We start from the raw sequence: 57,671 nt of genomic DNA on the forward strand, positions 1-57,671 counted from the left end.
CTTTTGGAAAACAATGTTGACAGATTTTACCAAACATTTAAAATCAAAAAACTGGTTCCAGAAGACCTATATTGCCATGGACGAACGTCCCATGAAAGCCATGCAGGCCGTAATCAAACTATTAAAAAGCGTTGATAAGGATTGGAAATTAGCCCTGGCAGGAGAATATCACCAGGAAATAGAAAAAGACATCGACAATTATTGCATTGCATCTAAATGGGAATTTCCGGCTGATGTATTACAAAAACGCATAGCGGAGGGTAAAACCAGTACCTGGTACACCTGCTGTACAGAACCTTATCCCAATGCTTTCAGTTTCTCTTCGCCCGCAGAGCAGGTCTGGATGGGCTGGTACACTGCCAGCAAAAACATGGATGGTTATTTGCGCTGGGCCTACAACAGCTGGACAAAAAATCCCTTAACCGATACCCGTTTCACTGCCTGGCCTGCAGGCGATACTTACATGGTTTATCCAGGCCCATTAACATCCGTAAGGTTCGAAAAAATGATCGAGGGTGCACAGGATTTTGAAAAAATTAAGCAATTACAACAGTTATATACCAAAAATAAAAATTCAGCAGCACTTGATGAGTTAAATAAAGCACTCGGAAATTTTAGTATAAAATCTTTATCGACCGTTACCGCCGACGAAGTTTTACAGCGCGTAAAACCACTATTAAATCAGTAACAAATGAGAAATGTCTTTTTGTTTGGGTTGGTGACTTGTTTAATGTATTGTAAATCAATCTATTCACAAGAAAAGAGCACTTTCAAATGGTTTAACCCTCAGGCCAATGCTTACGCTACATTAAAAGGTAAGGCCTGGCAAAACAGCGATAGCCTTAACTATTATAACCGCTTACCTGCTACTGCCGAAAAAGTAGTGAGGAAAGAAGTTTGGGATTTAGCGAAGAATACTGCTGGCGAGTACTTGGATTTTAATACCAATGCACAACAGATTATAGTAAAATATCAGCTCAATGGAGGGAAAAGTTTAGATAATATGCCAGCTTTAGGCGTAAGCGGCCTCGATTTATATGCGCAGGATATGCAAAATAACTGGCATTGGATAAAAGCAGCATACAGCTTTAGCGACACGGTTACTTATAGTTATGCAAATTTTGATGCGACAGTAAAAATCAAGAAATTCCGCCTATACCTGCCACTATATAACACGCCAAAATGGTTAAAAATAGGAGTGGGGATAAATGATGGATTTAAGGTAGAAGAAGCCAATGAAAAAAAATCTTTAGTATTTTATGGTACTTCTATTATGCAGGGGGCTAGTGCAAGCAGACCCGGAATGGCATGGCTGAATATACTGGGCAGGAAATTAAACCTGCCGGTGATCAATTTAGGTTTTTCAGGCAATGGCCGGTTGGAAAACCCGTTGATTCAATTAATGAATGAAACAGATGCCAGTCTCTTTGTATTGGATTGCCAGCCTAATCTGTATGATCAAAAGATTTATCCGGCTGCTGAAATTGAGTCACGGATTACCCTTTCTGTACAAAGTCTAAAAGCAAAACATCCACATACGCCCGTTTTATTGGTCGAACACAGTTCTGGCTTAACTCAGGTTAACCTGGATAGCGAACTAACCCGAAAATACATTCAAACTTCTAAAATCCTGAATCATACTTATCAAAAATTGAAGCAATCAGGAATCAAAGATCTGTATATCCTAACTGCAGAAGAGATCGGTTTTACTGATAACAGCACCATTGATGGCACACATCCAAACGATTTTGGAATGATGCAATACACCGATGCTTACGAAAAGGTGATCCGGAAAATTTTAGCTTCCGGAAAATAGATATGCAAAGAAATCTATGTTTAGCTGTGTTATTGCTGCTACTTTACTCATGTACAGTAAAAAAAGTATATCATCAGAAAGCAGTCCTGACAGAAGATTTTAATCAGATAAGAACTTTTAATGCGCAAAACCGGTCTAAAATACCTGGTGGTGATGCGCATTGGAGCAGTAATCATTCCCTTCTAGAATTGGCTGAGGCACCGGTAGCCCTTATTCCATTTCCAAAGCAAGTGGTGTGGCAACCCGGCGTGCTTAAGTTGAATGAAATTGTAATCAAATCTAATAGTAACGCAACTGTTCTGTCAGCTCTCAAACGCCTGTTCATAGCTAATGGCGTTAAACTTTCCAATAGAATCAGTAAAAATAAAGTTCAGGTACACGTAGAAATTGTTAAAATACCAGCACTTAAAAAAGAGGGTTATCAGCTTGTTGTTTCTAAAAAAGGTATCAATATTAAAGCCTTGGATAGTAGCGGGTTATATTATGGTGTACAAACTTTAAGGCAATTAATGCAAAACACAAGTGCAGGCGTAGCTATCCCTTTTTGTGAAATTAGTGATTGGCCTGCCTTTGCTGTTAGAGGATTTATGCATGATAACGGACGTAATTTTCAAAGTATTACCCTGCTAAAAGAGCAACTCGAGCTGCTTTCCCATTATAAATACAATACATTTCAATGGCATTTAACCGATAATCCGGCCTGGAGGATAGAAAGCAAAATTTTTCCGCAGCTTAACGAAGCCAGGTTTAGGCAGGCTAACCGCGATCCGGATAGCAGTTACAGCTTTGCCGATATTAAAGAGTTGATCCGCTTTGCCAAAGAAAAACACATTACCATTATTCCTGAACTGGATATGCCTGGCCATAGTGCTTATTTTAAGCGCGTTTTTGGTTTTAAAATGGAGAGTGAGCAAGGCATGCATGTTTTAGAAAAATTAATCGATGAATTTTGTAAAGAGATTCCGGCCAGCGATTGTCCGGTTTTGCATATCGGTTCGGATGAAGTACATATTCCAAACCCTGCTGCATTTATCGAAAGGATGAGCAATAGGGTTATGGCTAATGGGCGTAAAGTTATGGTGTGGAACCCTGGTTTGCCACCTGTAAAAGGAAGTATCCGGCAGCTTTGGAGAGAAGAAGCAACAGGACAGGTGGCAAATACTAAAAGAAATCCATTTATTGATTCGTACGGTGGGTACCTGAATTTGTTCGATGCTGTTACTTTAATTCAACGTTATTTTTTTCAGCAGGTTTGTAACCAGGCCAGGGGAGATCAATATGCTTTAGGTGGTATTTTATGTTGCTGGCCAGACACCAGGGTAGCGGATAAGGAAAAAATCTTCCTTCATAACCCTGTCTGGCCTGGTGCACTGGCTTATAGCGAAGCGGTTTGGTGTGGAAGACCAGAAGCTAACCCTGATCTTTTAAACGTTTTACCGCTTAAAAATACAACAGCCAACCAATATTTTGCAGAATTCGAAAAGCGTTTAACGGTTCATCAGGCCCGATTTTTTGAAAAATTGCCGTTTCCTTATTTTAATGCTTCGCAAACGGAATGGCAGGTAAGCAAAATTTACTGGAAAGGAAAACCTGTTACAACTGATCGGCTGCCTCAAAAAATTGCCGGGAGCGTGATAAGGATAAATCAATCGTTGCTGGCAGATCAGGCTATTGATAGTTTAACCCAGGTAGACTTCTCTTCAAATATCTTTTCTGAACATGATCAAAACATACAAGCTTTAATCGGATTCGAAACCCCGGCACGCTCTAACAGGCAAAGTGCCGGTGTACCTCCAAACGGAAAATGGGATGCTAATGGGGGCGAAATCTTCATCAATAATACGGAATTAAAAGGTCCTGTATGGGAAAATCCCGGTGCAAACCAAAACCTTAAGCCAACCTGGTTTACACAAGCAAATGAAATTCCTTATACCGATGAAGAATTTTTCTGGTCGCGTAAACCCGCAACTATTCAGTTAAAAAAAGGTTGGAATACAGTACTGATCAAAGTGCCCAAACCCATTACCGGCCAAAATTGGATGTTCGCTTTTATTCCTGTTAAGCAAAAGGGAGGAAGATGGATTAGCGATCCAACAGTGGTTTTACAGGCAGAAGAAAAATGATAATTTACCTTAATAAACAGCTAAAATGCTTTATGGATGGACGTGAACCAGAACGTAATTTTAGGTACAAAACAATTTAATGAGAAAATTAATTTTTACATTGGCATTAATAACTTCATTTATTGCCAATGCAGTGGCGCAGAACAACGATTTAAAATCACAAAACACCATAGCCATTGAGCCTGGCGACAGTAAAGCTACTATTATTGCCAAAGCAAGCCATGTAGTACCAACGCCCAATCAGTTAAGTGCTTTAAAAAATGAATTTATTGCATTTATTCATATTGGTCCTAATACTTTTACCAGGATGGAATGGGGCAATGGAAAAGAAGACCCAAAAATTTTTGATTTAAAGGAACTTCATACCGATCAATGGTGCCAGGCCATGAAATCGGCAGGCATGAAAATGGTGATTATTACCGTAAAACACCATGATGGTTTTGTGCTTTGGCAGAGCAGGTACACCAAACATGGAATCATGTCTTCGAATTTTGAAAATGGCAAAGGCGATATCCTGAAAAATCTATCCGCATCTTGTAAAAAATATGGCCTTAAACTGGGTATTTATTTATCTCCGGCAGATTTATACCAGATTGAAAATCCTGAAGGCTTGTATGGCAATTTGAGTAAAGTAACTACCAGAACCATTCCACGCGAAGTAGCAGGCCGCCCGTTTGCAAACCAGACCAAATTTAAGTTCGATGTTGACGATTATAACGAATATTTTTTAAACCAGTTATTTGAAGTATTAACCGAATATGGTCCTGTTGATGAAGTTTGGTTTGATGGTGCACATCCTAAAACCAAAGGTGGCCAGAAATACAATTACCAGGCCTGGAAAGAACTGATTCATACCCTGGCGCCAAAAGCTGTAATTTTTGGTAAAGAGGATATCCGCTGGTGTGGAAACGAAGCCGGGGGAACACGCGAAACAGAATGGAATGTACTGCCTTATAGCGAAAATCCTGATACTGCAGCACATTTTCCGGATTTGACTGATACAGATTTAGGTAGCAATGATAAACTTTACAAAGCTAAATTTTTACATTACCAGCAGGCCGAAACCAATACATCAATAAGAGAAGGCTGGTTTTACCGTGATGATGAAAAACAAAAAGTACGCAGTGCCGATGATGTATTTGATATTTTCGAACGCTCGGTAGGAGGGAACTCCACATTTTTACTCAATATTCCACCAAACCGAAACGGGAAATTTTCTGATGAAGATGTTAGCGTACTCAAAGAAGTAGGTAAACGAATCAGCGAAACTTACGGTAACAACTTATTGAGTGGTGCAAGCGGACCAGAAGCAATCCTGGATCAGGACATTAATACCTTTCAATTGTTAAATGATAAGCAGAAAAATATAGAAATAAGCACCGCTAAACCCATAACAATAAACCGGATTGTTTTACAGGAAGCAATTGCAGCTTATAGCGAAAGGGTAGAGCAGCACCAGGTTGAAGCATGGGTTAATCACAAATGGCAGAAAATTGCTGAAGCAACAAATATTGGCTATAAACGCATTTTACGTTTTCCTGAAATTACCACATCGAAGCTTCGGTTAACCATTTTATCATCGAGGGCGAATCCTGCAATGGCAACCATATCTGCACATTATTATCGCACGCGTCCGCCACAATTGCAATTTGCAAGGGATATAAACGGTTTAACTACCATTTCGTCAAAAACACACGAATTTGGTTGGAAACCTCACGGAGAAAATGCCACGGCCAACCTGAATAAGGGCATCGAAATTTATTATACCACCGATGGAAGTGTACCTAGTGCTAGTTCAAATAAATATTCGGCTCCGGTACAGATTACAAAAGGCGAAATAAAAGCAATTGCCATCACCAATAAAGAAAAAGGACCTTTGGCAACTGAAACATTTGGAATAGTAAAAAAAGACTGGAATTTATTATCCAGCGACGGTGAAAAGGCAAATCATACTGCTGCGATGGCTGTGGATGCTAAAAAAGAAACTTATTGGTTATCAAATGAGGATGGACAGCATCAAATTGCTATTGATTTGGGCAGTACCCACAATTTAACAGGCTTTATTTATACACCGCCTGCCAATTTTGCCGATGGAATGTTAGAAAAGGGCATCTTGCAAACCAGTAATGATGGTAAAAACTGGAAAGATGTTGAAACCTTTGGGTTTGGTAACTTGATTAACGATCCTACACCAAGAACACATTACTTTAAAAATGTAATTGCTGCAAAGTATGTACAATTAAAGGCCGTTACAATTGCAGGCAATAAAAAGACTTTGGCTATTGCTGAACTGGATTTTTTGGAGAAATAAGAGGAATGTTATTGTTCAGGTTTAATATTATTTAGCACTTTATATTTTTAATTCCGCCATTAAGCAGCGGAATTTTTTATTTTTGAACTATTATGGAAGAACAACAAAACGAAAATCAGCTAAACATAGAATTATCGGAAGAAATTGCAGAAGGAATTTTTTCTAACCTGGCCATTATTACCCATTCTAATACCGAATTTGTATTGGATTTTATCCGTGTAATGCCCGGAATACCGAAAGCTAAGGTAAAATCGAGGATTATTTTAACACCGGAACATGCAAAGCGCTTATTGTCAGCTTTAGAAGACAATATTCAGAAATTTGAAAATGTAAACGGGCGGATTAAGGCACAAGAAGAACCACCTTTCCCAATGGGTTTTGGCGGACCAACGGCCCAGGCCTAAACGCATAAAATTCTTACAAACAAATATTTGCTTACTATGTTAGCATAGTATATATTTGTGATATAACCATTTATAAATGAAAAAAATTTTATTGAGCGTATTACTTTCTGCCCCACTTTGGGTTTTGGGGCAGGGTTTCCAGGTTAATTTACAAGGTCAGAAACAAATTGGTATGGCAGGTGCAGGTTCTGCACTGGCTTTAGATGAGGCTTCTGTATTTTACAATCCCGGTGCAGTAACTTTCTTAGAGAAAAACTCAGTTTCCGCAGGTGTAAACCCATTATTATTTAAATCAGCTTTTAAACAAAGCGGTTCGAATATTACAGAAGATGTAAAAAACAAAATTGCTCCACCATTCGAGTTTTATGCCGTTTGGGGACCAAAATCAAATAAGTGGAAGCTGGGCCTGGGTGTTTATACGCCATTTGGTGGTTTGGTAGATTGGGGCGACAACTGGTCGGGTAAATATGCACTTACCTCATTAAATTTAAAAGCCATTTATTTTCAGCCAACTTTAAGTATTAAAATTACCGATCGTATTGGTATTGGAGCAGGTTTTGTTTATAACCATGGCGATGTAAATCTTCAGAGAGCACTTCCGGTAAACTATCCTGACGGCCGTTCTGGTCATGTTACCTTAGATGGTACCGGAACAGGTTATGGCTGGAATGCAGGTTTATACATTAAAACATTAAGCAACATCTCTTTTGCCATTGTACATAAATCGAAAGTAATTACTAAGTTAGATGGTGGTACAGCAGAATTTGATGTTCCAAAATCTTTAGAAGGATCTTTCCCTCCGGGTAATACCTTTAATGCTGAATTACCTTTACCAGCAACAACCAGCTTAGGTGTAGGTATTCCATTATCGAAAAGTACCGTTTTAGCATTTGATGCAAGTTGGGTTCAATGGCATATTTATAAAGAACTGGCATTCGATTATGCAACAAATACATCAGCTTTGGCTGATACAAGATCGGCGCGTAACTATCGTGATGGCTCATCGTTTAAATTGGGTATTAATCACCAGGCATCAGAGAAATTGGCTTTAAGGGCAGGTGTGGGTTATGCTTTTTCTCCAGTTCAGGATGGTTATGTAACACCAGAAGCACCAGATGCTGACCGTTATATTTTAAGTGCTGGTTTAGGTTATACACCAACAAGCCATTTCGAGGTTAACGCTTCATTCTTCTTCGAAGATGTAAAATCGCGCAAACAGAAAAATATCGAAACAGGCTTGGATGGTACTTTCAAAACTTTGGTTTATGCACCAGGTCTTTCGTTAACTTATAAATGGTAGGAGAAATTACAATGAAGAAATATATATTAAATAGTTTCGTAGCTGCTGCCATCCTTTTTACAGCGGCCTGCAAACCAGAAATAGAAACACCAGCAGGTACAACTGCCGGACAAGCTAATTTTAGCAAATACATCGCTGTAGGTAACTCTTTAACTTCGGGCTTTGCTGATGGAGGTTTATACTTAGAGGGACAAAAAGTAGCTTATCCAAATTTACTCGCTGCAAAAATGGCTTCTGTAGGTGGCGGGGTATTTACCTCTCCGTTTTTTACTGATGATCATTCAAATGGTTCAGGTTATATTGCATTAACCGCACTGGTTAACGGTACCCCAACATTAACACAAGTAACTGATAAACTGGCATATAGAGATGCAGCCAAACATTTAGATAAATACAGCGGCGAAATCCAAAATTTAGGTATTCCAGGTATGCGCGTCGATTTATCTTTCGACCCAACGCTTACTTTTAGTGCAGCCAACCCATATTTCGAGCGTTTGCTAACCGATGCTGAAGTAGGCAAAACCAACTATTTTCAGTTTATACAAAAGAGAAATCATACTTTTTTCTCGCTTTGGTTAGGGAATAATGATGTATTGGGTTATGCAACCAATGGTGCTGTTACCGTAACTGGTGATCCTACTACTGTATTAACAGATAAAGTAACATTTTCATCATTATATTCTAATTTGTTAAATGCTTTAACATCGGGTGGTCAGAAAGGTATCGTAGCAACTATTCCTGATGTAACAGCTGTACCATATTTTAATACCGTTAAAGTATCGCTCCTACTTGCTGCTGCCAAAGCCGCTAATCCAGCTGCGCAGGCTGTTTTCATCCAAACCGGAACAGGTGCCGTGAGGGCAGCAACAGACGAAGATTTAATCCGTTTACCTTTCCAATCGGCTGGTTTGTTTGGCACAGGTGCTATTCCTTATGGTTTACATCCATTAAACCCGATTGCAAATAACTGGGTATTGGATAAGGATGAAGTAATAAAAGTAAAAGATTATGTGAACAGCTACAACAGCAGCATTAAATCTTTGGCTACAAGTAAAGGTTTAGCCATTGCTGATACATACACCTATTTTAATCAGGTTAAAACAGGAATCAATCTTCAGGGAGTTGGCATCAACGCAGCATTTATTACAGGTGGTGCATTTTCTTTAGATGGTATCCATTTAACTCCACGTGGAAATGCAGTAATTGCGAACGTATTTATCGATGCAATTAATGCAAAATATGGTTCTACCATTCCAACAGTTGATATTACGCAATATAGAGGCGTGAAGTTCCCTAATTAATTCTAATATCTTATTTTATATAAAGAGGTTTTAGCTAACAGTTGAAACCTCTTTTTTTATTTTAATTTTTCATTTATAAGGCCAATAATCTGATCTTTTTCATCAGGCTCAAACCAGTTAATCTCCGCATCTCTTCTAAACCAGGTAAGCTGGCGTTTTGCAAAACGGCGGGTATTTTGTTTAATGGCATCTATGGCCTCCTGTAAGGACAACTTCCCATCAAAATAATCGAAAATTTCGCTATAGCCTACCGTATTTAATGCATTATACTGTTTAAATGGTGTTAACGATTTAACTTCTTCCAATAATCCGTCTGCAATCATTTGATCAACCCTTTGATTAATCCTGTTGTATAAAACAGTTCTATCCGTATTTAGTCCGATTTTGATAATGTTAAATGGACGTTCCTTTTTGGTAGCCGATAACATGGATGAAAGTTTTTGCCCGGTTGATAAGAAAACTTCCAGGCCTCTGATCATTCTTTGTGGATTTTGCTGGTCTACTTTTGCAAAATATTCAGGATCTGATTCAGCCAGCTGATTTTGTATAACAGCTAAACCTTCTTCCTCAAATTGTCTGTTTAATTTTTCCCTGATGGATAAATCAATATCGGGCATTTCATCCAAACCATTTAGCAGGGCATTTACATACAGGCCCGATCCTCCAACCATAATGGCTACATCATGCTTTTGAAAGATCTCGTCGAGGATTTTTAAGCCTTCCACCTCAAAATCGCCAGTACTAAACAATTGCGATACTGAGTGTGAATCAATAAAATGATGTTTTGCTGCTGCTAATTCTTCTACATTGGGCTTTGCCGTACCTATAGCCATTTCCTTAAAAAACTGTCGCGAGTCTGCAGAGATAATCTCTGTGGCAAAGTGCCGGGCAATCTGAATAGCCAAAGCCGTTTTGCCTACCGCGGTGGGGCCAACAATAGAAATTAAGGTTTTTTTATGGAGCATAGCGGTATTCGTATAAAATAAAAGCTGTCAATTTTGATTTGACAGCTTTTTGAAAATTAAAATATTATTTCTGATTAATAGTCGTCTTTGTGGCTATCATCTTCAAAGTTATCATTATCCGAAAATTCATCTCCAAACTCATCTTCTTCACTTTCTTCGTCTTCATCCCGTTCTTCCTCGTTGATGCCCATTTCGCCCATGGCTTCAAGTTCATCAGTATCTTCGGGAACAAAGTTCATTTCATTTAAGAAATCAAATTCGCTTGCAGTTGCTGCAGCACCGCGTGGATCAACAGCCGTTGGACTATTTTGCTCCATAATTTTCGGAGCCTCGCCACTGCTTTTAGCTAAAAACGGATATTCGATATTGGGATCGGCATCCAGAATGATTTTTACCAGTTCTACATGGAAATCATAAGGACGGTCGAAATTATAAATGTAATAGAATTTTTGATGCGGATCTTCAATAAAGCCACTTAATTTAGAGTTTTCCATTAAAACTACACGGTCTTTCTTACGTTCGCTTGGTAAATAAGCAATCTCATCACCTTTTAACCAGTTATCGGTGCTTACGTAAAAAGACGAAGATTTTTCGGCATTATAACCTGTAGATCGGTGAATAGCCTTGTGCAGGTCTTCAAATGTTTGGTTTGATTTAATGTCGATCTCTCTCACAACATCATCAAAATCTTCGAAAGTAATTCTAAATTTATAAATAGCCATTATTGTATTTTGGAACCGTAAAAATAAAGTTAATTTATAATTACCACAAACATCAAATGCCATAAAAGGCATCCTGTTTCTGTAGTTTGGGCGATTAAATTATTTATTAACAGGATTTAATCCCATTTGTTTTGCCTGATCGAGCATAAAATTGAATGCTTCCTGATAATCATTTATGATTTCGCCCTCTAGTATAGCTTCGCGGATAGCATTTTTAATGATACCTACTTCTTTGCCCGCTTCAAGTCCGAAAGTCTCCATAATATCGTTACCAGAGATAGGGGGTTGCCAGTTTCTGATTTTATCGCGTTCTTCCACATCTTTCAGCTTTTGTTTTACCAGCTCAAAGTTGTTTCTGTATTTGGTTTTTTTATATTCGTTTTTAGTGGTAACATCGGCGTTGCATAGCAACATCAGGCTTTCAATTTCTTCACCTGCATCAAAAAGTAACCGCCTCACTGCAGAATCAGTAACAATTTCCTGAGCCAGCACAATTGGTCTTAAATGCAGCTGTACCAGTTTTTGCACGTACTTCATTTTTTCATTTAAAGGAAGTTTTAATTGAGCAAAGATCTTCGGCACCATACGTGCACCGCGATCTTCATGCCCGTGAAATGTCCAGCCGTGGCCTTCTTCAAAACGTTTGGTTGCCGGTTTGGCAATATCGTGCAGAATAGCCGCCCAGCGCAACCATAAATCATCAGTATCTGCACAAATATTATCCAGTACCTCCAAAGTATGGTAGAAATTATCTTTATGGCCTTTTCCTTTAATAATTTCCACACCATAAAGCTGTGCCATTTGAGGGAAAATGAGGTGTAATAAACCCGTATCAAAAAGGTGTTTAAAACCCACCGATGGTTTTTTAGACAAGATGATTTTATTCATCTCATCGGTAATGCGCTCTTTCGAAACAATACTAATGCGTTGTTTCTGTGTTTTAATGGCATTAAGCGCAGCCGGATCGATATCGAAATTAAGTTGCGAAGCAAAACGGATGGCCCGCATCATGCGCAAGGGATCATCAGAAAAAGTAATTTCCGGATCGAGCGGCGTGCGGATCAGTTTATTTTCTAAATCTTTAGTGCCATCAAATGGATCTAAAAGCTCACCAAAATGATGGGCATTTAAGTTAATGGCCAGTGCATTAATGGTAAAATCCCTGCGGAGCTGGTCGTCTGCTAAAGTACCATCTTCAACAATGGGTTTACGCGAATCCGATCGGTAAGATTCTTTTCTGGCCCCTACAAATTCAACTTCTAAATCCTGGTATTTGATATTTGCGGTGCCAAAGTTTTTAAATACAGCTACTTTGGTATTTAATTTCCGGCCCACAGCTTCCGCATATTCAATTCCACTGCCCACTATTACCACATCAATATCTTTTGATGGGCGGTTTAAAAATAAATCGCGAACAAAGCCGCCGATTACATAAGCTTCGGTATTGTTCTTATCTGCAATTGTTGATAAGGTTTTAAATATAGGATTTTGTAGGTGAACTCCTAAATCCCCTGAAGGAGACTTGGGGTTCCCTTCGTTTAAATCAGACTGCATATATAAGGGTAATTCATTTGTTCAAAATTAAGCAAAACATTTGGTCGGTAAAGACTATCAACAATTCCAGGCCCGAAAAGAGGTTGGGGTTTATCTGCGGATAAATTCAAACTGCCCGCCCGGAGAAAGTTTCATAATGGTTGATGGTTTTCTGCTGGTCCGGTTTTCCTGCTCAAAATCTACCACATAATCAACTGCATTAATAATTTCGGGATCAATATCATCAAAGAATTTTGGCGAAGGTTGTCCGCTCAAATTGGCAGAGGTTGATACGATGGGTTTCCGGAAACGCTGAATTAATGGAGTACAAAAATCGTGTTTAACAATTCTGATGCCTACACTGCCATCGGCGTTAATTACATTTTGAGCAAGGTTTTTTGCATCCGAAAAAATAATCGTCAGCGGGTTTTCAGCATATTCGATCAGGTCATAAGCCACATCGGGTATTTCGGCCACATAACTTTGCAGTTTGCTATCCACATCTAATAATACAATTAAGCTCTTTTCGGCAGGACGGTTTTTTATTTTAAGCACTTTATCCACGGCTTCAGGATTGGTGGCATCGCAGCCTATTCCCCAAATGGTGTCGGTAGGGTAGAGGATTACCCCGCCCGATTTTAATACTTCAAAAGCTTTGTTAATCTCGTCTCTTAGCATTTTACAAAGTTAATTTATTAAGAGGAAGTTAAATAATGTTAATGTGTATTTCCTGCGGTGTCGGATATTTCTGTCTGACACTCATAAACATTGATAAATGAATTCGTAACATATTCTTTATCATTTATTTATCTCAACACATATGTTTTAAACTAATAATCTGGTATTTTAGTAACAGGTTATTAAATAAATATAAAATGAAACACACACTTAAATGGGGTATGCTGTTTACTATTGTAATGGCATTTACCGGTTGTATCTCCGTGCTTACTGCATCAGATTACGACAGAAAAATCGATTTTTCTAAGTTAAAATCCTTTGCCTATTTCGAAAAGGGAATTGAACGGCTGGAACTGAACAACCTCGACAAACCGCGGATGTTGAATGCTGTAGAAGGCGCCATGCTGAAAAGAGGCTTTAGCAAAACAGATCATCCGGACTTTTTAATCAATGTAGCGGTTTTGAGCAGCATTAAAGCCAGGGCCGATTGGGGTTATAGTGGAGGTGGTTATCAGTGGGATGCAGCTTCATCTTCTTACCAATGGAGAGATTCGCAATTTGGTTCACTCAACACCAGCAAACAATATCAAACGGGTACCATTATCATTGATTTTTTAAATCCTGAAACCAAAGCAATTATGTGGCATGGGGTAGGTTCAGGGTTTAATTTGGATGATTATGAAAACAGGGAAGAGCGAATAAATTTAGCTGTAAAACAGATCTTATCGGAATATCCGCCAATTTATTGATTTCTAGATTTAATCCAATTGTAAAATATTTAGTCTGAGTGATATAACGTCAAAACATAATCAAATAGAAATCGTTCTACAGATAACAATCTGATTGTAAAAAATGTTAAATGATTTGCCGGTTGGTTCCCAAAATCGTTATATTTATGTCAGGTTATTTATACAACAGCGCACAAAATGAGAACAGCACAAAAATTATTAATGCTTTTTACAGTGGTATTGGCATTAGCAGGATGTACAACACTCCGCACCGCATCAGATTACGATAAAAATGTTGATTTAAGCGGATACAAAACTTATAATTTTTACGACAAAGGTATTGCCAGGGTTAAACTGAATAACCTTGACAAACGCAGGCTATTAGCTGCTGTAGAAGCAGAAATGAACGCCAAAGGATTTACCAAATCGGCAAAGCCTGATTTATTGGTGAATTTAGTGGTAGTTGCCAGAGAAAAAACTGACGTTTACGGTCCTGCTTACTACGGTGGCTGGGGTTGGGGCTGGGGCGGCTGGCGAGGTGGCTGGGGCGGCGGAACCTACGTAAACCAATATATCGACGGTACAATCATTATCGATTTCCTGGATCCTGCTAAAAAGATTTTATTCTGGCACGGACAGGGATCAGGTTTTAACCTCGATAACTTTAATAAAAGAGAACAACGTTTATATACAGGCGTAAAAGAAATACTAGCACAATATCCACCAAATGTAACTGCTGCTAAATAAGTTTTAAGGTTAAGATAACAGAAAGGGCTGTTGAATTTTTAAATAAATTCCGGCCCTTTTTCTTTTGCATAATCCTTTCGGATTTAAACCTGACATTCGCGGAAAGCCCGCAATCCGATCTTTTATCGGATGAGGACTTGCAGCATTGGCAGGACTAATATTTAATAATAGCACTGACCCTGCTTTTCAAACAAAAAAAGATTTCGGAAGTTAAAAGATAAATACCTTAAAGGAGGGCTGTATAACAATCTATCAATTGCTGCGTAACAACCGGGCTGTTAAATTTTTGAACAAATTCAAGTCCTTTTTCTTTCATCTGTTTTTGCAACTGCGGACTTTCCAGAATCTGGTTAATGGCTTTTGCCAGTCCATTGGCATCTGTAGGCGAAACGTATAAACTGTTTGGTCCGCCGGCTTCTTCCAGGCACGAGCCTGTAGCTGCAACTACCGGAATACTTGAATATAATGCCTCAATAATGGGAATGCCGAAACCTTCATAAAATGAAGGATATACAAAAACAGTCGCCATTTGGTAAATACCCGGCAGATCGGCAAAAGGAATGTTTTTTAGAAATAAGATCCTGTTTTTAAGACCAAGTTTTTCGATTTCTTTCTCTACCGTTTTAAAATAAGCCGTTTGTTTGCCAATTACCACGAGTTTATATTCCTCACTAACTTCTTTTAAAGCCTGAACAGCCAACTTAAGGTTTTTACGCTCTTCGATGGTGCCAACATTAAGAATATATTTTTCAGGTAGTTTATAGGTGGCCCTGATGCGGCTTAGGTTTTCTATAGCGAAAGGCGTTTTAAAACTATCATCACAACTTTGGTAAATTACTTCGATTTTTTCAGGAGCAATGCCGTACAAATTGATAATATCTTCCTTTGTTTTTTCGCTGATGGCAATGATTTTATTGGCACGTTTACAGGCTGATTTGCTTTTCCACTCGTATAACTTGCGGTCGATAAATTTATAGTATTGCGGGAAACGCAGGAAAATTAAATCGTGGATGGTAACGATTGATTTAATTCTGGTATGCTGTATGGCTAAAGGTATTTCGTGACTCAGGCCATGAAAAATCTGGCAGCCATCGGAATTTAAATCTTTCAGGATATTTAAAGTTCTCCATAAAAAAGGTCCGTTTTTGGGGAGCTTAAGTTCGATATTTTCTTTTTCAAAAAAAGCATCGATCTGTTTGGCAGATTTTACTTTTGGAGCATATACCAGGTACTTATTTTCAGGAAACTGATTTGCCAGATGCTCAATTAACGACCGGCTGTAATTGCCTAATCCGGTTAAGTTATTGGCGGCGCGCTTGCCATCGTATCCTATTCTAAGCCTAAAGCTTAAAGCCGAAAGACCAAAGCTTGATTGCTCAAGTTCAGTACTTTCGGATTTATGATTATGAGTTTCGCTTTCAGCTTTCACCTTTTTGCTTTCAGCTTAAACTGCTACATTATTTTCTCTCAACGCATCGTTAAGCGAAGTTTTCTTATCTGTACTTTCTTTACGTTTTCCGATAATTAAAGCACATGGTACCTGAAATTCGCCGGCAGGGAATTTTTTTGTATAGCTACCAGGAATTACTACCGAACGTGCAGGTACAATACCTTTATATTCAACAGGGGTTGGGCCGGTTACATCGATAATTTTGGTCGATGCTGTTAATACCACATTGGCGCCAAGTACGGCTTCTCTTTCTACTTTAACACCTTCTACCACGATGGCTCTTGAGCCTAAAAAAGCATCATCTTCAATAATTACCGGAGCAGCCTGTACAGGTTCTAAAACACCACCAATACCCACACCACCACTTAAGTGAACGCGTTTACCGATCTGTGCGCATGAGCCTACAGTAGCCCAGGTATCAACCATGGTACCTTCATCAACATAAGCGCCGATGTTTACGTACGATGGCATCATGATTACACCTTTTGCCAAAAACGAACCGTAACGTGCGCTTGCCATAGGCACAACGCGTACACCAGTTGCTTTATAGTCAGTTTTTAATTCCATTTTATCATGGTAAACAAAAGGACCGCTTTTAATTTCTTTCATCTCACGAATCGGGAAATATAAAATTACTGCCTTTTTTACCCATTCATTAATGCCCCAGGAGTTTAAAACTGGTTCAGCAACGCGAATTTCGCCTTTATCTAAACCCTGAATTACGGTTTCGATGGCTTCGCAATAGTTGCTATATTGTAAAAGGGTTCTGTCTTCCCAGGCGGCTTCAATTAATTTCTTTAAATCTGAATACATGATGTTTTTAAATTTTACGCAAAATAAATCAATTTTTGTTTATTAAAGGGCTAATTGTTTAAATTGTTTTGCAGTTAGGTTAACTGGTTAAGCGTTTAAATCGATAGAATGGTTAACTGGTTAAGTGTTTAAATTGGTTAACTGCTGGAATATGCTCCATACAATTAACCGATTAACCAGTTTATACAATTAACCAAATGTGTCGATTAACCAGTTTCTACAATTAACCTTGATTGCGTATTTTTGATCCTTTATGACAGAAACAGAAAAACTTAGGATAGATAAATATTTATGGGCGATCAGGTTATTTAAAACCCGAAGCCTGGCTACTGATGCCTGTAAAGCCGGAAGGGTAAAACTGAAAGGCCAGAATATTAAACCTTCGGCCATTGTAAAAGTTGGAGAGGTTTATCAGGTATCGAAAGGGATAGAGAAAAAAATTATCGAGGTGGTAGAACTTTCGTATAACAGAACCGATTCGCCAACTGCATTAACAAAATACAAAGATTTAACACCTGTTGAAGATACGCATGCCTTTAAATCGATGTTCCATGCACCAAGCTTAAAACGTGATAGGGGTACAGGCCGGCCAACCAAAAAAGACCGTCGCGAAACAGACGATTTGATTGGAGGAATGTTTGAAGAAGAGTAGTTGTTAGTCCAGAGTCTTGAGTCCAAAGTCGGTAGTCTGTTCTACTCATGATTATAGACTCGAAACTAAAATACTCAAATCCCTTTCTCAAGCCGGAAATCGCTGGTCGGCTCATGACTCAAGACTATAGACTGAAGACTAAAATACCTCATCCGGTAACTCATCATTGCCGTTTTGCCTAGTTTTTCGATCAGTTTATAATTTGCAACGGCTCCTACCGCTGCGCCAATAAAAGGTAGCATTTGTGCAAGTTTCGCTAAGTCGATATAATCGCGGTATTGTTGCTGAAAGGTAAGCCAGTCAAATTCATCAATGTTGGTAGGGAGCTGATGTGCTGTATTATCCCAGTTTTGCATTTTCAAAAACACATTCTGGCTTTCCTCCTTACTCGAAAAGGCCAGTTGAAAAATGTGCAGAATGTATAAACGTTCGCGGTAATCTTTCACATCATATCCGTAAACTGCGGCAATATCAAAAAGCATTTTCATTTTTATACCCAATAACAATGGAAAGTCGGCAAGGCTCATTAAAAAGCCGCCAGCACCGGTAATTCCACCTTCTGCAGCACCCGTTTTTTTGTAATTATCTATTTTTTGCTTCACCAATGTTTCGCGGTGCATTAAAGTTAAATCGGTAACGGGTTTCGATGTGGTAAATGTGGATCCAAAAAGAACTGCCTTTACCATTTGTTTAATGGCGGTTGTAATGGCATTATGAACCTTGTCGGGGATATAACTGTTTATTTTCTTCTGAACTTTATCAGTCACTTTATTAAAAATAGAAGGTTTCTGTAAAGTTTTAAACTTCCAGAAATCCAGTTCACTGTTTATTTTTTCTTCGTAGGTCATGTTCATTACCCTGCAATAATTATTCCTTAAAATTTACACGAATTAACTATGAAAAAAGAATAATAAACTATATATTTAGTTTACCTAATTAAAACTTAATCCTTTCAGTATGAAAACCTTAAAATTGTTATGCTTAATGGCATTGGTTGGCGGAGCGGCTAATGCACAGGGTGTGAAATTTTCTGCCGATAAACCTGCAGCAGGAAGCACCGTTAAATTTACTTATGAGCCAAAAGGGACCAATCTTGAAAACCTGGCCGATGTTAAATGTACCAGTTATACCTTTTTTTCGAAATCTAATCCTAAAAATTCCAAAATTGAGCTCGTTAAAGAAGGTGACGTTTACAAAGGAGAAATTTCCACTCCGGATAGCGTTACCATAGTCGGACTTGCTTTTTCGGTTGGCGATCAGAAAGATGAGGCACCTGCCGGTTACATTTTAGAATTTACCAAAGCAGGGAAGGTACCGGCAGAAGCTTATTTAAACGAAGCCTTTCTATATGGACTTGCAGGAAATTATTACCTCGGACTTACCCTGGACCCTGAAAAAGCTGTTTCCTTATATAACCAGGCATTTGCTTTAAAGCCGGAACTGAAAAAGAAAAACCTAAACCAGTATCTTTCGCAGGAGTACAAAGCTGATAAGGACAATGGTACAAAGCTGATTAATGAGAATATTGCTAGTTTATCGAAAATAAAAGAGCCTAAGGAAGAAGATTTAAGCAGTATGACCGGTCTTTATTCGTTGTTAAAGAAAAAAGCACAGGCTGATTCGGTTAAAGCAATAATCCTCAAAAAATATCCTGCGGGAAATTACGCCTGGGGAGAAGAAATGAATGCACTTTACGGTACAAAAGATTTTGCAGCACAAGAGAAAAAAGCGACAGATATGATTGCCAGATTTAAATTCGATGCAGGCAAAAAAGCCGATGCAGAGAAGTTGAATTCAATTTATGGCATTTTAGCAAACGCAAGCATACAGGCAAAAAATACTGAAAAATTTGAGCTTTATTCGGGAAAAGTGACCAATAAACAAACTAAAGCTAATTTATATAACTCTTTTGCCTGGCCATCGGCTGAGAAGAATGAAAATGTAGAAGTAGCTACAAAATTTTCAAAACAATCACTTAACCTGATAGAAGAAGCTAAAAATGGTGATGTACCTGTTTATTTTGCTTCAAAAGATGCCTATTTGAAATCTTTGGATCAGTCTTATGGCATGTATGCCGATACTTATGCATTATTGCTTTATCGTGGTGGTAATTTTAAAGACGCCCTTGCTGTACAGGAAAAAGCTTTAACATTATATACTGCTGTACCACCAGATGTATCAACCCGTTACATCACTTATCTGGTTAAAGATGGTCAGAATGACAAAGCTTATACTGAAGCTGAAAAATTAATCAAAGATGGTAAGGCAACAGATTCCTTAAAAGCTGATTTTAAAAGACTTTATATCACTTTAAAGAAAGAAGGAACATACGAAACTTATATTGCCAATTTAGAAAAAACGGCATTAGAAAAAGAAAGAGCAGAGTGGACCAAAAAAATGATCAATATCCCGGCGCCTGCTTTCTCATTAACAAATTTAAAAGGCGAAAAAGTTAGTTTAGCCGGTTTAAAAGGAAAAATAGTAGTGTTAGATTATTGGGCAACCTGGTGCGGACCATGTGTAGCCTCTTTCCCGGGGATGCAAAAAGCACTGGCAAAATATTCAGGTAACCCCAACGTGGTATTTCTTTTTGTAAATACCTGGCAAACTGAAGATAACAGGGAAAAATTGGTTACCGATTTTATTGCTGAAAAGAAATATAATTTTAACGTGCTTTACGATACCAAAAATGCAAAAGATCCCTCAAAATTTGATGTAGTAAGCGCCTATAAAGTAGATGGAATTCCAACTAAGTTCGTTATTGATGGCGATGGAAACATCAGGTTCAAAGCCGTTGGTTTCTCTGGCTCGGATGATGGTGTGGTTAAGGAAATAGACGCCATGATCGGATTACTGGCTACTAAAGAATCGGGTAAATAACCAGGTCTTTTTATAATAATATGAACAAGAGTGACCGTCATTTCGAGCGGAGTGTAACGAAGTCGAGAAATCTACTACAGATTTCTCCCCGCCTGTACGCGCAGGCATTTCACCATGTTCCATTCGAGATGACGGTACTTTTATGACACGGTCAAATTCTTAATAATCTATCCGCATGGCAGAAGTTTCCCATAATTTAAATGCCGGTAAAGCTTCATCGCGCATCATTTGAATAACCGGAAGCGTTCTTTTTTCCATTGGTTTATCCAGTTCTTCGTAAATAAATTTGTCGCTAAAACCTATATTTTCTGCATCTGCCTTGGTATTTGCATAATAAATGGTGTTTATTCTTGCCCAATAAATGGCGCCTAAACACATGGGGCAGGGTTCGCAACTGGTGTAAATTACGCAGCCACTTAAATCAAAAGTATTCAATTCGGTACAAGCCAGCCTGATGGCAGAGACCTCTGCATGTGCCGTAGGATCGTTGGTTGAGGTAACTTTATTGGCCGATTTAGCAATTAATTTACCATCTTTTACCACCACTGCTCCAAACGGCCCTCCTATGCTTTCGCTTACATTTTGTACAGACAGATCGATTGCCATCTGCATATATTTTTGATGTTGATTCTCCATTTTATTTTTTAATAATTCCCAAGCCGCTAAAATCTAAAAATAACAGCACAAAAAAAATGCCCCGATTTTTGCGGGGCATCCTCATTTAAATATCTTTTCGCTTATTTTTTGCTGTATTCTGCGTTTAAGCCTTTAATTACTTCAGATGTTACATCTAAACTTTCGTCAGCAAATAAAATAGAACTGTTACCTTTTGAGTAAGTTAAAACCATTTTATAACCTTTTTCTTTAGCATAACCTTTTAAATATTGAGCAACTTTATCATACAATTTCTCATTTTCAGTAGCCTGCTCATTTTGTAAAGCACCACCTGCATTTTGCTGATAAGTTTGTAATTCCTGTTGTTTACGTGCTAAACGCTCTTCGGTACTTTTACGTTGATCGGCAGATAAGGTAGAAGCAGATTGTTGGTACTGAGCAACTTCTCTCTGAAAAGCCTGACCTTTAGCCTGCATATCTGCCTGCGCATTTTTGGTCTTTCCTTCAAATTTTACTTTAAGATCTTTAAAGTATTCATATTTCGTAAGTAACGAATCAGAGTTTACATACACAATTTTCTCAGTTGGAGAAACCGCTGCAGTAGTCTCTGTTTTTTTAGTTTCAGTAGTTTTAGTGTCTTTGTTCTGGCATGCAGAGAAAGCAGTTATTAAAGTTGCTGTTGCAAGTAAACCAAAGGTTTTAAAGGTTCTTCTTTCCATTATTGTTTAATAAATTTTAGCAAACTTATATAAATTAGTTTTTATATCCAATTTAAAGAAAGGCCTATTGCGGTGCGGGGTGCTTTGGCATTGAGCATTTAATTTACTCAACGCTAAGGGCCTAAGGCTACCACTCAATCTATTTGCTGTGTTTTGGAAAGCCAGGGCAGTGTTTCAAATGGTTGTTACTCCCGCTGTCTGCTTTATTTCATGTTCGCTTCCATCGGGTTTAAGTGGCACGGTTGGTGGTACTATTTAGGGTTGCAGGGCGGCAATAGCAGATTTCGAAACACCAAACGTTCCTACGGAACGAAAACGCCCATTTAACAATTGGGCTACCGGGGAATCGTTCCTACGGAACGGCACCGAGAGAGAATTACCTACAGCTTGTCCCGATTTTTCTGAAGATAGAAAGACTGCTGCAGACATAAAAATCCGTGTTTATCTGTGTGTATCTGTGGTCAAAAACATTCTGATGACTCTACAGTTAAGATGGCAGGCAATTTTTTAATTTATAATAAATCTTTCGAAAGAGAAAGGATGCGCACACATAAAAATCCGTGTTTATCTGTGTGTATCTGTGGTCAAAAACATCCCGATGACTCTACAGTTAAAATGGCAGGCAATTTTTTAATTTATAATAAATCTTTCGAAAGAGAAAAGGATGCGCACAAATATAAAATCCGCGTTTATCTGTGTGCATCTGTGGTTAAAAAACTCCCTGATGACTCTGCGGTTAAGATGGCAGACAATTTTTTGATTTATAATAAATCTTTCGAAAGAGAAAAGGCTGCTACAGACATAAAAATCCGTGTTTATCTGTTTGCATCTGTGGTCAAAAAAACACTTTAACAATTTTACTGTAATAACACGCAGTTATTGATTTATAATAAACCGTCCCGTTAGGGACGATTCCGAGGTAGAAAAAAAAATGAAATGTTTTTTTCGTTCCGTAAGAACGTTTAGTGAATAATCCGTTACTATTTACCATTATTTTAGCCACCTAAACCCAAAATGGATCCCGATGTAAATTCGGGAGTAATGTAAAGCGGAGAGAGACACGAATTTTAACACAGGTTTTGCTTTTCAAACCCCTTTTAATCCAATAGGAGAGGCTTTTGCGTCAATCTTTTAACAGCTCAAAACTTATCCACATATTAGTTTAAATGCCAAAATTTCCGTATTTTTGATACTTATTGTTTTTAATTAAAATATGAGCGAAGAACAGGATTTAAAGTCAAATTATTCGGCAGATAATATACAGGTTTTAGAAGGTTTAGAAGCGGTGCGTAAGCGCCCTTCAATGTATATAGGTGATACTGGTGTTAAAGGTTTACACCATTTGGTTTACGAGGTTGTAGATAACTCAATTGATGAGGCTTTGGCCGGTCATGCAGATACGATCGATGTCAGGATTTTAGAAGGAAACTCCATCAGGGTTGAAGATAACGGTCGTGGTATTCCAACCGGGATCAATAAAAAAGAAAATAAATCGGCGCTTGAAATCGTTATGACGGTTTTACACGCCGGTGGTAAATTTGATAAAGATACTTACAAAGTTTCCGGTGGTTTGCACGGGGTGGGGGTAAGTTGCGTTAATGCCTTATCTACCCATTTAAAAGCAGAAGTTCACCGCGAAGGTAAAATCTGGATGCAGGAATATAAAATTGGTGTTCCGCAGTACGATGTGAAAGAAGTTGGAACTACCGATAAACGTGGTACCATTGTAACATTTACTCCTGATGAAACCATTTTTACCCAAACTACCGAATACAAATACGATACCTTAGCTGGTCGTTTGCGCGAGTTATCTTTCTTAAATAAAGGAATTAAATTAACGCTTACCGATGAGCGCGAGAAACTGGATGACGGTTCTTATTTTTCGGAAACTTTCCATTCAGAAGGTGGTTTAAAAGAGTTTGTTGCCTTTTTAGATGATACCCGTACCTCTATTCTGGCAGAGCCAATTTATATCGAAGGGATTAAAAACGGTGTTCCGGTTGAACTGGCTTTCCAGTACAACGATAGTTACTCTGAAAATGTTCACTCTTATGTAAACAACATTAATACCCACGAGGGTGGTACGCACATTGCCGGTTTCCGCAGGGGATTAACCCGTACTTTAAAAAACTATGCCGATAAGGAAGGTTTATTAAAGAACGTGAAAATGGAAATCACCGGTGACGACTTCAGGGAAGGTTTAACCGCTGTTGTTTCGGTAAAAGTACAGGAGCCACAATTTGAAGGGCAAACCAAAACCAAGCTGGGTAACAGTGAGGTAATGGGATCTGTTGATGTTGCCGTAGGAGAGGCTTTGGGTAACTATCTCGAAGAAAATCCTAAAGAGGCTAAAATGATTATCAATAAGGTAATCTTAGCGGCTACGGCCCGTGCTGCGGCTCGTAAAGCACGCGAAATGGTACAGCGTAAGAGTGTAATGGGTGGTTCGGGTTTGCCTGGTAAACTAGCCGATTGCTCAGACAGTGATCCGGAAAGATGTGAGATTTACCTAGTAGAGGGTGACTCAGCGGGTGGTACCGCTAAACAAGGTCGCGATCGTAACATTCAGGCCATTTTGCCTTTAAAAGGTAAAATCCTGAACGTAGAGAAGGCGATGGAGCATAAAATCTACGAAAACGACGAGATCAAGAACATGTTTACCGCCATTGGGGTAAGTATTGGTACGCCGGAAGACAATAAAGCATTGAACTTAACCAAACTGCGTTACCACAAAATCGTAATCATGACGGATGCGGATATTGACGGGTCGCACATTACCACGTTGATTTTAACCTTCTTCTACCGTTATATGAGGGCCTTAATTGAAGCAGGTTATGTTTATATTGCTTCGCCACCACTTTATCAGGTTAAAAAAGGTAAAGAATTCGAATATTGCTGGACGGATGTGCAACGCGATGCGGCTGTACAACGTTTAAAAGGTGCCGGTAAAGAAGATAGTGTACATATTCAGCGTTATAAAGGTTTGGGTGAGATGAACGCAGAGCAATTGTGGGAAACTACTTTAAATCCTGCTACACGTACTTTATTACAGGCTACCATCGAAAGTGCTGCAGAGTGCGATCATACTTTCTCCATGTTAATGGGCGATGAGGTTGCGCCACGCAGAGAATTTATTGAGCGTAATGCAAAATATGCGAAAATTGATGCTTAACTCCTAAATCCCCTTAATGGGACTTTAATATACGAACCCTCTTCAAGTTAAAATCCTGAAGAGGGTTTTTTGTTGTGCATACGACGTTATTATCTGACTTCCTTGTAAAACTGAAAAAAAACAAAGCCATCCGATTCCGAATGGCTTTTGTCTTATTTATACACTATAAACCATAGATTCTTTTTATCCAAAAAGAAAACTAATGGCATTAACTAACCACCTCAAACTAATGAGATTATCTTAATGGCGGGATATTACAAAATGTAATAAGATCCAACCGGAGCCAGTTCTGTTTGTGGCTTGTCTTCGTATATTTTATTATCATCGAGCATTTGGCAAAGATCACGCTCAATGGTTCTGCAGATGGTTGTGGTTGGCGTATCCGTAGGTTTGTTCTCGAACGGATCCTGAAGATGAACAGCCATTTTTTCTACCAGTAAGAAGAATGCCGCAATAGCTACTACTAAAGGAACTTCCATATAACCAAAGTATTCAATCAGCCCGAAAGGCAACAATACGATAAACAAATGGATAGACATGTTGATGTACTTGCTGTAGGTAACCGGGAAAACAGTATTTTTAATCCTTTCCGATCCACCCATGTGGTTGCATAAACCCGTAATGGTTTTATCAATTTCTATCTGTTGGTATTTGTTGATCCAGCCTTCCTGCAGTGCCTTTTTCAAATCCATGGCATGTAGCTCGAGTATGGTGGCGGTTACATTCTTACGTTTTTTAATAAAAGCAATTTCTTCGGCGCTGATGTATTCTTCAAGGCCTTTTCTGGCATTAAAACCCCTTAACGATTGACTTAAGGCGTAACACCAGGCAATTTGCCGTTTAATAAAACGGGCCTTAAATTCTTCAATTTCATCCAGTCCATAAGGATTTTCTACGAAAGACAATATCTGGCGGGAGAGGGTTCTCGAATCGTTAACTATGGCGCCCCAAAGAATCCTCGCCTCCCACCATCTATCGTATGCCTGGTTAGAACGAAATGCCAGTAAAAGGGAAATGATCGTACCCAATAATGCTGGCACCGCCACAGGAATTGATATGCGGGTAACATGAAAATTTTCATATAAAACCACAATACCTATTGAGTAGCCTATCACAAACAGGACTTCTTTTTTGATCTTTCCGAATATATAGGTGAGCGGAATATTATTTCGTAACAGCATGATATAAAATTTTTATAGGTGTAATAATTAAGCGTTTGCTTCCTGCAATTGCGCTTCCTGTATTTTTGTGTCGATCAGGTTTTCTTTGCTGTGTACCATTAAGGCATTTAACTGGATCACCTCGCAACCTGCCCGTTCTGTTAAGATCTTAGGATCGATGCTGTATTTGTTGATCGGCGTAAAGGCATAGGCTTTTAAGTAAGCAATGCTGGATACCTCAAATGCTTCTAAGAAATTTTTGAAAGCGGCTACCGTACTTCCGTAAAAATATTCAATGCCAATGGTATTGATTTGCTTAGGGTATTTTGCCTTCGCTTTATTTAACTCCTGATAAAATTCGTCGCTAACATTTTCGTAATCGCGGCTGCGGCGACTCAGCATTAACATATCAGTAATAGAATCTGACAGTTTAAATGCATGTACAAAAATGATGTTTAAAGTTTCATTTGTCTGGTGCTGAACAAGCGCATCGATGATTTTAATGCTTTCTAATTTAAAATCGGTTGGTATTAATACTGTTTTCATGGCTATATCTTGTTTAAATGAACTGAACTATTATTTATACAAGTTTAGCGCGATGTTATTACAGCGAAATAAGAGCGGGATTAGAATGAGATTAGAGTGTACTCCTTTTTAGAATAGTAGGTAGTTTATTGGTTAATTAGCATTAGTTCATTTGTGCGGAAGTCGAAAGCATAGTTTCGATTGCTTGATTGATGAATTGTTATATTGTTGGGATTGATCTACAATTAACCAGTTTAAACATTTAACCGATTAACCCCATGTATGAATGATCAATTAGCAATAAACTAATCACCAATACCATTACAGTTTACAACTGGCAGTTTGCATTTACCAATGGCTAATAAACCAATGACTAATGACCAGTGACTAATAAACCAATCAACCTTTCGTAGGCAATAAAACTTTAATCTCCGTACCAACTCCTTCCTGCGATTTAATGGCAATACTTCCTCTATGCAGGCGTATGATGTTTAAAGACAGGGGTAAACCTACACCATAGCCTTTAAAATCGTTGGTGTTCGATGCCCGGTAAAAAGGCTCGAAGATATGCTGAATGTCGGTTTGCGGGATTCCGATGCCACGGTCGGTAACGGCGATAGAAAGCATATTGGCGTTACTTTCTATGCTGATGCTCACCAGATTTTCATTCGAATACTTGCAGGCATTGCTTACAATATTGCTGATGGCCAGTTTAATCAGGTTTTTATTTACCCTAAGTGAAAGTAATTCTTCATCATCAGGAAGTTTGCTAAAATCGATCTCAATTTTGCTGTTGGGGTGAACCTGGTTTACAGATTCTTTAATCTCCCAGAGCAATTCGTCCATGCGTACTTCTTCCCAGGGTTGGTTTTTACCGTTAAAGCCTGATTGTGCCAGGCCCAATAAACTCGTTAAAATATGTTCCAGTCTTTCAGCTTCATCTTTAATTTTAGATAAGGCCTTTTCCTGTTTTTGCTGATCATCGATGGTTTTTAAGGCCAGTTCCACTTCACCGCTGATAATGGTTAGGGGGGTTCTTAACTCATGCGAGGCATTGCTGATGAAATTGTTCTGCGTTTCGAAAGCGGTTTCCAAACGGTTAAGCATATTGTTAAAGGTTTGGGCCAATTGAGACATTTCATCGTTCCCGCTTTTAACATCCAATCGGAGGTGCAGGTTCTCCGCTTTGATTCTTTTTACACTTTTAATGATATTCCGGAGCGGCATTAACATGTAATTGGAAAATTTCCAGCCTACAACAAATGACAGGATAACAGAAAGGAAAAAACCAATAATCAGGATCCTTTGCAGGTCTTTTAATTCGCGGAAACCAAAAGGATCGTTGGCAGAAACCACTACAATGTATCCTTTGTCGGCGCTTTTGAAGAATTTTCCGGCATAGAAATGATTTTCAACCCTGTAGCGGGCCATATATCCCGCCTTTATCCGGTTGTAAAAGCTGGCGGGCAATTCCCTGTCAATTTTATTAATGGCTTCGCCGGCAAGTACTATGTATTCTTTTTCAGAAGGTAAACGTTCCAGGTATTGGTTGCGCAATTTTGCATAGGCGCTATTGTTGCCGTCTTCATACAATTTAATCTGTGCGGCAATGTTTACCCTGGCCTCTAAACGTTTATAAAAATCTTCGAAAGCAAACTCGTTAGAAAAATACCATACAAAACCACTTAACAATGAAATAATAACAGCCGATAATATGGCAAAAAGTAAAGTGATTTTTTTGGCGATCTTCATCTATTTTTCCTTCAATATATAACCTAAACCCACTGCAGTGTGAATGAGTTTCTGATCGGCATTTTTATCTATTTTCTTGCGGAGGTAATTCACATATACATCAACCACGTTAGTACCCAGGTTAAAGTCGATATCCCAAACATTTTCAAGGATATCAATCCGCGATAAAATCTTTGACCTGTTTTTGGCCATATATTCGAGCAGGCGATACTCTGTAGCGGTGAGGACTATTTCCTGCTGGTTCCGTTTTACGGTTTTAGCACTTAAATTGATTTGCAGATCGGCTACTGTAATAATCTGGTCTTGCGAAACCACCCCATGGTAACGCCTCAGCAACATTCTGATCCGTGCAAAAAGCTCAGCAAATTTAAAAGGTTTAATCAAATAATCATCTGCGCCATTATCCAATCCGTTAACTACATTTTCGGTTGTACCCAGTGCTGTAAGCATAATAATGGGCGTATTAGGTTTGTATTCTTTGATAATTTTACAGAGTTCCAGTCCGTTTATTCCAGGTAGCATGATGTCGAGGATAATCAGATCAAACTGGTTTTCCATGGCCATCTGTTTTCCGATTAAACCATCAGGGGCAATACTCACGGTAAAGCCCTCATCGCTCAGGCCTCTCGAAATTACGGAAACCACACTTGGTTCATCTTCTACAAGTAATAAATTCATTTGCTGGCAAGTAATCTAAAAAATAGCGAATTACAAAATCTTAAATGATTAATAGTTGATTTTTAACGCAAAGCCGACAGAATTGTTTGGTTGTTGAGGAGCTACGTATAAAAAGCCTCTCCAAAAAGGAGAGGCTTTTCATTTAGATTTCTCCGCTTCGGTCGAAATGACGATTAGCGTGGAATTGCGGAATGTTTTTACTCGTCTCGTCATCTCGACCGCAGCATGGCGGAGTGGAGAGATCTATCTAACAGATTTAGCTTCGCTGAACACTGTGTGGTTATCCGCTTCGGTCTAAATGACGATTGGTGTGGCTGGGGTTTCAATGGTTCATTAGCCATTGGTTCATTTGTTAGCATGATGCTGAAATAACACGAAAGAGACCCTTCGACTTCGCTCAGACTGACAATACAATATTATTGTGGCTAAAACGCTAAATCCCTTTCTCCGATTTTTCTTTTAAAGACTTTAATCCGTCTTCGAAATCTTTGCCAATCATATTGTCCATAAATAAACAAAACCATTTATTTATTATTCCTTTACTTTCACCACTCATGGTCCAGATTACTTTATTTCCGTTGGTTTCTTTTTCAATATCGAAACGGGTATCTGCAACACTTTCCATAGGTTTGATGAATTTCAATTCCATATCAACCATTTTATTGATTTCAACCTTATTGATTTTCATTTGTCCGTTGCCACTTTTTTTTCCGTTCCATTGGTACAGGTGGCCAGGCTGAGCGATATTTCCTGTAATGGTTACCTTAGCTTGCGGGTCCATTTTAGACCACGCGTTCCATTTATAAAATTCATTATAATCGGCAATGTTTTTATAGATTACACTATCCGGAGCATTAATTGTAATTGTCCGGTTAACAGAGTAGCTTTTTGGCAACAAAAAACTACCTGCAATAATGATTATAGCCAGTACGACAATAATGCCCAATAAGATTTTCAGGAATTTCATAATTGATTTAAGTTTGGTTACTTAAATTTATAAAGAAACCATTGTAAATCAAAGCAGAATTTTCTTAGCCGATTTTGATTTTCGGTTGGGGAGAATTGATCTTAAAATGCATCAGATCGGCAATAGACTGGGCTTTTTGTTTAATTAACCCGGCATTTTCACCTTCAAAAAGCGCATCAACAGTATGGAAGAAGATTGTTTTCCAGGCTTCAAATTGTGCCGTTTGCAGTGATACTTTATCATTCAAAGTAAAATGGACAAGCATTGGGTTGCCTTTGTAAGTGGCCTTGCCAAACAGGATACTTTCCCAAAAATCGTACATCCTGGGTAAGTGGTGTGCCCAATCTACTTTGGCAACATCGGTAAATATGGGGCCTATGGTCTGGTTAAGCGCAACATCTTTGTAGAAGGTATCTACTAAATGGATAATGTCGGTCCTGTTATTGATGTCCTTTTTCATAACCGGTTATTTATAAAGCCTTAAAACCATTTTGTCGTAATTGATTACTGCTTTATACTGCATTAAAATATCGCCCCCAATAATGCCCATAATGGGTGGGTGACCAAATTGCTGATAGGTGTCGCTTACCGATTGGAGATCGAAAGCAACTGTTTCATATGCTTTAATTTTTAAAGAACCGATTTTTACTTCAGGTATGGTAGCCTGGATGGTGGTTGTAGTGGTAAAAAGGGTAGCTGCATTAATCTCGTCTGATACCTGGAGCGTTTCAGACAGGTGTTTTTCAATTAAAGATTTATCAAACACGCTCCGCGATGCACCGGTATCGAGCACAACCAAATGCTTTTCTTTAAAAACAACAACTTCCAGCAAAAGGTGGAAGCCGTCGTCCTGTAAATTTATTAGTTTAAGCGGGATTGAAATTGATCTCATTATTAATATAGTGTCAATGCTGAGCAGCAGAGCATTTCTGTTGTGTTTGTATTTATCAGCCCTTCAACTATGCTCAGGGCGACCAAATGTTTAATTATAAAAAAACAGCCACGGAAGCACTGAATACACGGAATATCAATCTATTTCCGTGCTTTTGTGTTTCCGTGGCAAAAAATAAGCTGTAAATAAGTATTAAACCAGTTTCATTTCGGCCAGTACACTGTTCATGTTTCTCACTGCATCGGCGCTTTTGTTAAATGCTACCTGCTCCTCATCGGTTAATTTAAAATCGATGATTTTTTCCCAGCCGCTGCGGCCAATAATTACGGGTACACCTAAACAGATATCTTCTTGTCCGTATTCGCCTTCGAGCGAAACGCAGCAGGTAAACAGTTTTTTCTCGTCGCGTAAAATGGCTTCAACCAATGCTGCTCCGGCTGCGCCAGGTGCATACCAGGCCGAAGTGCCGATCAGTCCGGTTAAGGTAGCACCACCAACCATGGTATCAGCAGCAACTTTATCAAGTGTATCTTTATCCAGTAAATTGCTTACCGGTAAACTCTGGTAAGTAGCTAAACGGGTTAGCGGAATCATAGTCGTATCGCCATGACCGCCAATTACAAAACCCTGCAAATCGTTCGGGTTGCAGTTTAAAGCCTGCGATAAATAAAATTTGAAACGTGAACTGTCTAATGTACCGCCCATACCAATAATACGGTGTTTAGGTAAACCCAACGATTTTAAAGCCAGGTAGGTCATCGTATCCATCGGGTTACTGATTACGATAAAGATGGCCTCCGGAGAGAATTTTAAAATATTTTCGGCAACGCCTTTAACAATGCCTGCGTTAATGCCAATCAGTTCTTCGCGGGTCATTCCCGGTTTACGCGGCAGGCCCGAAGTAATTACCACCACATCAGAGCCGGCAGTTTTGCTGTAATCGCCTGTTACCCCCGTAATTTTGGTATCAAAACCTAAAAGCGTGGCGGTTTGCATCATATCGATTGCTTTACCTTCGGCAAAACCTTCTTTAATATCTAATAAAACAAGCTCGTTCGCTAATTCTTTGCGGGCAATATTATCTGCACAAGTGGCACCAACTGCGCCTGCGCCAACAACCGTTACTTTCATATATTATATTTTTAATGGTTTGCGTTTCGTTAAATATCCATCGAAGGTAGAAATAAATATAAGGTTTAAAAATGCTTTTCAAAACTTTATCTGGTTCTGAATATAGCTTTTCTGACTATTGATACTGGCGGGGACGCATTCGATACTGACTGGTTCGCGATCGATACTGGCGGGGACGCATTCGATACTGACTGGTTCGCGATCGATACTGGCGGAGTCGCAGTTGATACTGGCGGGGACGCAATTGATAGTGGAAGAGACGCAATCGATACTGGCGGAGTCGCAATTGATACTGGCGGGGTCGCAATTGATAGTGACGGGGTCGCAATTGATAGTGGAAGAGACGCAATTGATACTGGCGGGGTCGCAATTGATAGTGACGGGGTCGCAATTGATAGTGGAAGGGTCGCAATTGATACTGGCGGGGTCGCAATTGATAGTGACGGGGTCGCAATTGATAGTGACGGGGTCGCAATTGATAGTGACGGGGTCGCAATTGATAGTGACGGAGACGCAATTGACAGTGGAAGGGGATCATTGAATGCTGATCAGTTGATAGTGTAACTCAACATTTGCAAGGTATATAAAACTTTATTTCTGATCCGTTGGTTATTGAATTAAAACCTATTATCATGGAAAACAAACCCATTTCAAATATCGATTATAAAGCCTTTGAGGGTAAATGGTATTCTTTATACTCCATCCCGACCTTAATGGATAAACACTGGAAACAGACTACTGAGACTTATACCCTGGCCGATGATGATCATTTCGACGTGTACACCACCTATCATAAAGAAGGGAAACCGGAAGAAAAATCGATCACTTCCAAACTGTTTTTTGAGGAAGAAAAAGCGGACGGAGACATGAAAGCCCAGTTTTTATGGCCTTTTAAAATCGGTTACTGGATTATCGAACTGGCCGACGATTACAGTTATGTAGTGGTAGGGCACCCCGATGAAAAATACCTCTTTATTATGGCCCGGGAGCCTAAAATGGAAGCCGATTTATTGGTGCATATTATAGAAAGGTGCAGGCAGAAAGGCTATGACGTGAGTGAGCTGGTAAGTCAGGAGCATTTTTAACCTTTCCTTACCTGTTTCTTTAAACTTCGCAGGTTTTTTAAACCTGCAAGGTTTTTTTCTGCACTCGATGGTTCGTGTCTTCACGAACCATTTCTGAATCGAAGCACTGGCCTTGTTCAATAAACCCGATAGGAGCGGACATCCCGATTTTTTCTATCGGGATAAAGCGGATAGCGGGACTGAAGCCCGCCATGAAAAACCGAACCAATCATTTCCAGAAAAAAGAAAACTCTGGTGTTAAATAGTTTATCTTTTAGAAACGATAAAATCGTTTAGCTATTTATGCACTCGTTAATAAACGAGCGCAAACCCGCAGATTTGTTTGGTCATTTTTTGTTGATAAAATCCTGACAACTTCAACCCTCAAATTCCCTATTTTTGAAGAACCGTTATTATTCTACAACGGCTGATTCTTTACTGCACAATATGTACTTAATTTTTGATACTGAAACCACTGGTTTGCCCCGCAATTTCAATGCACCAATTACCGATACGGATAACTGGCCGCGTTGTATTCAGATTGCATGGCAATTACATGATGAGATGGGGAGATTGGTTGAACATCAGGATTATCTGGTAAAACCAGAGGGATTTAATATTCCTTACGATGCCGAAAGGATTCACGGTATTTCTACAGAGCTTGCTGCTGAGCAGGGAATCGGCTTTGATGAAATGCTTGCCAGGTTTAACGAAGTTTTAAACAAGGCAAAGTTTATTGTAGGCCAGAATGTTGGCTTCGATGTAAACATTATGGGTTGCGAGTTTCACCGTTTTGGTGTGGCCAACCGCCTCGCAGAGATGCCCGTTTTAGATACCTGTACCGAAGTTACCGCCCAGCTTTTGCAATTGCCGGGAGGTAGGGGTGGTAAATTTAAATTGCCAACCTTAACTGAATTGCACTCCTATTTATTTGGCGTTCCTTTTAATGAGGCCCACAATGCTACCGCCGATGTGGAAGCCACCACGCGCTGTTTCTTAGAGCTGGTAAAAAGAGAGGTTTTTAAAAAAGAAGAATTACTGGTTGATGTTGAATATTTCCCCCGTTTTAGGGAGGTAAACCCCGGACTTATTGAAGGGGCAGGTTTAAAGCACATCAATTTAAAAGCAGCATCTGACGAAATCCGTAAACGCCAGCAGAAAACTGAAGGTTCAGGGATTTCTAAACAGGAACTTGCAGGCAATAAACAGGAACTTGCAGCAGCAACCTTTGTGCACCTGCATAACCATACCCAGTTTTCGGTATTGCAGAGTACCATTAGCATCCCCGATTTGGTAAAAGCCGCAGCAGCACAAAAAATGCCTGCGGTAGCCATGACCGATCATGCCAATATGATGGGGGCTTTCCACTTTGTTAATAACGTTTTAAACCACAACAAAGCTGCCGAAGCTAAAAATGCTGCCGCAATAGAAGCCGGCGAGCGCCCAACTGAAGTGGTAATGACACCTATTGTTGGGGTAGAGTTTTTTGTTTGTAATAACCATTTAGACCGTACCGCAAAAGATAATGGGTACCAGATGGTATTATTGGCGAAGAACAAAAAAGGTTATCATAACCTGGCTAAAATGTCGTCGATTGCCTATACCAAAGGCTTTTATTACGTTCCGCGTATCGACAGGCAGGTAATTGAACAATATAAAGAAGATATCATTGTCCTTTCAGGAAACCTTTCCGGAGAGATTTCCAATAAAATATTAAACCTTGGCGAAAATCAGGCAGAAGAAGCTTTACTTTGGTGGAAAGCCCAGTTTGGAGATGATTTTTATGTAGAGGTAATGCGCCATAACCAGGAAGATGAAGACCGTGTAAACGAAACCTTAATTGCCCTGGCCAATAAACATGCTGTTAAACTGGTAGCGACTAATAATACCTATTACATTAATAAAAAGGATGCCAACGCGCACGATATTTTACTTTGTGTAAAAGATGGTGAAAAACAGGCCACGCCAATAGGCCGCGGCCGTGGTTACCGTTATGGCTTGCCAAACCAGGAATACTATTTCAAATCGGGCGATGAAATGAAGGCACTTTTTGCCGACCTGCCCGAGGCGATCCTGAATATTCAGGAAATTCTTGATAAAATTGAAATTTACAAACTTGCCCGCGAGGTACTCTTACCGAAATTCGATATCCCTGAAGAATTTTTAGTGGCCGAGGATGAAGAAGACGGTGGTAAACGCGGAGAGAATAAGTTTTTACGTCACCTTACTTACGAGGGCGCCAAAAAACGTTATGGCACGCTAACCCCTGAGGTTACCGAACGTTTGGATTTTGAGTTACAAACGATTGAGAAAACGGGTTATCCGGGTTATTTCTTAATTGTACAGGATTTTATTGCCGAAGCCCGCCGGAGGGATGTTTCTGTAGGTCCGGGACGTGGTTCTGCTGCCGGTTCGGTGGTTGCTTACTGCCTGTGGATCACGAATATAGATCCGATTAAGTACGATCTCCTTTTTGAGCGTTTCCTAAACCCCGATCGTGTATCCATGCCCGATATTGATATCGATTTTGATGACGAGGGCCGTGGCCGCGTAATGGAATACGTAATCAATAAATATGGTGCAAGCCAGGTGGCGCAGATTATTACCTACGGAACCATGGCGGCAAAATCTTCGATCAGGGATACCGCCCGTGTATTGGATTTGCCACTTTTTGAGGCCGATAAAATTGCCAAGCTGATTCCGAATATGAAGCTGGCCAAAATCTTTACACTCGACGAAAAGAGTTTAAAAGATGCACTACGCCCCGATGAATACGAACGGGTGGTGGAGTTGAAAAACCTCGGTGGATTAAAAGATTTAAGTGCCGAAACCATACAGCAGGCACAGATTTTAGAAGGATCGTTAAGAAATACCGGGATCCATGCCTGCGGGGTAATCATTACGCCGAGCGATATTACCAATTTCGTTCCCGTATCAGTTGCCAAAGATTCTGATTTATACGTTACCCAGTTTGATAACTCCGTTGTAGAAAGCGCCGGTTTATTAAAAATGGACTTCCTGGGCTTAAAAACCTTAACCCTGATTAAAGACACCGTAAAACTGGTAAAGAAAAGACATGGCATCGACCTCAATCCGGATAATTTCCCGATTGATGATATAATGACTTACGAGCTTTTCCAACGAGGCGAAACCATCGGTATTTTCCAGTACGAGAGTCCGGGCATGCAGAAGTACATGAAAGAGCTTAAACCAACGGTTTTTGACGATTTAATTGCCATGAACGCACTATACCGCCCGGGACCGATGGAGTATATTCCGAGTTTCGTACGCCGTAAAAATGGTGAGGAAGAAATTAAATACGATTTAGATGCCTGCGAAGAATACCTGAAAGAAACCTATGGTATTACCGTTTACCAGGAGCAGGTAATGCTTTTATCGCAGAAACTGGCCGGATTTACCAAAGGTGAGGCCGATGTATTGCGTAAAGCAATGGGTAAGAAACAGAAAGACGTTCTGGATAAAATGAAACCTAAATTTGTGAAGCAGGCTGCAGAGAAAGGCCATGATGCGGCAACTTTAGAAAAAATATGGAAAGATTGGGAAGCTTTTGCATCCTATGCTTTCAACAAATCGCACTCTACCTGTTACGCCTGGATTGCTTACCAAACTGCTTATTTAAAGGCACATTACCCTGCCGAATATATGGCGGCCGTACTATCCAACAACATGAGTGATATTAAACAGGTGGCTTTCTTTATGGAAGAATGCCGCCAGATGAGTGTTACCGTATTAGGCCCTGATGTAAACGAATCTGATCTTAAATTCTCGGTTAACGCTAAAGGTGAAGTCCGTTTTGGAATGTCGGCCGTAAAAGGAGTGGGCGAAAAAGCGGTAGAAAGTATTATCGAAGAACGGAATGGCAACGGTCCTTATGCCAGTGTTTACGATTTTGCAAAACGTTCCAACACCCGTATTGTAAATAAAAAAGCATACGAGAGTTTTGTGTACAGCGGTGCATTTGATGCCTTTGGAGGTCATAGGGCACAGTATTTTTATATCGGCCCGAACGATAAGATGAATGGTATCGAGAAAATTATCAAATATGCCAACGATTTCCAGAATAACGAAAGCACCTCGCAGGCTTCGTTGTTTGGTGGTTCTAAAGCCGATCTGATTTTAGAGCCAAGTTTGCCGGTTTCGCCGGAGTGGGCCTTAATGGACAGGTTGAAATATGAAAAAGATGCCATCGGGATTTTTCTTTCCGGTCACCCGCTGGATAATTATAAACTCGAACTCGATAAATTCTGTACCCATGGTGTCAGGCAGCTCAGCATCATTAACAAGGTGCGAATGGGCGATAACAACGAAGAAGTTTTGGCCGAATTTGAAAAACTGAAAAACCGCGAGCTTTGTGTTGGTGGTTTGGTGGTAACGGCATCGCAACGGATTACCAAAACAGGGAAACCTTTCGGAACTTTTGTGTTCGAAGATTATGATGATGCCAGCGAAATGGCTTTATTTGGTGAAGATTTCCTCAAATTCAAATCATTTTTAACTGAAGGATATTTCTTGCAGATTAGGGGTAGGGTGGGCGAACGTTTTGGAAAAGCCGGCGATTGGGAGTTTAAGATTACCGCAATCAACCTCATGTCCGAACTGCGTGATAAACTTGCTAAAAGTTTAACCATCCAGGTACCGATTGAACGTGTTAACGATCAGCTGATGAGGGAAATCGAAGCCATATTAGCAGACAATAAGGCAAATTCCGAGCAGCAGAACTGCCAGCTTAACTTCGCCGTTTTTGATAGCGAAAAACAGATCATGCTCGATTTACCCTCGAAAAATTTAAAAATAAACCCCAATAACAAGTTCTTAGAACAATTGATGGGAATGAATGTTGTAAATTATAAGCTTAATTAGGCATAGGGCATAGTGTTTAAAGCATAGAGGCTTAAAATTACACTATGCACTAAGCTCATTACCCTATGCCTCTCCCTCAAAATAATGTCAAATTGACATTATGGATGTTATGGCATTACAATTGAATACATATATTTGAACATAAAAAAAATAATTATGGCATTAGAAATCACAGATGCAAACTTCGAGGAGCTTGTATTAAAATCAGATAAACCCGTATTAGTAGATTTTTGGGCAGAATGGTGTGGCCCTTGTCGCATGGTTGGTCCGGTAGTAGAAGAAATCGCTAAAGAATATGATGGTAAAGCGGTAGTTGGAAAAGTAAACGTTGATAACAACCCTCAAATTTCGATGCAGTTTGGTATCCGTAACATCCCTGCTTTATTATACTTTAAAGATGGACAAGTAGTAGACAAACAGGTTGGTGCAGTTCCAAAATCAATTTTAGCAGGTAAATTAGACAAGCAAATCGCTTAAATAAACGTTGAAGGCGAAAGGTAGAAGGTTTAAGGAAACCCAAAGCTCAGAACTTCACTAATAATATTACAAAAACCCAGGTTCATTTGATGGATTTGGGTTTTTTATTGCAAACATATTTTTGTTTCTTTAATAAAAAACTAACAATCATGTCTATTAACTTATTTAGCAATAAAACTTTAGGGGTTTTAGTAGCAGGTTTGGCCCTAAACTGCGCAAATATTGCCTGTGTATCGGCGCAAAACCCTGTTGAAACCAACGAACCTTCTGCTGATTATAAACCTGCCTTTGCCGGGCAAACCCGTATTGCAGGCATAAAAACCAAAACCCCTCTTGATATTACGGTCATCAACGAAAAGCTCGAAAATCCATGGGCAATCTCGGTACTTCCCAATGGAGGTTTCCTGATTACTCAAAAACAGGGCACCATGGTAATCCTTACTCCGGATGGAAAACTGAGTAAAAAAATTACTGGTTTACCCAAGGTAGATCCTTCTGGTCAGGGTGGCTTACTGGATGTAACTTTAGATCCCAACTTTGCCAAAAACAGGATGATTTACTGGGCTTATTCAGAGCCTCAGGATAAAGGCGTTTTATTGGCCATTGCCAAAGGTAAACTGGCCGCAAACGAAACTTCGATCGAAAACCAGACCATTATTTACCGTGCTACACCTGCTTATACGGGCAAGCTTCAATACGGATCGAGAATTGTATTTGATAAAAACGGTAATTTATTTGTAAGTACCGGCGAACGTTCGGGTAACGACATCAGGATCCAGGCGCAATATTTAAATTCTTCATTAGGAAAAATTCTGCACCTTACAACCGATGGGAAAGCGGTTGCCAATGGTCCGTTTGCTGGCAAAGCCGATGCCAGACCCGAAATTTATGCCTACGGACTCCGTAATCCGGATGGTTTGGCCATTAACCCGTTAACAGGCGATTTATGGGAAGCCGAATTTGGTCCTAAGGGTGGCGATGAAGTAAACATCATTAAACCGGGTAAAAACTATGGCTGGCCAATTATCACCTATGGAACAGAATACAGCGGTAAAAAAGTTGGCGACGGCATTCAGCAGAAAGAAGGCATGGAACAGCCGGTTTATTACTGGAATCCAAGTATCTCGCCTGGTTGTATCGCATTTTACAATAGCAGCAGCATCGCCGAGTGGAAAGGGAATTTATTTGTAGGCGGTTTAGGCGGTTCGCACATTATCCGTCTGGTAATTAAAGACAATAAAATTGTGGGTGAGGAAAGATTATTAGAGGGTAAAGGCGAACGTTTCCGCGATATGGCCGAAGGTAAAGACGGAGCGCTTTATTCGGTAACGGATAACGGACATTTGTACAGGATAGCTAAGAAGTAATTAAGTCTAAACCTATCAGGTTTCCGAAACCTGGTTTTTTAAAATATTAATCCCGGACTCTTAATTGAGTTCGGTTTTTTTTTGGGAAATGAGGGGGCAGTTTTTCATAGGGATGATCAGTCCCGCTCTTTGCTAAATTCCGATGAAAAATCGGAATACCGCTGCCGATCGGGTTTATTTATTACGGTTAGCAGTACAGAGGCAGCCACCTTGATAAAAGATCCGATATTTAAAAAAATAAATATGAAACAACTTCTTATATTTTTAATCTGTATTGTTTGTTATAATGACAATGGTTTTGCTATTGAGAAGAATCCGCCCAAATTTTCAATAGATACTTCCGCTATTATCAAAAAAATAAAATCAGACTTTTTAGCTATTAATAAACAGTTGAGTCTCTATAAAAAGAAAAAAAGACCCGCTTTCGGATTCTCGGCAGAAGGTGGAGAAGTATCAGGTTATTACGATAAAAGCAATTTAAAAAAGATTCATAGTATTTTTTACGGTGAAATGGGAAAAACTGAGGCAGATTATTACTGTAACAACAAAAGGTTATTTTTTTTATATAAGAAAGAATTTTCTTATGATAAACCTATGTATCTGAAAGATTCAAAGGTAAAGAAAACAATTGAAACGCGCTATTATCTTAATGGCGATAAAGTAATTAAAAGTATAGCACAGCCTGGTACATCTTTAATGTTATCATATGATGAAATAAAAGAAGAATTTGAGCAAATAATAAATATTTTAAATGAAAAATAGGTCTTCGGAGCGATAGGTTTTGCGTTAAGGATTGTAGGGGTTCAGTACCAATTCTTCATTGGTACCGGAGCTAAGCGGAGCCCTGAAAAGCCTGACCCTTTCCCGTATTTCACGGGATTAGGGGAACGCCCAAATCAGTTTGCAGTTTACAATTTTCAGTGGGCAGTTGGCTCTTGGCAATTTGACGATGCTCTGGCCTTTGAAACTTCGGAAGTCTTGGCTTTTTAATAAATCTTTTATTAGCTTTACCATATGCATGCGGTAAACTACGAGAACGAAACAAGCTATGGTAATTTAGAATTGCTTGCACAGCAAGTGGTAGAAGGCTTTATTACGGGTTTGCATAAAAGTCCGTTTCATGGCTTTTCAGTCGAATTTGCAGAGCACCGCCAATACAATAATGGCGATAATGTTAAAAATATCGACTGGAAATTATACGCCAAAACCGATAAGCTTTACAGCAAACGTTTTGAGGAAGAAACCAACCTGCGCTGCCAGTTTGTAATTGATGTTTCCTCATCAATGTATTTCCCGGAACCGAAAAATAACAAACTGATTTTCTCGATACAAGCTGCAGCATCTTTAATGTACCTGCTAAAGAAACAGCGAGATGCTTTCGGATTGAGCTTATTTACGGATGAAATTTTATTAAACTCTCCGGCAAAATCGACTACGGTTCACCAGAAATATTTATTTACCCAGCTGGAAGAACTGCTGCATAAACCAAAGGTAAATGCACAAACTAATTTAAGCGAAGCCCTGCACCAGGTGGCAGAGTTGATCCATAAACGTTCGCTGGTGATTATTTTTAGCGATCTTTTTAATACGCAGACCAGTGCCGATAAAACCGATGAATTTTTTGATGCTTTACAACATTTAAAATTCAATAAACATGAAGTAGTGGTTTTTAACGTGGTTGATCAATCAAAAGAGGTAGATTTTAATTTTGAGAACCGGCCATACCAGTTTATCGATATGGAAACCGGAGACACCATAAAAGTGCATACCAACCAGGTAAAGGAAAATTACACCGCAGCTGTTTCGAGCTACCGACAGCAGATTGCCTTAAAATGTGCCCAATATAAAATCGATCTGATTGATGCTGATATGAACGAAGGATTTTATCCTGTTCTCCAGTCTTATTTAATCAAAAGGCAAAAACTAGGATAAACTTTTATCCCCAAACCACAAACAACAGGAAGGGTACACTGTTAAATTAATAAACGATTTAAATTTAAACTCGATAATATGTTAGAAAAAGGCGCTACAGCACCAGATTTCGAATTGAATGCTACTCCCGATCAAAAAATAAAACTTAAAGATTTTAAAGGTAAAAACGTGATCCTGGCTTTTTATCCGGCCGACTGGAGTCCGGTTTGCAGCGACCAGATGGTTCTTTATAACGAAATGCTTAAATATTTCAGCAAGTACGATGCACAGATTTTCGGGGTTTCGGTTGATAGCGTTTGGTGCCACCTCGCTTTTGAAGAAAACAGGAAATTACATTTTCCATTACTGGCCGATTTTGAACCAAAAGGTGCAGTTTCAAAAGCCTATGGCGTGTATGATGAAGAAGTTGGAGAAAGCAAAAGAGCGCTTTTCGTAATTGATAAAGAAGGAAAAATTGCATGGAGTTATTTATCACCTTTAGCGGTTAATCCGGGTGCCGATGGCATTTTGGATGCATTGGAAGAATTAAGCAAGAAATAAAAGATGAGCACATTAAAACCCGAAATAAACGATCAGGACCATATTCAAGGTGATGATTCGGCAAGTATCACTATTGTAGAGTTTGGTGATTATCAATGTCCGTATTGTGGTGATGCCTATCCCATTATGAAAGAAATTGAGGAAACATTTGGTCACCAGATTAAATTTATATTCCGTCATTTTCCTTTGGCCAATGCGCACGAATTTGCTTTTCCGGCTGCTATCGCCGCAGAAGCTGCTGCCTTACAGGGCAAATTTTGGGAAATGCACGATGCCCTTTACGAAAATCAATACCGCTTAAATGGCGAGTTATTCGACGAACTGGCCGAAACAATCGGTTTGGATTTAGAGCAGTTTCAGAAAGACAGTGCCTCAGAAGAAATTAAAACTAAAATAGAAGAAAATTTTGACAGCGGGATGCGCAGTGGTGTAAACGGAACACCATCATTTTATGTAAACGGAACCAAATTTGATGGCGGAGCTACAGATTTGTACCAAATGCTTAAAGAAAGTGCGGAGTAAATATTCGTCATCTCGACTGAAACGCAGTGTAACGGAGAGATCTATCTCGGGATAGATTTTGCTTCGCAGAGCCTCCGGGTTCTCGGCTTCGTTGCACTTCGCTCGCAATGACGACTTTATTAAAAAAACTCGACCCCTTAACCCGGATAAGGCACCATTTTCGCACAATCGCAATAACAATTGGCATCTGTTAGATTAAACTTTTTCAAAAAGTACTGGTAAAAACCAATCCGATCTTTCATTGCAGCAACATCATTTCCTTTATTACATTCTAATGCCCCGTTTACAATATTAATGGTCATACCAAAGCCTGGTTTATATCCTTTTTGCGATTCCGCTGTGGATGGTTTCCATTTTCCGGTAATAACATCATGGGGAGATGGCTTTGCCCCTTGTGGTATCATCCAGAAATAAATTGCGGTTTCAAAGGCAGTTACCGGATTGGTATTTAACAAATCAGGGTTCTTAAGTAAAATATTTTTATTGCCAAAAATACAATCTGATGCAAACCCATAATTGCTATTGTAACTGAGCTGAATAGGGCCACGGCCATAATATTTTTTCCCGGCTACGGCAGGGTAGGTTACATTGGCAACGGTGTAATTGGCGTTAGTATCCAATTCGTGGTTAAGCATTAAACCATCATTGTATTTATTATTGATGCCGTTCCTGGTTTCATGAGCAATATGGGCGAACAAAGCAGCAAGTTCTTTTTTGTTTACATTAATGTTTTTTGAAGTGCAAAATTCGGCATAATCAACAGTTGAAATGCTGTAAGGCTTTGCTTTTGCCCAGGTTTCGTTCCAGTCTTTATCCTGCCTGATCACCGTTTCTTTATTGTTTCTTTTATCTGTCCTAGTGATTTTATAAATCCAGTCGCCCCGTTTTTCGATCTTGATTTTGATAAAAGATATTTCAGAAATAGCTTTGGCAAATGAAGCATAGCTGTAAAATTTGTTTCGCTGAGGGAAAAAGCTGTTAAATTCTTTTTCTGAAAAATAACCTGGAACAGCTGAATTTGCCCTGGTGAAGCAAACATTAAACAAGCATAACGTTAAAATTAGAATGGTGCTCAATTTGTTTTTCATAATAAATCATATAGGTATGTGCTATCTAATTTAACAAAAAACCTCATGTATTTTGCAATACATGAGGTATCAGATAAGGGTAACCGGAAAACTAAAAAACTAATTATGAGTTTTTAGAATTTAACAAAATTGAAATCGCTTCGTGTTTTGTTATTTCAAAGGTGCACTTCATTTATGAAGTTTTAGTGAAGAAAACTTCAGCTTACCGATATCGCTTTACTTATGTTACAATTAATAGTCTAAAGTCTTTGCCAGGTCAGATTGGCTCCTTTTATGCTTTTCAGTTAAAACAATATATGCGCTTCAGCTATTTATTAGGTATATAAAATTCCTGATTTAAAAATATCCACATGAGTAAAAATGTTGCAGAACAACTGGTTGAAATGCTGGTTGAGGTTGGTGTAAAAAGAGTTTATGCCGTTACCGGAGACAGTTTAAATTATTTTAACGATGCAGTAAGAAGAAACGGTAAAATAAAGTGGATCCACGTCCGCAATGAAGAAGCTGGTGCTTTTGCGGCGGCAGCAGAAGCTGAACTTGACGGGATTGCCTGCTGCGCCGGTAGCTGCGGACCAGGACACGTGCATTTAATTAACGGCCTTTACGATGCGCACCGCTCTCATGTTCCGGTAATCGCCATTGCCTCAACTATACCAACAGGCGAATTTGGAATGGACTTTTTTCAGGAAACCAATACGATAAAATTATTCGACGATTGTAGTTACTATAATCAGGTGGCCACCACTGCCGAGCAGGTACCCAGAATGTTTCAAACGGCTGTTCAACACGCCATCCATAAAAAAGGTGTTGCCGTATTTGGTTTACCTGGCGATGTAGCACAACTGGATGCCGTAGAAAGTGTAACATCAATGCAGTTGTTCAATAATAAACCCGTAATCCGGCCGTCAGATTTTGAATTAAGTGAATTATCTTCTTTGCTTAACAGCGAAAAGAAAATTATGCTTTATTGTGGCATAGGCGCTGCTGATGCACATGATGAAGTAGTAGAACTTGCCTCTAAATTAAAAGCGCCGGTGGGATTTTCGTTCAGAGGAAAAATGGGTATCCAATATGATAATCCTTATGAAGTAGGTATGACGGGGCTTTTAGGGCAGCCTTCTGGTTACCATGCCATGCACGAAGCCGATGTAGTGCTTTTATTAGGTACCGATTTTCCATATGTAAACTTCATGCCGGTAAAAAATAAGATTGTTCAGATTGACGAAAAACCTGAACGATTGGGCAGACGGGCGAAGCTTACAATGGGTTTATGCGGAAACATCAGCGATTCGATTAAAGCATTATTACCGCTGATTACCGAAAAGAAAGATGATAGTTTTTTAAAATCTCAACTGGAGTTTTACCAGAAAGTGAAAGAGCAGCAACAGGTTTATGTTAAAGATCAGGGAGAGGAAAATAAAATCCAGCCCGAATTTGTAGCTGAAACCCTTAACCGTTTAGCTGCAAGCGATGCCATTTTTACGGTAGATACCGGGATGTGCTGCGTTTGGGGAGCACGTTTTATAGATGGAACAGGTAAACGGAAAATGCTGGGTTCTTTTAATCATGGCTCTATGGCCAATGCGATGCCAATGGCAATAGGGGCTGCATTGGCCCATCCGCAACAGCAGGTAATTGCACTTTGTGGTGATGGAGGCCTGTCGATGCTTTTGGGCGATCTGGCAACCATTAAACAATATAATCTTCCTGTAAAACTGATTGTTTTTAACAACAGGGCTTTAGGAATGGTGAAACTGGAAATGGAAGTTGATGGTTTGCCTGATAATGAAACGGATATGATTAATCCGGATTTTGCTTTGATTGCGCAAGCCATGGGCTTTAAAGGAATAACGGTTGCTAAACCCAAAGAGGTGGAAACAGCAATTAGTCATGCATTAAGTGAGGAAGGACCTGTACTGTTAAACATCATGACCAATCCTAATGCTTTGGCGATGCCACCCAAAATAGAATGGGCACAAATTAAAGGAATGACCGAATCTATGGCCAAATTAATGCTGGGAGGTAAAATGAGTGAGGTTTTGGATACGATAAAATCGAATTATAAACATTTGGGGGAGGTTTTGTAAACTAAGACGTCATCTCGACTGAAGCGCAGCGAAATGGAGAGATCTACCTCGAAACAGATCTCTCGACTACGCCATGCTCCGCTCGAGATGACGAATTGCTTATAAATTTCCGCGTAATTCCTGTTCGCGTTCTAAAGATTCGAAAAGTGCTTTAAAGTTACCGGCACCAAAGCTTTGCGCGCCTTTACGTTGAATAATTTCAAAGAAAAGGGTAGGGCGGTCTTCAACCGGTTTGGTGAAAATCTGTAAAAGGTAACCTTCTTCATCGCAATCAACCAAAATGCCCAGGCTTTCCAATAAAGATATTTCTTCGTCAATCTTGCCTACGCGCTGCGGCATCATATTATAATAAGCTTCTGGCGGGGCGCTTAAAAATTCTACACCACGGGATTTTAGTTCCTTAACTGTTTTAACAATATCTTTTGTTGCTACCGCAATATGCTGAACGCCTTCACCTTCATAATATTCAAGGTATTCTTCAATCTGCGATTTCTTTTTCCCTTCTGCAGGCTCATTAATCGGGAATTTTGAGTAACCGTTACCATTGCTCATCACCTTGCTCATTAAAGCAGAATATTCGGTGTTGATTTGTTTATCATCGAAAGACAGGATATTTACAAAACCCATTACATCCTCATACCATTGAACAGCCTCGTTCATGCGGTTCCAGCCCACATTACCCACGCAATGATCGATATACAAAAGGCCTGCATCTGCCGGCTGATAATCGCTTTCCCAAACGCGATAACCCGGCATAAATGTTCCGCTATAATTTTTACGCTCAATAAACATGTGCACCGTTTCGCCATAAGTGTAAATACCACTCATTTTAACTTCACCATGTTCATCTGTTAAGGTTTTAGGCTCCATATACGGTTTAGCACCGCGTTTTGTGGTTTCTTCGAAGGCACTATAGGCATCATCAACCCAAAGGGCCAGTACTTTTACTCCATCGCCATGTTTTTTTACATGTTCCGAAATGGGATGGTCAGATTTTAAAGCCGTGGTTAAAATTAACCTGATTTTCCCCTGTTGCAATACGTAAGATGATCGGTCGCGCACGCCCGTTTCTGGTCCGGCATAAGCCAAACTTTGAAAGCCAAATGCGGTTTTATAGTAATGTGCGGACTGCTTGGCATTGCCTACATAAAATTCGATATAATCTGTTCCGTTAATAGGAAGAAAATCTGGTGCTTTAGAAATCTTTTCTGCGAATGTTTGTGTTTCCATTTGTTTGTTGTTAATTAAGTCCGAGGTCGGAGGTACGAAGTCGGAGCTTATTGTTAATATGTTGTTAATGTTGAAAGGTTGAATGTTGTAAAGTTTAAATGTTGTGAGGTTGAATGTTGGTTAATTAACCACCATCTGTTCCTTTGCACTTTATCTTCGGACTCCGGACTTCCGACAAGTTATTCTACGTTAATCTGCCAGCTTTTATGATAATTTTCGTCCTCAATATCCAAGGCATCCTGTGTAAGCATTAGCGGTTTAAAAGGATCGATCATCACGGCCAGTTCATCTGTTTTCTCTTTTCCTATTGATTTTTCCACTGTTCCCGGATGTGGTCCGTGGGGGATGCCGCCCGGGTGTAAGGTAATCTGTCCTTTAACTACACTTTTGCGGCTCATAAAATCGCCATCAACATAGTAAAGCACTTCATCACTATCAACATTGCTATGGTTATAAGGTGCCGGAATAGAATCGGGGTGATAATCGTATTTGCGTGGTACAAAAGAGCAAACTACAAAGTTGTGCCCTTCAAAAGTTTGGTGTACCGGAGGTGGTTGGTGTAAGCGACCAGTTATTGGCTCAAAATCGTGAATCGAGAAAGCGTAAGGATAATGATAACCATCCCAGCCTACATAATCAAAAGGATGGGTACCGTAAGTATATGGATATATTAAACCCTGTTTTTTTATCAGAACCTTAAAATCGCCGTATTCATCATGGGTTTGCAGGTTTTCTGGTAATCTTAAATCGCGCTCACAATAAGGCGAATGCTCCATTAACTGTCCAAACTGGTTTAAATATCTTTTTGGCGGTCTTAACGGACTAAAACTTTCTACAATAAACAATCTGTTCTGTTCATTATCAAATTCCATCTGGTAAATGGTTCCCCTTGGAATAATCAGGTAATCGCCATAGGCAAACTTAATTTCTCCAAAGCCGGTTTTAAGCTTTCCAGATCCTTCGTGCACAAAAATCATCTCATCAGCCTGGCTGTTTTTATAGAAATAATCGGTCATCGATTTTCTGGGGGCGGCCAAAACAATATGCAGATCGCTGTTAACCAAAACCGGTTTACGGCTTTTCAAAAAATCATCCTCAGGTTTAATTTTGAAACCGATTAAACTGGTGTGTTTCAAATGCTTCTCGCGGGCAATTTTTGGTTCAACACTATAGGGTTCGCCCAAATGTTTTACAATGGTTGGCGGGTGGCAATGATAAACCAGCGAATATAAACTGGAAAAACCTTCGGTTGATACCAATTCTTCGGCATAAAGATTTCCATCAGGTTTACGGAAAACCGTGTGGCGTTTAGCTGGAATTTGCCCTAATTTGTGATAAATAGGCATAATTAAATGATGTTATGGTTAGAAAGAAAAAAATCCTAAAGAATAAACAATCCTAACGCAAATGCGTTTCGATTAATAAGAAAGAGTAAATAAATTACAGAGAATATTGCGCCATGATCAGCTTGGAAAGCATCTTATAACGACGTGCCGCAATGGCGTCGTTTACTAGATTAATATGTAATGCTTTTAAGATCATGGTTTTAATGCAGCCAAGGTAAGTATTTTATTTAAAAGTTGAAATTTTAATTATCTTTAATTACTTACTTATAGCACTATCTTAATGAAATTTATTTTTACATCCTTATTTTTTTTAGCGTTATGCGCTACTGGTTTTGCACAGCAAAGGGCTAAGTATAATATCCGGGTTGTATACCGTAGCGGAAATGCGGTGAGAGGAGCTTTTTATGCTGCATCTGATAATAGCTTAACTTTAATCAGAAACCGGAGGGATACTTTGAAGCTCAGCGCCGATAGCATCAGTGCGTTGTATATCCATCGCAGGGGGCTCGTAGCGCCACTGGCTATTGCCGGAGGTTTAACTTTTTTTGTACTGGCGGCTAAAAGCGATAAACTGGTAGAATCAATTGTGCTTATTGCCGCAGGGGTACCTGCAGGTGTATCCGGCGGATTATTGATTGGTGGCCTGCTTTCCAATAAAAAACATTACAAACAGCTTCAGCCAAAAGATTTTCCGGTAATAAAACCAACCCTTCAACAATACACCGTGTTAAAATAATCCGTACTAAGTTTTATTTTGAATAACCTAATTGCTTAGCTTTACCGCGTATTTAACCAAATGATATATGAAACTTGTATCCTATAAAACCGAAGACAGAGAGCATCTTGGTGTGTTTGTAAATGGACATATCTATAACTTAAATAGCTGCGATAAGCTTATTCCTGATAACATGAACGAATTTTTGCAGGGAGGAGAGGTGTTGATGGAAAGGGCGAAAAGTATTGATGATCAGATTAAAGAAGGAAGCCTGGAAGCCAAAGAAGAAATTTTTTACGAAATTTTGGCTCCGGTTCCGCACCCTACAAGTTGCCGTGATGGATATGCTTTCAGGCAGCATGTTGCAGCAGCGCGCAGGAACCGCAAGGTTGATATGATTCCGCAGTTTGATGAATATCCGATCTTTTATTTTACCAACCACAATGCCATTCAGGGTACAGGCGAAATTGAATGCATGCCCGATCATTTCGATAAACTTGATTTTGAACTCGAACTGGCTGTAGTTATCGGAAAAAAAGGTAGAAATATTAAGGCTGCAGAGGCCGACGAATATATTGCCGGTTATATGGTAATGAATGATATGAGTGCCCGCACCTTGCAGATGGAAGAAATGCTGTTGAATTTAGGCCCGGCAAAAGGAAAAGATTTTTCTACCGTAATTGGTCCCTGGCTGGTTACGCCGGATGAATTGATCCAGTACAAAGTTGCCCCTAAAGAAGGCCATGTGGGTAATACTTACGATCTTAAAATGACCTGCAGGGTAAATGGTATCGAAGTATCAAAAGGAAATGCCGCCGATATGGACTGGACTTTTGCCGAAATTATTGAACGTTGCGCTTACGGTGTAGATATCCTTCCGGGAGATGTAATTGGTTCTGGAACAGTAGGAACAGGCTGTTTTTTAGAACTGAACGGTACAGGTTTGCTTAACGATCCTGATTATAAAGTACAGTGGTTGCAGCCGGGCGATGTGGTAGAGATGGAAATAACAGGCCTGGGTGCACTAACGAATACGATTACTAGGGCTGATACAGATTTTTCGATTTTGGGGTTGAAGAAAAAGTAAAATAAACTGAATAACAGTTTAATGAAATGACCGTCATCTCGACTGAAGCGCAGTCCCGAACTTTCGGGAGAGAGATCTATAATAGATTTCTCGGCTTCGTTGCACTTCGCTCGAAATGACGGTAACTCAAAATGACGGACTCTCTTTATTTTAATCTCGGTTCTTAACCTTTATCAACCCTTAACCTAACAAACCCGTGCTAACCCTAAACACTTCCCATTTAACCCCTGTAGAACTCCAGAACTACCTGCAGTATGCCATTGCTCCGCGGCCAATTTGTTTTGTTTCAACTATTGATGCCGAAGGGAATATCAATTTAAGTCCTTTCAGTTTCTTTAATATGTTTAGCACCAATCCGCCGATTTGTATTTTTTCTCCTGCCAGGAGGGTGCGCGATAATACCACCAAACACACTTTAGAGAATGTTCACCAGGTAAAAGAGTGCGTTATTAATATTGTAAATTACGATATGGTACAACAAATGAGCCTGGCGAGTACCGAATATGCAAAAGGGGTAAATGAGTTCGAAAAAGCCGGTTTTACCATGATGAAATCAGACCTGGTTAAACCACCAAGAGTTGCAGAAGCTCCGGTACAGTTCGAATGTGTGGTGAACGATGTAATTCCGTTAGGAGACAGCCACGGAGCAGGAAACCTGATTTTGGCAGAAATAAAAGTAATCCACATCAATGAGGAAATTTTAGATGAAAACGGTAAAATCGATCAGGCGAAAATTGATCTGGTAGCCCGTTTGGGGGGCGATTGGTATTGCAGGGTTACAAACGATAATTTATTTAAAGTGGCAAAACCCCTGGCAAAATTAGGGATTGGTGTAGACCGCCTGCCGCAATCAGTCCGCTTTTCTAAAGTATTAACCGGCAACGATTTGGGCATGCTCGGCAATGTTGAACAAATACCTACTGATGAAGAAATTGATCTGATCAGTACGAATCCCGAAGTTAAAGAAATCCTCGATGCCACCATCGGCGACAGTACCAACCGTGAAAGGGAACTGCATGAACTTGCAAAGAAATTTCTGAACAGCGGGGAGGTTGAACTTGCTTTAAAGATTGTTTTGCTTTAAATTTATTAAGAGGTAAGTATTTACTATATTAGTACTAAATCTATAGTTGTATGGATAATTTTTCGTTGAATGAAAAGTACATTGCAGTGCAGGATCTCCTTCTATAATCGATTCTGATAAAATAATTCAGTGTACAACAGATGAAATTTCCAAATTATGTCAAAAGAGCCGTCCATACAACATATAATTTATAAATCTAATTACCCTATTAGCATTTATTTACTTATTTTTCTACCTATTTTAATCACTCTGCTTACCGTTCTTTATCGTGCCAATTTTTTTGCATTGTTAATTTACTTGCCGATTTTCGTCATTATATTTTATATATTTTTTTCACGGTATGCTGCCAGGGTTGAAATAAATAATAAATTTGAAATGAAAGTATATTATTTTTTTCCATGGAATAAAAACTTTAGCATAAATCTGTCTGTCATTAAAAGTTTTGATTATGCAAGAGGTTTTTATGATCCATTTGATGATAGACGATTAGGCTATTTTGGTTTTTTAAGGAGATGTTATGATCTGATAATGTTGTCGGCAAATGATCGGAATATTCAAGAAGAGTATAAAGTCAACTTTATAATGGGAGCCTTTAAAAAAGTTATTAATATTTTAAATAAAGAGGCAAAAATTGATCTTATTAAATTAAAGAGTTCAGAAAACATAATTTGGTAATTTTCCAGCCATGCATACAATTGTTCAGGTAGACCAGTACATTATTAATTCGGCAGAATTTGCCATTCCGATTTTGGATCATTTAAGAAATCTGGTTCATAAGGCCGATGCGAGGATTGAAGAAAAAATTAAATGGGGAATGCCTTTCTTCGATTATAAAGGCACGGTTTGTCACATGGCCTCTTTTAAAAATCATTGTGCCTTTGGCTTCTGGAAAGGCTCGTTAATGAAGGATGAATATGAGATTTTCAAGGAACGTTCTCAAGCAATGGGCCTGTTGGGCAAAATAACATCTTTTGAAGATTTACCTTCAGACGAAATCCTGATTGCTTACATCCAGCAGGCTATTCAATTAAACGAGGATAATGTAAAACTGCCTCCAAAGCCAAAATCTGCGGGGAAAAAAGAGTTAATCATTCCTGAATATTTTATGAAAGCTTTAAGTGAGGTTCCTGAAGCCCTGGCTGTATTTCAGAATTTTAGTCCATCCAATAAAAAAGATTACATTTTATGGCTGGAAGAAGCAAAAACCGAAGCTACTAAAATAAAAAGAATGGAAACTACTTTAGAATGGCTTGCAGAAGGTAAAACGAGAATGTGGAAATATAAAAAGTAATTAGAGGATACTCACAATTTTCATGAAACGGGCTTTATAATGGCCATCAAGATCGGTAATGGTTACCTGATGTGCTTTACCCGAAGATGCATGGATAAATTTGATTCCGTTTTCATCAATAGAATAAACAATACCGACGTGGCCAATTCTTCTTACTCTCGAATTACTCCCGGTAAAAATCAATACATCACCTACTTTTGCATTTTCCAGGCTGGTTTCTTTACCCGCATAGCTAAACTCGCGTGAAGAACGCGGAACCTTAAAACCAAAATTACTAAATACGTAGCTTACAAAACCAGAGCAATCGAAACCAACTTTAGGGTTGCTGGTGGCATAACGATAGGGAATACCTAACATGCTTTTGGCAAAATCGATCAGTGAAGTTGAACTTGTTGAGGAGTGGTTTTCGGTAACCGTTACATTTTTTGGAAGATTGGCAACCAATTGTTTTACCAGTTCCTGGTATTGTGCGGGTAGGATGGTTTGGGCTTTTCCTGCGGTAGCAGACAAAATGAAAAACGAAATGACAAATATTATTTTCTTCATATGTTGGAGCCAAAGATATAAAAAATATCTAAAGTGAATTAAAATGTTGAAAATGAGTTAAAACAAAAAAGTCTAAGCTGTTCGCTCAGACTTAGATTAAAATATTTGGCTTCGATTAAATACTTGGAAAAATGGTTTGAGCTTTGTTACCAAGTAATGGCAAGGGCTTTTGTTCACCATTATTTGCACTTACAGCACCTAGAATGATCAAAATGATGTAGGCAATGTAAACTACATAACTTAAATATCCAAATAAGGCAGTTGGCACGATCATAATCAATATGGTTACTGCAATGTTAAGTACAATAATACCCAGATGTAGTAATAATGACTGCCTTAAATGATAACTCGATAACGCTGTTTTATTTTCTTTGTACATCGCAAAGTAAGATATTAACCAACCAATAAGGAAAATGTAACTTACCACGGCAGCGCTTTTTCCACTATCGGGTGCTTTAAAAGATGAATTTGTTTCAAAAGGAGAATTTGTTTCCATAGATTTTTTTTTAGTTTTTCAATTACTGCTGTAAATTACTAAAAATAATCCTATTATGGTGTAGTAACTGCTACAGGCAAAATTTTGCCATTGAAAAACTTCTGTCCGGTTTTTGCAAAATCAGCCACATATTTCCCCATTTCGAAAGCCATCACCGGACTTTGGTAACCTGGAAAAGCAGTTTCAAGCATTTCAGTTTGTGCCGATCCTAAGGCCAGGCAATTGATCTTGATCCCGGTTTCGGCCAGTTCGAAGGCCAAACATTCGGTTAAAGTATGTAATGCTGCTTTACTGGCTGAGTAAGCAGAAAGGCCGGGAAATTTAACACTGCCCTGAAAACCACCCATACTACCGATGTTAACAATATGGCTTCCGCTTTGCATTAAAGGTAAAAGGTTTTGGATCATCCTGAAATGAGATATTACATTGCTCTGCAACATTTCGCCCAAATCAACCTCTGTGGTTTCTAAAAAGGGTTTATTAATTAAAGCACCGGCATTATTAATCAGGATATCGATTGTACCCAGGCGTTCTTTTAAAAAAGGAATCAGGGCAGCGTAATCGTCGTTTACGATGTCAAATTCTACCGGTAAAAGTGTACAATCGGGATTAATGCCGCGGGCAATTTCCAGCAGTTTACGCAATTTATCAGCCGAACGGGCAATGGCAACAATCTTGTTCTCTTTCTGTAAGCTAAATTCTAAAGCAGTTTCGAAACCGATTCCGCTACTGGCACCTGTAATTATAATGTTCATTAAAAAATGTTAAAAATTGTTGTAAAGTTAAAAGGTTGAATTGATAAGAATCAAACGCTTTTATAAAATTATTGGATTAAAAAGTTCGACATTTCCATCCACTTTTTCAAAGTCAGCAATGTTATTTGTTAAGAGTTTTCCATTCATTACTTGTGCTGTGGCATAAATAATGGCATCAGGCAACTTTATCCGATTGACTTTTCTTATGGCAATAGTTGTGTTTACTACGGCATCATTCAACGGTATAATGTTTAAGGAATCGATTAATTCATTGATATACTTTTCTTCCAATTTATTTTTAAATGCATATCCAAGTAATTCCATCTTTGAGATTATGGAAATTGAATATGTCTTGTTTTCTGCAAATACTTCCTCGGGAGCTAAAAGTTTTTTAGATAAGTAGATAACAATATTCGTATCAAATATTACGTTCCCATTCATCTCTTAAATCACTTTGCCATTTAGATGGATCCTTAATATCGTTGAACATTAAATTTCCTTCTATATTATCAATTGCTTTTTTTAATTTCTGATAAGATCCCCTTGGTTCCTCAACCATATTTGGCTGATGGGTTTTGATATCAACATCTCCTACAAAAGATAATGCCTTGAGCATCTTTTCAAGAAGCACTGCATTTTGTTCGTTATCTACTTGTACTGTGATGGTTGTCATAATGTAAAGTTAATAAAATTAAAGATAAATTAATCTTCCACAAGCAACTGGCTCACCGGATTTTTAATTACATGCAAACCATCATTAATCAATTTCATATGGTCTAATTCTTTGCCGGCCTTAATTTCAAGATATACCTGGATCTCCTTTTCCAATGGGTGATAGATTTTTTTATGGAAAATGATTTCGAGGATTTCCAATGCACAAAGCCAGTCCTGACGGTGATCTGTTTTCAGTTCTGTAAAAATTTCGGCAAGTTCTTCAAGGTTTTCGCCACTTTTCCTAATCTCTCTTACTTTTTTATACAAAGCATGTAGTTTCAGGGTTTTATCATCATATGTAATTGTATGTGTTTTTTCGCCACTGATCAACGTAATTTCTTCATATGCATCTTTATCTGCAGCGCCATTAAATACCGACACAATTTTTTCGCCAATCGCCATGTCGTAAATGCCCCATTCAGGTTTAAACAGGACGTTTCCATTACTTTCGCTAACCGTACAATCATTAAAGGCAATTAAAATTACTTTATTGTCTCTGATGAGCATATCTTTAACCGTACCAACAACTCTAATTCCGCTTTCAAATGTAAATTCGGTCTTTTCACCTTTAATGATGTTCAAAGATTCCAGTTCTGACAGGCTATAATCTTCCAATGGTTTTTCTGATCCTTTCAAACGACCAACCGGCGACGAAAAGCCATCAACATGGTAATCTTTGCCATGCCCAACCAGTTGTTTATTGTTAAAAGCCAGTGCAGACGGCCCTGTGGTTTTAATAAAGGTTACTTCATCGTTGGGGTTAATGCCCATATCTGTAAACACACCACTTACCTGCAAGCCCGAACTGTACACTGCTGTAGCTACGTTTTTGCAAGCAATGGCTTTCATAACGCTTTCTGCGCCACCTTTTCTAAAAGCCATGGTATTGGCAAATTCTTCCAGTACATCAATCAGGTTCTGGAAAGTTTCGGTTACAAAAAGTTGCGGCTGTGGTTTGGTAATATCGTAAGCGTAATTTATCGTATCAATATTGTACCAAAGTTTTATCACGTCGCTTTGCATACAACTTGCACTTTCGCCGATAGAAGAAAGCAGGCCGGCACCATAAATTTTTGGGTTTTCCAGCGTTCCAATCAAGCCATATTCAACTGTCCACCAGTGCAGGCGGCCAAGCAGGGCCATTTCAGACGGTTCGCCCATATTTTCGCTAATGTAGCGTAATTCCTTTTCAGCCCTGGCAATCTGAAATTCATCTGCATCTACAGCCTCCTTTAAAATGGAAAGCTTCCTGATGGCTTCGTAAAGTTCAAAATCCTTTGCCGAAAACATGGCTTTTGCTCCTATAGATCCGAAATAACTGAGGTAATTATTGTAATCGGTATCGGCAATAATTGGTGCATGGCCAGCACTTTCGTGGATAATATCGGGTGCGGGTGTATATTCGATATGGTTAATCTGGCGGATATCAGCTGCGATAACCAACACGCGGTAAGCCTGATATTCCATAAAAGCTGCCGGCGGAATAAATCCATCAACGGTTACTGCTCCCCAGCCAATTTTGCCCATGTTATCGTTCATGGTTTGCAGGTCAGGGATGTATTCTATACTTAAGCCTGCTCTTTGCAAACCTTTTATATAAGGGTAATAAGCAACATTTTTAAGGTAACTATAATTCTGGCGCATCACATAACGCCAAACGGCCTGATCGATCGGTGTATATTTTTCGTAATTCTGGGCAACAATAAATTGCTTTAAATGATTGGGCAATTTGGCTACCTGCGCATTATTAAAATCATTAAAATGGCTCATGGTTATTCTGAAAATAAGTTGGTCGGCAGCTAAGTTAGGGTGTTGTTTCTATCTTAGCAAGAAAGCGGCCGCATAAATTAACAGGATAAGGTAATAAAGGTTTGAGGGGGATGAAGAAGATAAAGTTGATCGTTTATTAATGATTAGGAAAGCCAGGCCAGCATTTCATCGGGAGGCTTCGGTCGGGCTGTTCGCTATATCTCCCGATTTTACATCGGGGGGATGCCGCTTCCATCCCGTTTATTTACAAAAGCTTGTGCTAATGAACCCGGTTTTCTTTGCAATTTGCTATAAAAACCGAAAATAGCAGCAATATCTTGCCCACCTAAACCCGACTGGCGCGTAAAGCCCGCAGCGAGGCACGAGTGAGGACTTGAAGCAAAGGCGGGGCTGTAAAAACCGATTAGCAATGTAACTGATTTCCAAAAAAAATGATTTGGTATTAGGAGGCTAATGGTTAGGAAATGAAGAGGTCTGTTTACCAGGCTATTAAAATCAAATTTAAAAGATTTCTCCATTACGCCACCGATGAAAAATCGGTAAGCTTCAGTCGAAATGACGGGACTATTTTTTATAAAATAATTATCCCTCAGTATGACCGCAAAAGGATGCCGCTTCCATCCCGTTTATTTACAAAGACTTGTG

Annotated in this window: 55 protein-coding genes (1 of these 55 cut by a window edge); 28 read left to right on the plus strand and 27 right to left on the minus strand. The window is 39.2% G+C overall.

The genetic code is table 11. The features are described from left to right. From ABD769_RS03065 to ABD769_RS03095, 7 genes are all read left to right on the plus strand, one after another. A protein-coding gene (locus ABD769_RS03065) for a DUF4091 domain-containing protein (RefSeq protein WP_344849296.1) crosses the window boundary here: on the plus strand, nucleotides 1-688 show its 3' end. Its footprint begins 1,046 nt before the window's first position; only the last 688 of its 1,734 coding nucleotides appear in the window; the start codon falls outside the window, past its left edge; it ends in the stop codon at nucleotides 686-688. A 3-nt stretch (nucleotides 689-691) separates the two neighbouring features. Then, the gene (locus ABD769_RS03070; RefSeq protein ID WP_344849298.1) at nucleotides 692-1,816 is read left to right on the plus strand and encodes an SGNH/GDSL hydrolase family protein; all 1,125 of its coding nucleotides are present in this window, start codon (nucleotides 692-694) and stop codon (nucleotides 1,814-1,816) included. Between the two features lie 2 nt (nucleotides 1,817-1,818). Then, nucleotides 1,819-3,939, plus strand: a complete 2,121-nt coding sequence (locus ABD769_RS03075; protein WP_344849300.1) for a family 20 glycosylhydrolase — start codon at nucleotides 1,819-1,821, stop codon at nucleotides 3,937-3,939. Between the two features lie 79 nt (nucleotides 3,940-4,018). Next, nucleotides 4,019-6,250, plus strand: coding sequence for an alpha-L-fucosidase (locus tag ABD769_RS03080; RefSeq protein ID WP_344849302.1), 2,232 nt, complete (start codon nucleotides 4,019-4,021; stop codon nucleotides 6,248-6,250). Between the two features lie 92 nt (nucleotides 6,251-6,342). Further along, on the plus strand, nucleotides 6,343-6,654 hold the full coding sequence (locus ABD769_RS03085; protein ID WP_344849304.1) for a DUF3467 domain-containing protein: 312 nt from the start codon (nucleotides 6,343-6,345) through the stop codon (nucleotides 6,652-6,654). Nucleotides 6,655-6,730: 76 nt separating this feature from the next. Beyond that, a complete protein-coding gene (locus ABD769_RS03090) occupies nucleotides 6,731-7,954 on the plus strand; it encodes an OmpP1/FadL family transporter (RefSeq protein WP_344849306.1) in 1,224 nt (407 codons plus the stop codon). 11 nt (nucleotides 7,955-7,965) lie between these two features. After that, the gene (locus ABD769_RS03095) at nucleotides 7,966-9,255 is read left to right on the plus strand and encodes an SGNH/GDSL hydrolase family protein (RefSeq protein ID WP_344849308.1); all 1,290 of its coding nucleotides are present in this window, start codon (nucleotides 7,966-7,968) and stop codon (nucleotides 9,253-9,255) included. 56 nt (nucleotides 9,256-9,311) lie between these two features. Here the strand turns inward: ABD769_RS03095 and miaA are convergent, their stop codons facing one another. The 4 genes from miaA to ABD769_RS03115 form a co-directional block, all read right to left on the minus strand. After that, nucleotides 9,312-10,220: a tRNA (adenosine(37)-N6)-dimethylallyltransferase MiaA gene (miaA, locus tag ABD769_RS03100; protein WP_344849310.1), complete on the minus strand. Its 909-nt coding sequence runs from the start codon at nucleotides 10,218-10,220 to the stop codon at nucleotides 9,312-9,314. 74 nt (nucleotides 10,221-10,294) lie between these two features. Next, the gene (locus tag ABD769_RS03105; protein ID WP_344849312.1) at nucleotides 10,295-10,942 is read right to left on the minus strand and encodes an IS1096 element passenger TnpR family protein; all 648 of its coding nucleotides are present in this window, start codon (nucleotides 10,940-10,942) and stop codon (nucleotides 10,295-10,297) included. Nucleotides 10,943-11,041: 99 nt separating this feature from the next. Further along, on the minus strand, nucleotides 11,042-12,496 hold the full coding sequence (locus tag ABD769_RS03110) for a CCA tRNA nucleotidyltransferase (protein WP_344849314.1): 1,455 nt from the start codon (nucleotides 12,494-12,496) through the stop codon (nucleotides 11,042-11,044). A 90-nt stretch (nucleotides 12,497-12,586) separates the two neighbouring features. Continuing rightward, a complete protein-coding gene (locus tag ABD769_RS03115) occupies nucleotides 12,587-13,153 on the minus strand; it encodes an L-threonylcarbamoyladenylate synthase (RefSeq protein WP_344849316.1) in 567 nt (188 codons plus the stop codon). A 197-nt stretch (nucleotides 13,154-13,350) separates the two neighbouring features. Between ABD769_RS03115 and ABD769_RS03120 the strand changes: the two genes are divergently transcribed. After that, entirely contained in the window at nucleotides 13,351-13,902 is a 552-nt protein-coding gene (locus ABD769_RS03120; RefSeq protein WP_344849317.1) for a DUF4136 domain-containing protein, read from the plus strand. Nucleotides 13,903-14,079: 177 nt separating this feature from the next. After that, complete coding sequence (locus tag ABD769_RS03125) at nucleotides 14,080-14,628, plus strand: DUF4136 domain-containing protein (protein WP_344849319.1); 549 nt, start codon at nucleotides 14,080-14,082, stop codon at nucleotides 14,626-14,628. 226 nt (nucleotides 14,629-14,854) lie between these two features. Here ABD769_RS03125 and ABD769_RS03130 read toward each other — a convergent pair whose 3' ends face one another. Together ABD769_RS03130 and ABD769_RS03135 are read right to left on the minus strand one after the other, a co-directional pair. Further along, nucleotides 14,855-16,057, minus strand: coding sequence for a glycosyltransferase family 4 protein (locus tag ABD769_RS03130; RefSeq protein ID WP_344849321.1), 1,203 nt, complete (start codon nucleotides 16,055-16,057; stop codon nucleotides 14,855-14,857). Between the two features lie 15 nt (nucleotides 16,058-16,072). Continuing rightward, nucleotides 16,073-16,891, minus strand: a complete 819-nt coding sequence (locus tag ABD769_RS03135; RefSeq protein ID WP_344849322.1) for a 2,3,4,5-tetrahydropyridine-2,6-dicarboxylate N-succinyltransferase — start codon at nucleotides 16,889-16,891, stop codon at nucleotides 16,073-16,075. Between the two features lie 253 nt (nucleotides 16,892-17,144). Here ABD769_RS03135 and ABD769_RS03140 point away from each other — a divergent pair, with 253 nt between their 5' ends. After that, complete coding sequence (locus tag ABD769_RS03140) at nucleotides 17,145-17,543, plus strand: RNA-binding S4 domain-containing protein (protein ID WP_316824998.1); 399 nt, start codon at nucleotides 17,145-17,147, stop codon at nucleotides 17,541-17,543. Between the two features lie 74 nt (nucleotides 17,544-17,617). Here ABD769_RS03140 and ABD769_RS03145 read toward each other — a convergent pair whose 3' ends face one another. Next, entirely contained in the window at nucleotides 17,618-18,391 is a 774-nt protein-coding gene (locus ABD769_RS03145) for an EcsC family protein (RefSeq protein WP_344849326.1), read from the minus strand. 109 nt (nucleotides 18,392-18,500) lie between these two features. Here ABD769_RS03145 and ABD769_RS03150 point away from each other — a divergent pair, with 109 nt between their 5' ends. Then, complete coding sequence (locus ABD769_RS03150) at nucleotides 18,501-20,423, plus strand: TlpA family protein disulfide reductase (RefSeq protein ID WP_344849327.1); 1,923 nt, start codon at nucleotides 18,501-18,503, stop codon at nucleotides 20,421-20,423. A gap of 159 nt (nucleotides 20,424-20,582) precedes the next feature. Here ABD769_RS03150 and ABD769_RS03155 read toward each other — a convergent pair whose 3' ends face one another. Together ABD769_RS03155 and ABD769_RS03160 are read right to left on the minus strand one after the other, a co-directional pair. After that, on the minus strand, nucleotides 20,583-21,059 hold the full coding sequence (locus tag ABD769_RS03155; protein WP_344849329.1) for a nucleoside deaminase: 477 nt from the start codon (nucleotides 21,057-21,059) through the stop codon (nucleotides 20,583-20,585). Nucleotides 21,060-21,160: 101 nt separating this feature from the next. Beyond that, entirely contained in the window at nucleotides 21,161-21,757 is a 597-nt protein-coding gene (locus ABD769_RS03160; protein ID WP_344849330.1) for an OmpH/Skp family outer membrane protein, read from the minus strand. A gap of 492 nt (nucleotides 21,758-22,249) precedes the next feature. On the opposite strand from ABD769_RS03160, the gene ABD769_RS03165 reads away from it, so the two are divergent. Further along, nucleotides 22,250-22,609 (plus strand): hypothetical protein, encoded by a 360-nt coding sequence (locus ABD769_RS03165; protein ID WP_344849331.1) that lies wholly within the window; start codon nucleotides 22,250-22,252, stop codon nucleotides 22,607-22,609. 361 nt (nucleotides 22,610-22,970) lie between these two features. Next, complete coding sequence (gyrB, locus tag ABD769_RS03170; RefSeq protein ID WP_344849332.1) at nucleotides 22,971-24,929, plus strand: DNA topoisomerase (ATP-hydrolyzing) subunit B; 1,959 nt, start codon at nucleotides 22,971-22,973, stop codon at nucleotides 24,927-24,929. A gap of 254 nt (nucleotides 24,930-25,183) precedes the next feature. Here the strand turns inward: gyrB and ABD769_RS03175 are convergent, their stop codons facing one another. The 8 genes from ABD769_RS03175 to mdh form a co-directional block, all read right to left on the minus strand. After that, nucleotides 25,184-26,110, minus strand: coding sequence for a bestrophin family protein (locus ABD769_RS03175; protein ID WP_344849333.1), 927 nt, complete (start codon nucleotides 26,108-26,110; stop codon nucleotides 25,184-25,186). A gap of 27 nt (nucleotides 26,111-26,137) precedes the next feature. Beyond that, nucleotides 26,138-26,635: a hypothetical protein gene (locus tag ABD769_RS03180; RefSeq protein WP_344849335.1), complete on the minus strand. Its 498-nt coding sequence runs from the start codon at nucleotides 26,633-26,635 to the stop codon at nucleotides 26,138-26,140. Between the two features lie 378 nt (nucleotides 26,636-27,013). Then, nucleotides 27,014-28,366: a sensor histidine kinase gene (locus ABD769_RS03185; RefSeq protein WP_344849337.1), complete on the minus strand. Its 1,353-nt coding sequence runs from the start codon at nucleotides 28,364-28,366 to the stop codon at nucleotides 27,014-27,016. Continuing rightward, entirely contained in the window at nucleotides 28,367-29,044 is a 678-nt protein-coding gene (locus tag ABD769_RS03190; RefSeq protein ID WP_344849338.1) for a response regulator transcription factor, read from the minus strand. Nucleotides 29,045-29,477: 433 nt separating this feature from the next. Further along, on the minus strand, nucleotides 29,478-30,011 hold the full coding sequence (locus tag ABD769_RS03195; RefSeq protein WP_344849340.1) for an SRPBCC family protein: 534 nt from the start codon (nucleotides 30,009-30,011) through the stop codon (nucleotides 29,478-29,480). A 64-nt stretch (nucleotides 30,012-30,075) separates the two neighbouring features. Further along, nucleotides 30,076-30,471: a group III truncated hemoglobin gene (locus ABD769_RS03200; RefSeq protein WP_344849343.1), complete on the minus strand. Its 396-nt coding sequence runs from the start codon at nucleotides 30,469-30,471 to the stop codon at nucleotides 30,076-30,078. 6 nt (nucleotides 30,472-30,477) lie between these two features. Continuing rightward, a complete protein-coding gene (locus tag ABD769_RS03205) occupies nucleotides 30,478-30,903 on the minus strand; it encodes an aspartyl protease family protein (RefSeq protein ID WP_344849345.1) in 426 nt (141 codons plus the stop codon). Between the two features lie 192 nt (nucleotides 30,904-31,095). Next, the gene (gene mdh, locus ABD769_RS03210; protein ID WP_344849347.1) at nucleotides 31,096-32,034 is read right to left on the minus strand and encodes a malate dehydrogenase; all 939 of its coding nucleotides are present in this window, start codon (nucleotides 32,032-32,034) and stop codon (nucleotides 31,096-31,098) included. A 334-nt stretch (nucleotides 32,035-32,368) separates the two neighbouring features. On the opposite strand from mdh, the gene ABD769_RS24985 reads away from it, so the two are divergent. The 9 genes from ABD769_RS24985 to ABD769_RS03250 all read left to right on the plus strand — a co-directional run bounded on the left by ABD769_RS24985 (nucleotide 32,369) and on the right by ABD769_RS03250 (nucleotide 42,817). Next, nucleotides 32,369-32,575, plus strand: coding sequence for a hypothetical protein (locus ABD769_RS24985; RefSeq protein ID WP_425568846.1), 207 nt, complete (start codon nucleotides 32,369-32,371; stop codon nucleotides 32,573-32,575). A gap of 91 nt (nucleotides 32,576-32,666) precedes the next feature. After that, nucleotides 32,667-33,119 (plus strand): lipocalin family protein, encoded by a 453-nt coding sequence (locus ABD769_RS03215; protein WP_344849349.1) that lies wholly within the window; start codon nucleotides 32,667-32,669, stop codon nucleotides 33,117-33,119. A 426-nt stretch (nucleotides 33,120-33,545) separates the two neighbouring features. Further along, nucleotides 33,546-37,979 carry a DNA polymerase III subunit alpha gene (gene dnaE / locus ABD769_RS03220; RefSeq protein ID WP_344849536.1) on the plus strand — a complete coding sequence of 1,478 codons (4,434 nt, stop codon included), beginning with the start codon at nucleotides 33,546-33,548 and terminating at the stop codon, nucleotides 37,977-37,979. A gap of 156 nt (nucleotides 37,980-38,135) precedes the next feature. After that, entirely contained in the window at nucleotides 38,136-38,456 is a 321-nt protein-coding gene (trxA, locus tag ABD769_RS03225; RefSeq protein WP_344849351.1) for a thioredoxin, read from the plus strand. A 149-nt stretch (nucleotides 38,457-38,605) separates the two neighbouring features. Continuing rightward, nucleotides 38,606-39,823 carry a PQQ-dependent sugar dehydrogenase gene (locus ABD769_RS03230; protein ID WP_344849353.1) on the plus strand — a complete coding sequence of 406 codons (1,218 nt, stop codon included), beginning with the start codon at nucleotides 38,606-38,608 and terminating at the stop codon, nucleotides 39,821-39,823. Nucleotides 39,824-40,066: 243 nt separating this feature from the next. Then, a complete protein-coding gene (locus ABD769_RS03235; protein WP_344849355.1) occupies nucleotides 40,067-40,585 on the plus strand; it encodes a hypothetical protein in 519 nt (172 codons plus the stop codon). A gap of 252 nt (nucleotides 40,586-40,837) precedes the next feature. Next, on the plus strand, nucleotides 40,838-41,755 hold the full coding sequence (locus ABD769_RS03240; RefSeq protein ID WP_344849357.1) for a DUF58 domain-containing protein: 918 nt from the start codon (nucleotides 40,838-40,840) through the stop codon (nucleotides 41,753-41,755). A gap of 78 nt (nucleotides 41,756-41,833) precedes the next feature. Beyond that, nucleotides 41,834-42,295, plus strand: coding sequence for a redoxin domain-containing protein (locus ABD769_RS03245; RefSeq protein ID WP_344849359.1), 462 nt, complete (start codon nucleotides 41,834-41,836; stop codon nucleotides 42,293-42,295). Between the two features lie 3 nt (nucleotides 42,296-42,298). Beyond that, a complete protein-coding gene (locus ABD769_RS03250; RefSeq protein WP_344849360.1) occupies nucleotides 42,299-42,817 on the plus strand; it encodes a DsbA family protein in 519 nt (172 codons plus the stop codon). A gap of 137 nt (nucleotides 42,818-42,954) precedes the next feature. On the opposite strand, the gene ABD769_RS03255 is transcribed toward ABD769_RS03250, so the two are convergent. Then, complete coding sequence (locus ABD769_RS03255) at nucleotides 42,955-43,905, minus strand: chitinase (protein ID WP_344849362.1); 951 nt, start codon at nucleotides 43,903-43,905, stop codon at nucleotides 42,955-42,957. 350 nt (nucleotides 43,906-44,255) lie between these two features. Here ABD769_RS03255 and ABD769_RS03260 point away from each other — a divergent pair, with 350 nt between their 5' ends. Further along, entirely contained in the window at nucleotides 44,256-45,992 is a 1,737-nt protein-coding gene (locus ABD769_RS03260) for a thiamine pyrophosphate-dependent enzyme (protein ID WP_344849364.1), read from the plus strand. A gap of 99 nt (nucleotides 45,993-46,091) precedes the next feature. Here ABD769_RS03260 and hppD read toward each other — a convergent pair whose 3' ends face one another. Together hppD and ABD769_RS03270 are read right to left on the minus strand one after the other, a co-directional pair. Further along, nucleotides 46,092-47,222 carry a 4-hydroxyphenylpyruvate dioxygenase gene (gene hppD / locus ABD769_RS03265; protein ID WP_344849366.1) on the minus strand — a complete coding sequence of 377 codons (1,131 nt, stop codon included), beginning with the start codon at nucleotides 47,220-47,222 and terminating at the stop codon, nucleotides 46,092-46,094. A 179-nt stretch (nucleotides 47,223-47,401) separates the two neighbouring features. After that, nucleotides 47,402-48,568 carry a homogentisate 1,2-dioxygenase gene (locus ABD769_RS03270; RefSeq protein WP_344849368.1) on the minus strand — a complete coding sequence of 389 codons (1,167 nt, stop codon included), beginning with the start codon at nucleotides 48,566-48,568 and terminating at the stop codon, nucleotides 47,402-47,404. 280 nt (nucleotides 48,569-48,848) lie between these two features. Between ABD769_RS03270 and ABD769_RS03275 the strand changes: the two genes are divergently transcribed. The 5 genes from ABD769_RS03275 to ABD769_RS03295 all read left to right on the plus strand — a co-directional run bounded on the left by ABD769_RS03275 (nucleotide 48,849) and on the right by ABD769_RS03295 (nucleotide 52,745). Next, on the plus strand, nucleotides 48,849-49,304 hold the full coding sequence (locus ABD769_RS03275) for a hypothetical protein (protein ID WP_344849370.1): 456 nt from the start codon (nucleotides 48,849-48,851) through the stop codon (nucleotides 49,302-49,304). Between the two features lie 67 nt (nucleotides 49,305-49,371). After that, nucleotides 49,372-50,370: a fumarylacetoacetate hydrolase family protein gene (locus ABD769_RS03280; RefSeq protein WP_344849372.1), complete on the plus strand. Its 999-nt coding sequence runs from the start codon at nucleotides 49,372-49,374 to the stop codon at nucleotides 50,368-50,370. Nucleotides 50,371-50,566: 196 nt separating this feature from the next. Further along, nucleotides 50,567-51,454: a flavin reductase family protein gene (locus ABD769_RS03285; protein ID WP_344849374.1), complete on the plus strand. Its 888-nt coding sequence runs from the start codon at nucleotides 50,567-50,569 to the stop codon at nucleotides 51,452-51,454. Nucleotides 51,455-51,610: 156 nt separating this feature from the next. After that, nucleotides 51,611-52,129 carry a hypothetical protein gene (locus ABD769_RS03290; protein WP_344849376.1) on the plus strand — a complete coding sequence of 173 codons (519 nt, stop codon included), beginning with the start codon at nucleotides 51,611-51,613 and terminating at the stop codon, nucleotides 52,127-52,129. Between the two features lie 10 nt (nucleotides 52,130-52,139). Further along, nucleotides 52,140-52,745 carry a YdeI/OmpD-associated family protein gene (locus tag ABD769_RS03295; protein ID WP_344849378.1) on the plus strand — a complete coding sequence of 202 codons (606 nt, stop codon included), beginning with the start codon at nucleotides 52,140-52,142 and terminating at the stop codon, nucleotides 52,743-52,745. Here ABD769_RS03295 and ABD769_RS03300 read toward each other — a convergent pair whose 3' ends face one another. The 7 genes from ABD769_RS03300 to ABD769_RS03330 all read right to left on the minus strand — a co-directional run bounded on the left by ABD769_RS03300 (nucleotide 52,746) and on the right by ABD769_RS03330 (nucleotide 57,544). After that, a complete protein-coding gene (locus tag ABD769_RS03300; RefSeq protein WP_344849380.1) occupies nucleotides 52,746-53,291 on the minus strand; it encodes a C40 family peptidase in 546 nt (181 codons plus the stop codon). A gap of 115 nt (nucleotides 53,292-53,406) precedes the next feature. After that, the gene (locus tag ABD769_RS03305; RefSeq protein ID WP_344849382.1) at nucleotides 53,407-53,787 is read right to left on the minus strand and encodes a magnetosome magnetite crystal formation protein family; all 381 of its coding nucleotides are present in this window, start codon (nucleotides 53,785-53,787) and stop codon (nucleotides 53,407-53,409) included. A 53-nt stretch (nucleotides 53,788-53,840) separates the two neighbouring features. Then, nucleotides 53,841-54,542, minus strand: a complete 702-nt coding sequence (locus tag ABD769_RS03310; protein WP_344849384.1) for an SDR family oxidoreductase — start codon at nucleotides 54,540-54,542, stop codon at nucleotides 53,841-53,843. Nucleotides 54,543-54,602: 60 nt separating this feature from the next. Beyond that, on the minus strand, nucleotides 54,603-54,983 hold the full coding sequence (locus ABD769_RS03315; RefSeq protein ID WP_344849386.1) for a type II toxin-antitoxin system VapC family toxin: 381 nt from the start codon (nucleotides 54,981-54,983) through the stop codon (nucleotides 54,603-54,605). After that, nucleotides 54,961-55,215, minus strand: a complete 255-nt coding sequence (locus tag ABD769_RS03320) for a hypothetical protein (RefSeq protein WP_344849388.1) — start codon at nucleotides 55,213-55,215, stop codon at nucleotides 54,961-54,963. The genes ABD769_RS03315 and ABD769_RS03320 overlap by 23 nt, the downstream gene beginning before the upstream one ends. A 29-nt stretch (nucleotides 55,216-55,244) precedes the next feature. Beyond that, on the minus strand, nucleotides 55,245-57,026 hold the full coding sequence (locus ABD769_RS03325; protein WP_344849390.1) for an aromatic amino acid hydroxylase: 1,782 nt from the start codon (nucleotides 57,024-57,026) through the stop codon (nucleotides 55,245-55,247). Between the two features lie 209 nt (nucleotides 57,027-57,235). After that, nucleotides 57,236-57,544, minus strand: a complete 309-nt coding sequence (locus ABD769_RS03330) for a hypothetical protein (protein WP_344849392.1) — start codon at nucleotides 57,542-57,544, stop codon at nucleotides 57,236-57,238. Nucleotides 57,545-57,671: the final 127 nt, after the last annotated feature.

The organism is Pedobacter jeongneungensis (assembly GCF_039538295.1).
Classification (GTDB): Bacteria; Bacteroidota; Bacteroidia; order Sphingobacteriales; family Sphingobacteriaceae; genus Pedobacter; species Pedobacter jeongneungensis.

Bases quoted from the DNA above. Each gene is read 5' to 3' on its own strand.
- ABD769_RS03240 (WP_344849357.1), top strand. From the start codon at position 40,838: ATGCATGCGGTAAACTACGAGAACGAAACAAGCTATGGTAATTTAGAA.
- ABD769_RS03305 (WP_344849382.1), bottom strand. From the start codon at position 53,787: ATGGAAACAAATTCTCCTTTTGAAACAAATTCATCTTTTAAAGCACCC.
- ABD769_RS03075 (WP_344849300.1), top strand. From the start codon at position 1,819: ATGCAAAGAAATCTATGTTTAGCTGTGTTATTGCTGCTACTTTACTCA.
- ABD769_RS03330 (WP_344849392.1), bottom strand. From the start codon at position 57,544: ATGGAGAAATCTTTTAAATTTGATTTTAATAGCCTGGTAAACAGACCT.
- ABD769_RS03205 (WP_344849345.1), bottom strand. From the start codon at position 30,903: ATGAGATCAATTTCAATCCCGCTTAAACTAATAAATTTACAGGACGAC.
- ABD769_RS03235 (WP_344849355.1), top strand. From the start codon at position 40,067: ATGAAACAACTTCTTATATTTTTAATCTGTATTGTTTGTTATAATGAC.
- ABD769_RS03085 (WP_344849304.1), top strand. From the start codon at position 6,343: ATGGAAGAACAACAAAACGAAAATCAGCTAAACATAGAATTATCGGAA.
- ABD769_RS03105 (WP_344849312.1), bottom strand. From the start codon at position 10,942: ATGGCTATTTATAAATTTAGAATTACTTTCGAAGATTTTGATGATGTT.
- gyrB (WP_344849332.1), top strand. From the start codon at position 22,971: ATGAGCGAAGAACAGGATTTAAAGTCAAATTATTCGGCAGATAATATA.
- ABD769_RS03125 (WP_344849319.1), top strand. From the start codon at position 14,080: ATGAGAACAGCACAAAAATTATTAATGCTTTTTACAGTGGTATTGGCA.
- hppD (WP_344849366.1), bottom strand. From the start codon at position 47,222: ATGGAAACACAAACATTCGCAGAAAAGATTTCTAAAGCACCAGATTTT.
- ABD769_RS03200 (WP_344849343.1), bottom strand. From the start codon at position 30,471: ATGAAAAAGGACATCAATAACAGGACCGACATTATCCATTTAGTAGAT.
- ABD769_RS03090 (WP_344849306.1), top strand. From the start codon at position 6,731: ATGAAAAAAATTTTATTGAGCGTATTACTTTCTGCCCCACTTTGGGTT.
- ABD769_RS03275 (WP_344849370.1), top strand. From the start codon at position 48,849: ATGAAATTTATTTTTACATCCTTATTTTTTTTAGCGTTATGCGCTACT.
- ABD769_RS03255 (WP_344849362.1), bottom strand. From the start codon at position 43,905: ATGAAAAACAAATTGAGCACCATTCTAATTTTAACGTTATGCTTGTTT.
- trxA (WP_344849351.1), top strand. From the start codon at position 38,136: ATGGCATTAGAAATCACAGATGCAAACTTCGAGGAGCTTGTATTAAAA.
- ABD769_RS03215 (WP_344849349.1), top strand. From the start codon at position 32,667: ATGGAAAACAAACCCATTTCAAATATCGATTATAAAGCCTTTGAGGGT.
- ABD769_RS03180 (WP_344849335.1), bottom strand. From the start codon at position 26,635: ATGAAAACAGTATTAATACCAACCGATTTTAAATTAGAAAGCATTAAA.
- ABD769_RS03175 (WP_344849333.1), bottom strand. From the start codon at position 26,110: ATGCTGTTACGAAATAATATTCCGCTCACCTATATATTCGGAAAGATC.
- ABD769_RS03250 (WP_344849360.1), top strand. From the start codon at position 42,299: ATGAGCACATTAAAACCCGAAATAAACGATCAGGACCATATTCAAGGT.
- ABD769_RS03315 (WP_344849386.1), bottom strand. From the start codon at position 54,983: ATGAATGGGAACGTAATATTTGATACGAATATTGTTATCTACTTATCT.
- ABD769_RS03160 (WP_344849330.1), bottom strand. From the start codon at position 21,757: ATGGAAAGAAGAACCTTTAAAACCTTTGGTTTACTTGCAACAGCAACT.
- ABD769_RS03230 (WP_344849353.1), top strand. From the start codon at position 38,606: ATGTCTATTAACTTATTTAGCAATAAAACTTTAGGGGTTTTAGTAGCA.
- ABD769_RS03245 (WP_344849359.1), top strand. From the start codon at position 41,834: ATGTTAGAAAAAGGCGCTACAGCACCAGATTTCGAATTGAATGCTACT.
- ABD769_RS03310 (WP_344849384.1), bottom strand. From the start codon at position 54,542: ATGAACATTATAATTACAGGTGCCAGTAGCGGAATCGGTTTCGAAACT.
- ABD769_RS03280 (WP_344849372.1), top strand. From the start codon at position 49,372: ATGAAACTTGTATCCTATAAAACCGAAGACAGAGAGCATCTTGGTGTG.
- dnaE (WP_344849536.1), top strand. From the start codon at position 33,546: ATGTACTTAATTTTTGATACTGAAACCACTGGTTTGCCCCGCAATTTC.
- ABD769_RS03110 (WP_344849314.1), bottom strand. From the start codon at position 12,496: ATGCAGTCTGATTTAAACGAAGGGAACCCCAAGTCTCCTTCAGGGGAT.
- ABD769_RS03155 (WP_344849329.1), bottom strand. From the start codon at position 21,059: ATGGAGAATCAACATCAAAAATATATGCAGATGGCAATCGATCTGTCT.
- ABD769_RS03150 (WP_344849327.1), top strand. From the start codon at position 18,501: ATGAAAACCTTAAAATTGTTATGCTTAATGGCATTGGTTGGCGGAGCG.
- ABD769_RS03260 (WP_344849364.1), top strand. From the start codon at position 44,256: ATGAGTAAAAATGTTGCAGAACAACTGGTTGAAATGCTGGTTGAGGTT.
- ABD769_RS03290 (WP_344849376.1), top strand. From the start codon at position 51,611: ATGTCAAAAGAGCCGTCCATACAACATATAATTTATAAATCTAATTAC.
- ABD769_RS03295 (WP_344849378.1), top strand. From the start codon at position 52,140: ATGCATACAATTGTTCAGGTAGACCAGTACATTATTAATTCGGCAGAA.
- ABD769_RS03190 (WP_344849338.1), bottom strand. From the start codon at position 29,044: ATGAATTTATTACTTGTAGAAGATGAACCAAGTGTGGTTTCCGTAATT.
- ABD769_RS03115 (WP_344849316.1), bottom strand. From the start codon at position 13,153: ATGCTAAGAGACGAGATTAACAAAGCTTTTGAAGTATTAAAATCGGGC.
- ABD769_RS03185 (WP_344849337.1), bottom strand. From the start codon at position 28,366: ATGAAGATCGCCAAAAAAATCACTTTACTTTTTGCCATATTATCGGCT.
- ABD769_RS03270 (WP_344849368.1), bottom strand. From the start codon at position 48,568: ATGCCTATTTATCACAAATTAGGGCAAATTCCAGCTAAACGCCACACG.
- ABD769_RS03120 (WP_344849317.1), top strand. From the start codon at position 13,351: ATGAAACACACACTTAAATGGGGTATGCTGTTTACTATTGTAATGGCA.
- ABD769_RS03320 (WP_344849388.1), bottom strand. From the start codon at position 55,215: ATGACAACCATCACAGTACAAGTAGATAACGAACAAAATGCAGTGCTT.
- mdh (WP_344849347.1), bottom strand. From the start codon at position 32,034: ATGAAAGTAACGGTTGTTGGCGCAGGCGCAGTTGGTGCCACTTGTGCA.
- ABD769_RS03325 (WP_344849390.1), bottom strand. From the start codon at position 57,026: ATGAGCCATTTTAATGATTTTAATAATGCGCAGGTAGCCAAATTGCCC.
- miaA (WP_344849310.1), bottom strand. From the start codon at position 10,220: ATGCTCCATAAAAAAACCTTAATTTCTATTGTTGGCCCCACCGCGGTA.
- ABD769_RS03095 (WP_344849308.1), top strand. From the start codon at position 7,966: ATGAAGAAATATATATTAAATAGTTTCGTAGCTGCTGCCATCCTTTTT.
- ABD769_RS03195 (WP_344849340.1), bottom strand. From the start codon at position 30,011: ATGAAATTCCTGAAAATCTTATTGGGCATTATTGTCGTACTGGCTATA.
- ABD769_RS03145 (WP_344849326.1), bottom strand. From the start codon at position 18,391: ATGACCTACGAAGAAAAAATAAACAGTGAACTGGATTTCTGGAAGTTT.
- ABD769_RS03135 (WP_344849322.1), bottom strand. From the start codon at position 16,891: ATGTATTCAGATTTAAAGAAATTAATTGAAGCCGCCTGGGAAGACAGA.
- ABD769_RS03300 (WP_344849380.1), bottom strand. From the start codon at position 53,291: ATGAAGAAAATAATATTTGTCATTTCGTTTTTCATTTTGTCTGCTACC.
- ABD769_RS03140 (WP_316824998.1), top strand. From the start codon at position 17,145: ATGACAGAAACAGAAAAACTTAGGATAGATAAATATTTATGGGCGATC.
- ABD769_RS03165 (WP_344849331.1), top strand. From the start codon at position 22,250: ATGGCAGGCAATTTTTTAATTTATAATAAATCTTTCGAAAGAGAAAGG.
- ABD769_RS03080 (WP_344849302.1), top strand. From the start codon at position 4,019: ATGAGAAAATTAATTTTTACATTGGCATTAATAACTTCATTTATTGCC.
- ABD769_RS03070 (WP_344849298.1), top strand. From the start codon at position 692: ATGAGAAATGTCTTTTTGTTTGGGTTGGTGACTTGTTTAATGTATTGT.